At 63.4% G+C, this 56,005-nt stretch carries 53 protein-coding genes and 2 tRNA genes (2 of these 55 cut by a window edge); 36 read left to right on the forward strand and 19 right to left on the reverse strand.

All coding sequences use genetic code 11. From position 1 onward, the window contains the following. The 10 genes from dinB to hpaI all read left to right on the forward strand — a co-directional run. On the forward strand, positions 1-127 hold the final stretch of the coding sequence (dinB, locus tag N511_RS0122140) for a DNA polymerase IV (RefSeq protein WP_027681255.1). The gene continues 947 nt to the left of window position 1, outside the view; only the last 127 of its 1,074 coding nucleotides appear in the window; the start codon falls outside the window, past its left edge; the stop codon is at positions 125-127. A gap of 204 nt (positions 128-331) precedes the next feature. Beyond that, positions 332-1,762 carry an amino acid permease gene (locus N511_RS0122145; protein WP_027681256.1) on the forward strand — a complete coding sequence of 477 codons (1,431 nt, stop codon included), beginning with the start codon at positions 332-334 and terminating at the stop codon, positions 1,760-1,762. 528 nt (positions 1,763-2,290) lie between these two features. Beyond that, the gene (locus N511_RS0122150) at positions 2,291-2,581 is read left to right on the forward strand and encodes a DUF1488 family protein (RefSeq protein ID WP_027681257.1); all 291 of its coding nucleotides are present in this window, start codon (positions 2,291-2,293) and stop codon (positions 2,579-2,581) included. A 190-nt stretch (positions 2,582-2,771) separates the two neighbouring features. Then, positions 2,772-3,524, forward strand: a complete 753-nt coding sequence (locus N511_RS0122155; protein WP_027681258.1) for a fumarylacetoacetate hydrolase family protein — start codon at positions 2,772-2,774, stop codon at positions 3,522-3,524. After that, entirely contained in the window at positions 3,521-4,291 is a 771-nt protein-coding gene (locus N511_RS0122160; protein ID WP_027681259.1) for a fumarylacetoacetate hydrolase family protein, read from the forward strand. Before N511_RS0122155 ends, N511_RS0122160 begins: the two co-directional genes overlap by 4 nt. After that, on the forward strand, positions 4,288-5,769 hold the full coding sequence (hpaE, locus tag N511_RS0122165) for a 5-carboxymethyl-2-hydroxymuconate semialdehyde dehydrogenase (protein WP_027681260.1): 1,482 nt from the start codon (positions 4,288-4,290) through the stop codon (positions 5,767-5,769). The genes N511_RS0122160 and hpaE overlap by 4 nt, the downstream gene beginning before the upstream one ends. Before the next feature lie 52 nt (positions 5,770-5,821). Next, a complete protein-coding gene (gene hpaD, locus N511_RS0122170) occupies positions 5,822-6,691 on the forward strand; it encodes a 3,4-dihydroxyphenylacetate 2,3-dioxygenase (protein WP_027681261.1) in 870 nt (289 codons plus the stop codon). Between the two features lie 10 nt (positions 6,692-6,701). Next, positions 6,702-7,091 (forward strand): 5-carboxymethyl-2-hydroxymuconate Delta-isomerase, encoded by a 390-nt coding sequence (locus tag N511_RS0122175; protein ID WP_027681262.1) that lies wholly within the window; start codon positions 6,702-6,704, stop codon positions 7,089-7,091. A 3-nt stretch (positions 7,092-7,094) separates the two neighbouring features. After that, entirely contained in the window at positions 7,095-7,898 is an 804-nt protein-coding gene (gene hpaH, locus N511_RS0122180; RefSeq protein ID WP_027681263.1) for a 2-oxo-hept-4-ene-1,7-dioate hydratase, read from the forward strand. A 39-nt stretch (positions 7,899-7,937) separates the two neighbouring features. After that, the gene (gene hpaI / locus N511_RS0122185; RefSeq protein ID WP_027681264.1) at positions 7,938-8,744 is read left to right on the forward strand and encodes a 4-hydroxy-2-oxoheptanedioate aldolase; all 807 of its coding nucleotides are present in this window, start codon (positions 7,938-7,940) and stop codon (positions 8,742-8,744) included. A 6-nt stretch (positions 8,745-8,750) separates the two neighbouring features. Here hpaI and hpaR read toward each other — a convergent pair whose 3' ends face one another. From hpaR to N511_RS0122215, 6 genes are all read right to left on the reverse strand, one after another. Next, the gene (hpaR, locus tag N511_RS0122190) at positions 8,751-9,215 is read right to left on the reverse strand and encodes a homoprotocatechuate degradation operon regulator HpaR (protein WP_027681265.1); all 465 of its coding nucleotides are present in this window, start codon (positions 9,213-9,215) and stop codon (positions 8,751-8,753) included. Between the two features lie 11 nt (positions 9,216-9,226). Then, positions 9,227-10,036, reverse strand: coding sequence for an exodeoxyribonuclease III (xth, locus tag N511_RS0122195; RefSeq protein ID WP_027681266.1), 810 nt, complete (start codon positions 10,034-10,036; stop codon positions 9,227-9,229). Between the two features lie 151 nt (positions 10,037-10,187). Next, positions 10,188-12,302 carry a M3 family metallopeptidase gene (locus tag N511_RS0122200; protein ID WP_027681267.1) on the reverse strand — a complete coding sequence of 705 codons (2,115 nt, stop codon included), beginning with the start codon at positions 12,300-12,302 and terminating at the stop codon, positions 10,188-10,190. Between the two features lie 94 nt (positions 12,303-12,396). Then, positions 12,397-13,266, reverse strand: a complete 870-nt coding sequence (gene folD / locus N511_RS0122205; protein ID WP_027681268.1) for a bifunctional methylenetetrahydrofolate dehydrogenase/methenyltetrahydrofolate cyclohydrolase FolD — start codon at positions 13,264-13,266, stop codon at positions 12,397-12,399. 95 nt (positions 13,267-13,361) lie between these two features. Further along, complete coding sequence (locus N511_RS0122210) at positions 13,362-13,997, reverse strand: response regulator transcription factor (RefSeq protein ID WP_024975528.1); 636 nt, start codon at positions 13,995-13,997, stop codon at positions 13,362-13,364. 40 nt (positions 13,998-14,037) lie between these two features. Further along, positions 14,038-16,614: a PAS domain S-box protein gene (locus N511_RS0122215; protein WP_027681269.1), complete on the reverse strand. Its 2,577-nt coding sequence runs from the start codon at positions 16,612-16,614 to the stop codon at positions 14,038-14,040. A gap of 312 nt (positions 16,615-16,926) precedes the next feature. Here N511_RS0122215 and aceE point away from each other — a divergent pair, with 312 nt between their 5' ends. From aceE to lpdA, 4 genes are all read left to right on the forward strand, one after another. Further along, a complete protein-coding gene (gene aceE, locus N511_RS0122220) occupies positions 16,927-19,617 on the forward strand; it encodes a pyruvate dehydrogenase (acetyl-transferring), homodimeric type (RefSeq protein WP_027681270.1) in 2,691 nt (896 codons plus the stop codon). A gap of 153 nt (positions 19,618-19,770) precedes the next feature. Then, positions 19,771-21,444, forward strand: coding sequence for a dihydrolipoyllysine-residue acetyltransferase (gene aceF, locus N511_RS0122225; RefSeq protein ID WP_027681271.1), 1,674 nt, complete (start codon positions 19,771-19,773; stop codon positions 21,442-21,444). A gap of 105 nt (positions 21,445-21,549) precedes the next feature. Further along, on the forward strand, positions 21,550-22,122 hold the full coding sequence (locus tag N511_RS0122230) for an MFS transporter (RefSeq protein ID WP_027681272.1): 573 nt from the start codon (positions 21,550-21,552) through the stop codon (positions 22,120-22,122). Positions 22,123-22,180: 58 nt separating this feature from the next. After that, complete coding sequence (lpdA, locus tag N511_RS0122235; protein ID WP_027681273.1) at positions 22,181-23,962, forward strand: dihydrolipoyl dehydrogenase; 1,782 nt, start codon at positions 22,181-22,183, stop codon at positions 23,960-23,962. Between the two features lie 114 nt (positions 23,963-24,076). Here the strand turns inward: lpdA and N511_RS0122240 are convergent, their stop codons facing one another. After that, positions 24,077-24,637, reverse strand: coding sequence for a hypothetical protein (locus N511_RS0122240; protein ID WP_027681274.1), 561 nt, complete (start codon positions 24,635-24,637; stop codon positions 24,077-24,079). A gap of 339 nt (positions 24,638-24,976) precedes the next feature. Then, positions 24,977-25,558 (reverse strand): phasin family protein, encoded by a 582-nt coding sequence (locus N511_RS0122245; protein WP_024975535.1) that lies wholly within the window; start codon positions 25,556-25,558, stop codon positions 24,977-24,979. A 356-nt stretch (positions 25,559-25,914) separates the two neighbouring features. On the opposite strand from N511_RS0122245, the gene N511_RS0122250 reads away from it, so the two are divergent. The 5 genes from N511_RS0122250 (at position 25,915) to pbpG (ending at position 30,690) form a co-directional block, all read left to right on the forward strand. Then, on the forward strand, positions 25,915-26,922 hold the full coding sequence (locus N511_RS0122250; protein ID WP_037027201.1) for a histone deacetylase family protein: 1,008 nt from the start codon (positions 25,915-25,917) through the stop codon (positions 26,920-26,922). Further along, positions 26,919-27,836 (forward strand): DMT family transporter, encoded by a 918-nt coding sequence (locus tag N511_RS0122255; protein ID WP_027681276.1) that lies wholly within the window; start codon positions 26,919-26,921, stop codon positions 27,834-27,836. The genes N511_RS0122250 and N511_RS0122255 overlap by 4 nt, the downstream gene beginning before the upstream one ends. Before the next feature lie 58 nt (positions 27,837-27,894). Continuing rightward, complete coding sequence (locus N511_RS0122260; protein WP_027681277.1) at positions 27,895-28,338, forward strand: acyl-CoA thioesterase; 444 nt, start codon at positions 27,895-27,897, stop codon at positions 28,336-28,338. A 15-nt stretch (positions 28,339-28,353) separates the two neighbouring features. Beyond that, positions 28,354-29,061: a nitroreductase gene (locus tag N511_RS0122265; RefSeq protein ID WP_027681278.1), complete on the forward strand. Its 708-nt coding sequence runs from the start codon at positions 28,354-28,356 to the stop codon at positions 29,059-29,061. Between the two features lie 438 nt (positions 29,062-29,499). Then, the gene (gene pbpG, locus N511_RS0122270) at positions 29,500-30,690 is read left to right on the forward strand and encodes a D-alanyl-D-alanine endopeptidase (RefSeq protein WP_037027202.1); all 1,191 of its coding nucleotides are present in this window, start codon (positions 29,500-29,502) and stop codon (positions 30,688-30,690) included. A gap of 66 nt (positions 30,691-30,756) precedes the next feature. On the opposite strand, the gene N511_RS0122275 is transcribed toward pbpG, so the two are convergent. Then, positions 30,757-31,554, reverse strand: a complete 798-nt coding sequence (locus N511_RS0122275) for an IclR family transcriptional regulator (protein ID WP_027681280.1) — start codon at positions 31,552-31,554, stop codon at positions 30,757-30,759. A 240-nt stretch (positions 31,555-31,794) separates the two neighbouring features. Here N511_RS0122275 and N511_RS0122280 point away from each other — a divergent pair, with 240 nt between their 5' ends. The 5 genes from N511_RS0122280 to N511_RS25415 all read left to right on the forward strand — a co-directional run bounded on the left by N511_RS0122280 (position 31,795) and on the right by N511_RS25415 (position 34,809). Continuing rightward, positions 31,795-32,520 (forward strand): (Fe-S)-binding protein, encoded by a 726-nt coding sequence (locus tag N511_RS0122280; RefSeq protein WP_027681281.1) that lies wholly within the window; start codon positions 31,795-31,797, stop codon positions 32,518-32,520. Positions 32,521-32,555: 35 nt separating this feature from the next. Next, on the forward strand, positions 32,556-33,965 hold the full coding sequence (locus tag N511_RS0122285) for a LutB/LldF family L-lactate oxidation iron-sulfur protein (RefSeq protein ID WP_027681282.1): 1,410 nt from the start codon (positions 32,556-32,558) through the stop codon (positions 33,963-33,965). Then, positions 33,962-34,243: a hypothetical protein gene (locus N511_RS0122290; protein ID WP_027681283.1), complete on the forward strand. Its 282-nt coding sequence runs from the start codon at positions 33,962-33,964 to the stop codon at positions 34,241-34,243. Before N511_RS0122285 ends, N511_RS0122290 begins: the two co-directional genes overlap by 4 nt. Before the next feature lie 69 nt (positions 34,244-34,312). Further along, complete coding sequence (locus N511_RS0122295; RefSeq protein WP_027681284.1) at positions 34,313-34,627, forward strand: TM2 domain-containing protein; 315 nt, start codon at positions 34,313-34,315, stop codon at positions 34,625-34,627. A 14-nt stretch (positions 34,628-34,641) separates the two neighbouring features. Continuing rightward, the gene (locus N511_RS25415) at positions 34,642-34,809 is read left to right on the forward strand and encodes a hypothetical protein (protein ID WP_004627138.1); all 168 of its coding nucleotides are present in this window, start codon (positions 34,642-34,644) and stop codon (positions 34,807-34,809) included. Here the strand turns inward: N511_RS25415 and N511_RS0122305 are convergent, their stop codons facing one another. The 5 genes from N511_RS0122305 to N511_RS0122325 form a co-directional block, all read right to left on the reverse strand. Further along, positions 34,810-35,577 (reverse strand): arginyltransferase, encoded by a 768-nt coding sequence (locus N511_RS0122305; protein ID WP_027681285.1) that lies wholly within the window; start codon positions 35,575-35,577, stop codon positions 34,810-34,812. Then, on the reverse strand, positions 35,564-36,310 hold the full coding sequence (aat, locus tag N511_RS0122310) for a leucyl/phenylalanyl-tRNA--protein transferase (RefSeq protein ID WP_027681286.1): 747 nt from the start codon (positions 36,308-36,310) through the stop codon (positions 35,564-35,566). The genes N511_RS0122305 and aat overlap by 14 nt, the downstream gene beginning before the upstream one ends. A 24-nt stretch (positions 36,311-36,334) precedes the next feature. Further along, a complete protein-coding gene (locus tag N511_RS0122315; RefSeq protein ID WP_027681287.1) occupies positions 36,335-36,922 on the reverse strand; it encodes an NUDIX hydrolase in 588 nt (195 codons plus the stop codon). 205 nt (positions 36,923-37,127) lie between these two features. Next, positions 37,128-37,204, reverse strand: a tRNA-Met gene (locus tag N511_RS0122320). A 28-nt stretch (positions 37,205-37,232) separates the two neighbouring features. Beyond that, positions 37,233-37,309 (reverse strand) — tRNA-Met (locus N511_RS0122325). Between the two features lie 230 nt (positions 37,310-37,539). Between N511_RS0122325 and N511_RS0122330 the strand changes: the two genes are divergently transcribed. Then, positions 37,540-38,574, forward strand: coding sequence for a quinone-dependent dihydroorotate dehydrogenase (locus N511_RS0122330; protein WP_027681288.1), 1,035 nt, complete (start codon positions 37,540-37,542; stop codon positions 38,572-38,574). Between the two features lie 25 nt (positions 38,575-38,599). On the opposite strand, the gene N511_RS0122335 is transcribed toward N511_RS0122330, so the two are convergent. Beyond that, complete coding sequence (locus N511_RS0122335) at positions 38,600-38,839, reverse strand: hypothetical protein (RefSeq protein ID WP_027681289.1); 240 nt, start codon at positions 38,837-38,839, stop codon at positions 38,600-38,602. Positions 38,840-39,230: 391 nt separating this feature from the next. On the opposite strand from N511_RS0122335, the gene N511_RS0122340 reads away from it, so the two are divergent. After that, complete coding sequence (locus tag N511_RS0122340) at positions 39,231-41,132, forward strand: potassium transporter Kup (RefSeq protein ID WP_027681290.1); 1,902 nt, start codon at positions 39,231-39,233, stop codon at positions 41,130-41,132. Between the two features lie 79 nt (positions 41,133-41,211). Here the strand turns inward: N511_RS0122340 and N511_RS0122345 are convergent, their stop codons facing one another. Beyond that, positions 41,212-41,652, reverse strand: coding sequence for a hypothetical protein (locus tag N511_RS0122345; RefSeq protein ID WP_027681291.1), 441 nt, complete (start codon positions 41,650-41,652; stop codon positions 41,212-41,214). A 185-nt stretch (positions 41,653-41,837) separates the two neighbouring features. Further along, a complete protein-coding gene (locus N511_RS0122350; protein ID WP_027681292.1) occupies positions 41,838-44,171 on the reverse strand; it encodes a Tex family protein in 2,334 nt (777 codons plus the stop codon). Positions 44,172-44,281: 110 nt separating this feature from the next. On the opposite strand from N511_RS0122350, the gene N511_RS0122355 reads away from it, so the two are divergent. The 3 genes from N511_RS0122355 to N511_RS0122365 all read left to right on the forward strand — a co-directional run bounded on the left by N511_RS0122355 (position 44,282) and on the right by N511_RS0122365 (position 47,511). Then, positions 44,282-45,046, forward strand: a complete 765-nt coding sequence (locus N511_RS0122355) for a hypothetical protein (RefSeq protein ID WP_027681293.1) — start codon at positions 44,282-44,284, stop codon at positions 45,044-45,046. Positions 45,047-45,081: 35 nt separating this feature from the next. Continuing rightward, positions 45,082-45,285 (forward strand): DUF465 domain-containing protein, encoded by a 204-nt coding sequence (locus tag N511_RS0122360; protein WP_027681294.1) that lies wholly within the window; start codon positions 45,082-45,084, stop codon positions 45,283-45,285. Positions 45,286-45,369: 84 nt separating this feature from the next. Beyond that, positions 45,370-47,511 (forward strand): ATP-dependent DNA helicase, encoded by a 2,142-nt coding sequence (locus tag N511_RS0122365; protein ID WP_027681295.1) that lies wholly within the window; start codon positions 45,370-45,372, stop codon positions 47,509-47,511. Between the two features lie 66 nt (positions 47,512-47,577). Here the strand turns inward: N511_RS0122365 and N511_RS0122370 are convergent, their stop codons facing one another. Continuing rightward, positions 47,578-48,435 carry an outer membrane protein assembly factor BamD gene (locus N511_RS0122370; protein ID WP_027681296.1) on the reverse strand — a complete coding sequence of 286 codons (858 nt, stop codon included), beginning with the start codon at positions 48,433-48,435 and terminating at the stop codon, positions 47,578-47,580. A 15-nt stretch (positions 48,436-48,450) separates the two neighbouring features. Between N511_RS0122370 and N511_RS0122375 the strand changes: the two genes are divergently transcribed. After that, on the forward strand, positions 48,451-49,563 hold the full coding sequence (locus N511_RS0122375) for an RluA family pseudouridine synthase (protein WP_027681297.1): 1,113 nt from the start codon (positions 48,451-48,453) through the stop codon (positions 49,561-49,563). Then, entirely contained in the window at positions 49,547-50,356 is an 810-nt protein-coding gene (gene pgeF, locus N511_RS0122380) for a peptidoglycan editing factor PgeF (protein ID WP_027681298.1), read from the forward strand. The genes N511_RS0122375 and pgeF overlap by 17 nt, the downstream gene beginning before the upstream one ends. Positions 50,357-50,360: 4 nt before the next feature. Here pgeF and N511_RS0122385 read toward each other — a convergent pair whose 3' ends face one another. Next, positions 50,361-50,597: a hypothetical protein gene (locus tag N511_RS0122385; protein WP_027681299.1), complete on the reverse strand. Its 237-nt coding sequence runs from the start codon at positions 50,595-50,597 to the stop codon at positions 50,361-50,363. Between the two features lie 270 nt (positions 50,598-50,867). On the opposite strand from N511_RS0122385, the gene phaC reads away from it, so the two are divergent. The 5 genes from phaC to N511_RS0122410 form a co-directional block, all read left to right on the forward strand. Beyond that, the gene (phaC, locus tag N511_RS0122390) at positions 50,868-52,661 is read left to right on the forward strand and encodes a class I poly(R)-hydroxyalkanoic acid synthase (protein WP_027681300.1); all 1,794 of its coding nucleotides are present in this window, start codon (positions 50,868-50,870) and stop codon (positions 52,659-52,661) included. Between the two features lie 89 nt (positions 52,662-52,750). Then, entirely contained in the window at positions 52,751-53,932 is a 1,182-nt protein-coding gene (locus N511_RS0122395) for an acetyl-CoA C-acetyltransferase (protein WP_009240760.1), read from the forward strand. A gap of 122 nt (positions 53,933-54,054) precedes the next feature. After that, positions 54,055-54,795 (forward strand): 3-ketoacyl-ACP reductase, encoded by a 741-nt coding sequence (locus N511_RS0122400; RefSeq protein ID WP_004627097.1) that lies wholly within the window; start codon positions 54,055-54,057, stop codon positions 54,793-54,795. A gap of 404 nt (positions 54,796-55,199) precedes the next feature. Continuing rightward, a complete protein-coding gene (phaR, locus tag N511_RS0122405) occupies positions 55,200-55,754 on the forward strand; it encodes a polyhydroxyalkanoate synthesis repressor PhaR (RefSeq protein WP_004627096.1) in 555 nt (184 codons plus the stop codon). A 198-nt stretch (positions 55,755-55,952) separates the two neighbouring features. After that, on the forward strand, positions 55,953-56,005 hold the 5' portion of the coding sequence (locus tag N511_RS0122410) for a tRNA dihydrouridine synthase (protein WP_027681301.1). The gene runs 928 nt beyond the window's last position; 53 of the gene's 981 nt are visible here — the first part of the coding sequence; its start codon is at positions 55,953-55,955; its stop codon lies beyond the right edge, outside the window.

Below are 56,005 nucleotides of genomic sequence, written 5' to 3' on the forward strand. Positions count from 1 at the left end.
CACCCAAGGGTTTGAGCGTCGCGGCATTCCCGTGCGGTTGCTCGGCGTGGGCGTGCGGTTGTATGAGTCCGACGCGCATGCGCGTCAGCAGCCGCTGTTTACCGAAGACCCGGCCGCCGCCGAATAAGGGTGCTGCTCTACGCGGCCACGCGACCACGCGGCAGTTGGTTGGGAATTGTCCTATTTTCCTGTCTGCATCCCGGCGATAGAAGGGCGGAATGTCGCCTGCGGGTAGAATGCCCGCTTTTTTGCATAATCCGCCGCCGCGCATCACACGTGCGCGACAGTGCATGCCGTCACATTCGGCCGCACGCAGACAGGAGACGCAGTAATGAGTTTGTTTCGTACCAAGAACGTGGATCACATGATCCGCACGGGCCACAGCGACACCGGCCTGAAGAAAGTCCTCGGACCCCTCGACCTGACCTTCCTGGGTGTCGGCGCCATCATCGGAACCGGCATCTTTGTGCTGACCGGCACCGGCGCGCTGACGGCCGGGCCGGCGCTCACGCTGTCCTTCATCGTCGCGGCGCTCGCCTGCGGGTTTGCCGCGCTGTGCTACGCCGAGTTCGCCTCGACCATTCCCGTGTCGGGCTCCATCTATACGTACGCCTACGCCACGATGGGCGAACTGGTCGCCTGGATCATCGGCTGGGACCTGATGCTCGAATACGGCCTGGCCACATCCGCTGTTTCGGTGGGCTGGTCCGGCTATTTCCAGTCGCTGCTGTCAGGCTTCGGCCTGCATCTGCCGGTGGCGCTCACCGCTGCACCGGGCGCGATTCCGGGCGTGCAGACGCTGTTCAACCTGCCGGCGCTGGTGATCATGCTGCTGATCACGACGCTGCTCTCGTTCGGCATTCGCGAATCGGCGCGCGCCAACAACATCATGGTGGCGATCAAGGTGACGGTCGTGTTGCTGTTCATCGCCGTGGGTGTGCGCCATGTGCAGCCGGCCAACTGGCAGCCGTTCATGCCGTTCGGCATGGAGGGCGTGTTTGGCGCCGCCGCCATCGTGTTCTTCGCGTTCATCGGCTTCGATGCGGTGACGTCTGCGGCGGAAGAGGTGCGCAATCCCAAACGCGATTTGCCGATCGGCATCATCGGTTCGCTGGCAGTCTGCACGATTCTCTATGTGCTGGTGGCCGCCATCATGACGGGCATCGTCCCCTTCGCGAAGTTTGCGGGCGTCGATCACCCCGTGTCGCTGGCGTTGCAAGTGGCCGGTGAAAGCTGGGTGGCGGGCTTTGTCGATCTGGGCGCCATCATCGGCATGACGACCGTGATCCTCGTGATGGCGTACGGCCAGACCCGCATCATCTTCGCCATGTCGCGCGACGGTCTGCTGCCCAAGCGCCTGTCGCACATTCATCCGCGCTATTCGACGCCGTTCCTGAATACCTGGGTGGTCGGCATTGTGTTCGCGTTGATTGCCGCTTTTGTTCCGCTGAACGTGCTGGCTGAACTCATCAACATCGGCACGCTCGCGGCCTTCTCGTTGATCGCCGTGGCTGTGCTGGTGCTGCGCCGTACGCGTCCGGACCTGCATCGGGGCTTCCGCTGCCCTGGCGTGCCAGTCGTGCCTCTGCTGGCGATCGGCCTGTGCCTGTTCCTGATGAGCCATCTGCAGGCCGTCACCTGGATCGCCTTCGTGGTGTGGGTCGTGATTGGCTTGCTGGTGTACTTCGGCTATGCGCGCCGCCGTTCGTTGCTGCACGGATCCACGCACGGCGCAGCGCCGGTTTCCGAGACGGTGCACTGATCGGAGCGGCGCGTCCATTCCCTGACGACATGGCTGCCACGTGGGTGCCACTGTCGTCAGGGCCGCCGGTTGAGGAGAATTCGCCTCAGCCGGTGCGCAACTATTACAACGCCGGTGTATTGCGTTCAAAGAGCGCACTTTTTTGGCACGGTTTTCAGCGCTTCCCGCACTGACATCAACGTGTCGCCAATCATGTGGTTGCATTAGCAAGCGCGTCTTGGCTCTGTATCCGGCACGCGCCTTGCATGTGGCTTTCGCTTTGCTCAACGGGCACGTGCGCGACCCTGACAAAAAAGCATAGCTGTGACCGTTGGCCCCACAAGGCCTGATCCCGCCTGGGATGGCAGCTTCAAGCCCGCGCTCGAGGGCTGCGATGCTCGAAATCGCGCTCGCACGTGCATCGCAAGCTGTGGTTAAAATGATTTGCGCAGCCAGACCCATGTCTGACGAAACCTTGCCGGCCCCCCCGCACGGTTTCCACGCAACAGCGTGTGCGTTGTTGTCCATTGCAATCGGAGGGCTTTGACGATGGAAATCAAGTTCGAAAAGAAAGAGGCGTACGACATCAACAACGAAGGCCTGCTGTTCGACGCACTCGTCGACGGCGAAAAGGTGACTTGCGTGGCAACGCGTGAGGCGCTTTGGGAAGGCCTGGAAGGTGACCAGGTGTTGTCGCTGCAGGCAGCCTTCGAGGCTGGCCAGGAGCGGATCCAGGATGCCGCGCGCGTGCTGATTGCCGACGGTGTCCAGCGATCTCATGGATTGGAGGATTTGCCGCAACCGGTCGTGGTCAAGCGCGCGCACATTGCCGTGGCTTGAGTCTGATCGATTGCCCGCGTAGACATCGGCTTGCCCGATGACTCTGCATGGCGGACAGCGCGTCCGCCGCCTGAAAAAAGCCGGTCCGTGTGACCGGTTTTTTTCATGGCGCCGCAGTTTCCCGACTTGACATGACTGCAATCCGACTAGATTATTAACATGTTAATTATATGAGCTAGGAGGAGGCGCAATGCGGCGAGCCAGAGTGACATTGCCGGACGGCCGGGTACGGGAAACCGTGTTTGCGTCTGCCACGGAACCTGCAGATTCCTGGCGCTGGCTCCCCCCGGTCGAAGGCACGGTCGTCGGGACCTTGTTGAACTACCGCGGAGAACTCGATGCGCTGGGCGGCGCGTTGTCTGCGCCGCCTTACCAGGCGCCACCCAAGGCGCCCATTCTGTATCTCAAGCCCGCCAACACGCGTATCGGCCATGGTCATGATGTTGTCCTGCCGGCCGATATCGAGAGCGTCTGGGCGGGTGCTTGCCTGGGCGTGGTGATCGGGCGGACTGCCAGGCGCGTGCCTGCGCGGCGCGCTGCAGATTTCATCGCCGGCTACACCATCGTCAACGACCTGACCGTGCCGCATGCGAGCTACTACCGACCGGCGATCCGCCACAAGTGTCGCGATGGTTTCTGCCCGATGGGGCCATGGATGGTTGACCGTGACGATGTGCCCGATGCCGATGCACTCAATATCGCCGTGCGCATCAATGGAGAAATCAAGCAGCGCGCAAACACTTCGACGCTGGTGCGGCCAATCGGGCAACTGCTTGCCGACGTGACGGCCTTCATGACGCTGGAAGTGGGCGACGTGCTGCTCGTTGGCATGCCGGAGAATCCGCCGCTGGCGCGCGCCGGGGATTGCATCGATATCGACATCGCCCACATCGGCACGCTGACGACAGCCCTGGTTCGCCACGCGCAGGAGGCCTCGCGATGAAGCACGCGCGTATTGCCTATGACGGCGCCATCCATCGCGCCACGGCCATGCCGGGCGATGACACCCACCTGCGACTGGCCGACGGCCGCGTCCTGCATGAAACCGAGGTCGTCTGGTTGCCGCCGGTCGAGCCGCGCACCGTCTTCGCGCTGGGCCTGAACTACGCCGACCACGCCAAGGAGCTAGCGTTCAAGGCGCCGGAGGAGCCGCTCGCGTTCCTGAAAGGACCGAGCACGCTGATCGGCCATCGCGCCCGGACCGTGCGCCCGAATGGCGTGACTTTTATGCACTACGAATGCGAGCTGGTCGTGGTGATTGGCGAGACCGCGCGCAATGTGTCTCGTGAACATGCCTACGAATATGTGGCGGGCTATACGGTGGCCAATGACTACGCCATCCGCGATTACCTCGAGAACTACTACCGCCCGAACCTGCGCGTGAAGAGCCGCGATACGTGTACGCCCATCGGGCCATGGCTCGTCGACCGCGACGATGTACCCGATCCGATGCACCTCGCGCTGCGAACCACCGTCAACGGCCGTGTCACGCAAGAAGGCAGCACGCGCGACATGATCTTCGACATCCCCGCGTTAATCGCGTGGTTCTCCAGCTTCATGACGCTCAGCCCCGGCGACATGATCCTGACCGGCACGCCCGAGGGTTTGGCCGATACGCAACCCGGCGACGAAGTCATCACCGAAATTGAAGGCATCGGCAGGCTGGTGAGCACCATCGTTGCCGAAGAATCGAACAAGGAGCCCGTATGAGCCGCGTCAACATGGACCCTGTCAAGCATTGGATCAACGGCCGCCAGGTCGACAGCGTCGAGCGTTTCGTCACGACCAATCCGGCCACGGGCGAGGCCATTACCGAGGTGGCCTCGGGCGGTGAGGCGGAGATCAACGCGGCGGTCGCGGCGGCCAAGGCGGCATTTCCGGCCTGGGCCAACACGCCGGCCAAGCAGCGCGCCAAGCTGATGCGCCGACTGGGCGAGCTGATCGAACAGAACGTGCCGCACCTGGCCGCGCTGGAGACGATGGACACCGGGCTGCCGATCGCGCAGACGAGCAAGCAGCTCATTCCGCGCGCTTCCGAGAACTTCCATTTCTTTGCCGAGGTGTGCACGCAAGTCAACGGCCGCACGTATCCCGTCGATGACCAGATGCTGAACTACACGCTGTATCAGCCGGTGGGCGTTTGCGCGTTGATCTCGCCGTGGAACGTGCCCTTCATGACGGCCACGTGGAAGGTAGCGCCGTGCCTGGCGCTGGGCAATACGGCGGTGCTCAAGATGTCGGAGCTGTCGCCGCTGACAGCGGACCAGCTTGGCCGGCTGGCACTGGAAGCCGGCATTCCGCCCGGCGTGCTGAACGTGGTGCAAGGCTATGGCGCGACGGCTGGCGATGCGCTGGTGCGTCATCCGGATGTGCGGGTGGTGTCCTTCACCGGCGGTACGGCGACCGGCAAGCGCATCATGGAGCGGGCCGGCCTGAAGAAATTCTCGATGGAGCTGGGCGGCAAATCGCCCGTGCTGGTCTTCGACGATGCGGACCTGGATCGCGCGCTGGATGCGTCGCTGTTCACCATCTTTTCGATCAACGGCGAACGCTGCACGGCCGGCTCCCGCATCTTCGTGCAAGAGAGCGTCTACGACGATTTCGTACGCAAGTTTGCCGAACGTGCCAAGCAGCTTGTGGTGGGCGATCCGGCGGATGAGACAACCCATGTCGGCTCGATGATCACGCGCGCGCACTGGGAGAAGGTCACGGGCTACATCCGTCTGGGCGAACAGGAAGGCGCGAAGATTCTGGCCGGCGGCGCGGAGAAGCCCGCTGGCCTGCCCGGCCACCTGCAGAACGGCAACTTTGTCGCGCCCACGGTGCTGGCCAACGTCGACAACCGCATGCGGGTGGCGCAGGAAGAAATCTTTGGCCCCGTGGCTTGCCTGATCCCGTTCAAGGATGAGGCCGATGGCCTGAAGCTGGCCAATGACGTGGAATACGGTCTGGCCTCGTACATCTGGACGCAGGATGTGGGGAAGGTGCACCGCGTGGCACGCGGCATCGAAGCCGGCATGGTGTTCGTCAACAGCCAGAATGTGCGCGACCTGCGCCAGCCTTTTGGCGGTGTCAAAGCGTCCGGCACGGGGCGTGAGGGCGGCGAGTACAGTCTGGAGGTGTTTGCCGAGATCAAGAACGTCTGCATCTCGATGGGCAGCCACCATATTCCGCGCTGGGGCGTTTGACGCGCGGCCGGACACACCACAACACACCACAACAAGGGCGGAAGGAGACACCATGGGCAAGCTGGCCTTGGCCGCGAAGATCACCCACGTGCCGTCGATGTACCTGTCGGAGCTGCCGGGCAAGCACCATGGCTGCCGGGCGGCGGCCATCGAGGGCCACCGCATCATCGGGCAACGCTGCCGCGATCTGGGCGTGGACACCATCGTCGTGTCCGACGTGCACTGGCTCGTCAACGCCGGTTACCACGTCAATTGCAACGCGCGCTTCGAAGGCGTCTATACGAGCAACGAGCTGCCGCATTTCATCAAGGACATGCGGTATGCCTATCCCGGCAATCCGGCGCTGGGCCGATTGATTGCAGAGACGGCAACGGCGCGCGGCGTGTTCACGCGTGCGCACGAAATCGATAGCCTCGAACTCGAATACGGCACGCTCGTGCCGATGCGGTACATGAACAGTGACCAGCACTTCAAGGTCGTGTCGATTGCCGGTTGGTGCGCGTGGCACACACTGGATGAAAGCCGCCGTTTCGGGGCCGCGCTGCTCGAAGCCATCGAGGCGAGCGACAGCACCGTCGCGTTCCTCGCCAGCGGATCGCTCTCGCACCGCTTCAACGACAACGGCAGCCCCGAAGAATCCATCCACCAGATCAGCCGCGAGTTTTTCAGGCAGGTCGACCTGCGCGTGGTCGAGCTATGGAAGCAGGGCGACTGGAAGACCTTCTGCGCAATGCTGCCCGAGTACGCATCGCTGTGCGAAGGTGAGGGCGGCATGCACGACACGGCCATGCTGCTCGGCCTGCTTGGCTGGGATGCCTATGACAGGGGCGTCGAGGTCATCACCGAATATTTCGCCAGCTCCGGCACGGGCCAGATCAACGCGGTCTTCCCCTTGCCCGAACGTGAACAAGTTGAAGCCTGAGGAGAGCGACATGCCGCATGTCATCGTCGAATACACCGACAACCTGGGCGACGACGCCCGCATTCCGGAATTGCTGCAGGCGATGAACGAGACGCTGATGGCGCAGAACGGCGTGTTTCCGACCGGCGGAATCCGTTCGCGCGCCATGAAGCTGACCGACTACCGCGTGGCCGACGGCAAAGAGGACGACGCCTTCGTCCATGTCACGCTCAAGATCGCCGCGGGTCGTACACCGGAGGTCAAGAAGGCCGCCGGCGATGCGCTGTTCGAGGCAGTCAAGGCACACTTTGCCGAGGCCTTTGCGCGCCGCTATCTGGCGCTGTCGATGGAGCTGACCGAGTTTGACGAGGGCGGCAGCTACAAGCACAACAACATCCACGCGCGTTTTCGCAAGGCTTGACGCATGCTCGACACCACGATCATCCAGACCATCGCGCGCCAGCTGCACCAAGCCGAGATTGACCGCAGGCAGATCCGCCAGGTTTCGCTTGACCACCCCGACATCACCATCGAAGACGCCTACGCCATCCAGCGTGAGTGGGTTGCGATGAAGCTGGCGGCGGGGCGGCGCCTGAAGGGGCACAAGATCGGCTTAACGTCGCGTGCGATGCAGCAGTCTTCGCAGATTGACGAGCCAGACTACGGAGCACTGCTCGACGACATGTTCTTTGCCGAGGGGAGCGAGATTCCTGCCGGCCGCTTCATCGTGCCGCGTGTGGAAGTCGAACTCGCCTTCGTGCTGGGCAAGCGGCTGCAGGGGCCGGACGTGACGCTGTTCGATGTGTACGACGCGGTGGACCACGTGATCCCCGCGCTGGAGATCATCGATGCGCGGTCTCAATCGATCGACCCGGACAGCGGGCGTCCGCGCAAGGTGTTCGACACGATTGCGGACAACGCCGCGAACGCCGGCGTCGTGATGGGCGGCCGTCCCATCCGCATGCGCGATGTGGACCTGCGCTGGGTGAGCGCCATTTTTTCACGCAACGCCGTCATCGAAGAGACGGGCGTGGCCGCCGGCGTGCTGAACCACCCGGCCAACGGTGTCGTCTGGCTGGCCAACAAGCTGGCACCGCACGGCGTTGCGCTGGAGCCGGGGCAGGTAATCCTTGGCGGATCGTTCACGCGGCCAGTGCCAGCCCGGCCCGGTGATACATTCCATTGCGACTACGGTCCGCTTGGCAGCATCGCGTGCCATTTCGTCTAACCCGTCTAACCCGTCTAACGCTCAAAGGATGTCCTCGCCATGCAGCTTCCGGTGAACAACTTCAAGCGCGCGCTGGCCGAGCGCCGGCCGCAGATTGGCCTGTGGCTCGCAATGACGCATCCGTACCCGGCAGAAATTGTTGCCTGCGCCGGCTTCGACTGGCTGCTGATCGATAACGAGCACGCGCCGAATCAATTGCAATCGACGCTCGCGCAATTGCAGGCCGTTGCACCCTACGCATCGCATCCCATCGTGCGGCCTGCCTGGAACGATCCGGTCGAGATCAAGCGCCTGCTGGATATCGGCGCGCAGACACTGCTGGTGCCGATGGTCCAGAACGCCGACGAGGCGCATGCCGCCGTTGAGGCGATGCGCTATCCCCCGAACGGTATCCGCGGCGTCGGCAGTGCGCTGGCTCGTGCATCGCGCTGGAACCGTGTGGATGATTACCTCCACCAGGCCGATGCGCAGATGTGCACGCTTATCCAAGTCGAAACCGCGGAATCGCTTGAGCATCTCGATGCGATTCTCGCCGTGCAAGGCGTAGACGGCGTCTTCATTGGTCCTGGCGACCTGGCAGCGTCGATGGGGCATCTTGGAGCGCCGGGGCATCAGGAAGTCCGCAACGCGATCGACGGCGCCATTCAACGCATCGTCGCGTCCGGCAAGGCGGCGGGCATTCTGTCAGCCGATCAGGCGCAGGCGAAGCACTACCTGTCGCTGGGTGCGACGTTCGTTGCAGTCGGAACGGATGTCACGCTGCTGGCGCGCAGCGCAGAGCAACTGGCCAAGGCGTTCAAGGGAGAGAACGCCGCTCATCCCGAGTCAGCCGGCAGTGTGTATTGACGGGCGTTACTCGTCGCCGACGAAACGGCCCATCGGGGTGTGCGTTTCCATGAGCTGGATCGACTCATCGATCGCAGCGTAGAGCGCGTCCAGCCGCGCGCGGCCGAGCTGGGCTTCGATGCGTGCGTATTCCGCATCGACCTGCGGCTCCACGTCGGCCAGGAACTGGCGGCTTTTGGGGGTGAGGGAGATCACCTGGCGTCGCTGATCCACCGGCGACTTCGTGCGCACGATCATCTCGGATTGCTCCATCGCTGCCAGCATGCGCGTGAGGCTGGGGCTCAGGATCAGGCAGGCGTCGGCGAGCTGGTTGGGCTCCATGTCGCCGGTATCGTTGAGCGTACGCAGCACGCGCCATTGCTGCTCGGTGATGCCGCGCTCGCGCAGGATCGGCCGGAAGCGCGCCATGAACGTCTCACGCGCGCGCAGCAGGAGATGCGGCAGATTGCGGTGCTTGAAGGCGGAAGCCATGCAGGCGCTCCTTATGCGCTGCGCAAGGCGGCGACCACAGGCGTGTGGTCCGACGGCTGGTCCCACGTGCGCGGTACCCGGTCGATATGGCACGACTCGCACAGCTTGGCGAGTTCGGGCGACAGCATGATGTGGTCGATTCGCAGGCCCGCGTTGCGCTTGAAGCCGAACATGCGATAGTCCCACCACGAGAACAGCTTGTCTTCCTGCTCGAACATGCGGAAGGCATCGACGAGCCCGGCGCCTTGCATCGCCCGAAACGCCGCCCGCTCTTCCGGCGACACCAGGTTCTGACCCTCCCACTTTTTCGGATCGTGCACATCGCGGTCTTCGGGGGCGATGTTGAAATCGCCCAGCAGCATCAGGCGCGGGTTTGCTGCCAACTCGCTTGTCAGCCACGCCTGCAGCGCCTCCAGCCAGCGCAGCTTGTAGACGAACTTGTCGGAATCGAGCGCCTGTCCGTTCGGAATGTAGGCGGAGATCACGCGGACCGGGCCACCGTCCACGTCGTACGTCGCGGCCACGATGCGCTGCTGCTCGTCATCAAATCCCGGGATGTTCTTCACCACATCGCGGCCTTCAGGCACCGACGCCTTGCGCGCGAGGATGGCGACGCCGTTGTACGTCTTCTGACCGGTGAACAACGAGCTGTAGCCCGCGGCGTCCAACTCGGCGAGCGGGTAGCGGTCATCGGGCAGCTTGAGTTCCTGCAGGCAGAGCAGGTCGATGGGCGTGGCGTCGGCTTCGCGCTGGGCCAGCCATTGCAGCACGTGCGGTAGGCGCACCTTTAAAGAGTTAACGTTCCAGGTTGCGACACGCATGAGGGCTCGATCCTTGCAAATGGCAACGGCGCGCACTTTGGCGCCGTTCAGGGGTGCGATATTGTGCCATCAAGCGCTGCGGGCTCGAATGAAAACGCCGCTTCGGCACGGAGGCACGAAGCGGCGTTGTCACGCCTGGCCAAGCAGACCGTCAGGCGGTTTCCGCCACCATGCCGCCATGGCGCAGCAGTGCATCGATGCTCGGTGCGCGGCCGCGGAAGGCTGTGAACGATTCGATGGCCGGGCGGCTGCCGCCCACGGCCAGCACTTCACGGCGATAGCGGGCGCCGGTTTCCGCATCCAGCACCGAGCCCCCCAGCTTGCTCGCTTCCTCGAACGCGGCATAGGCATCCGCCGACAGCACTTCTGCCCACTTGTAGCTGTAGTAGCCCGCCGCATAGCCGCCGGCAAAGATGTGGCTGAACGTGTTCGGCCAGCGCGACAGCTCGGCCTGCGGCACGACGTGGAAGCGATTGTTGATCTGGCGCGACAGCTCCAGCACCGAGGTCGCGCCCTTCGGGTCGAAATCCGTGTGCAGGTGCATGTCGAACGCCGAGAACACGATCTGGCGCAGCGTCGCCATGCCGTTCTGGAAGTTCTTCGCGGCCAGCATGCTGTCGTACAGCTTGCGCGGCAGCGGTTCACCGGAATTCACATGGCGCGTCATGCGCGAGAGCACTTCCCATTCCCAGCAGAAGTTTTCCATGAACTGCGACGGCAGCTCCACCGCGTCCCATTCCACGCCGTTGATGCCCGACACGCCCAACTCATCCACCTGCGTGAGCATGTGGTGCAGGCCATGGCCGAACTCGTGGAATAGGGTGATGACTTCGTCGTGGGTGAACAGCGCGGGCTTGTTGCCGACCGGGCCGGAGAAGTTGCACGTGAGGTAAGCCACGGGGGTTTGCACGCCCGCATCGCCCAGCAGCTTGCGACCGCGCGCGTCGTCCATCCACGCACCGCCGCGCTTGCCTTCGCGCGCGTAGAGGTCGATGTAGAACTGCGCGAGCAGCTCGCCCTGTGCCGATTCGACGCGGAAGAAGCGGACGTCCGGGTGCCATACCTCAGCCGCCTCCGGTTGGATCTTCACCGAGAACAGCGTCTGCACGACGTTGAACAGGCCGTCCAGCACGGCAGGTTCGGGGAAGTACTGCTTCACCTCCTGCTCGGAAAACGCGTAGCGCGCTTCGCGCAGCTTTTCCGACGCGTACGCCATGTCCCACGGTTCGAGCTTGTCGATGCCGAGTGTGGTCTTGGCGAACGCCTGCAGTTCTTCCCAATCCTTCTCGGCGAACGGACGGGCGCGGTCGGCCAGTTCGCCCAGGAAGCGCAGCACATCTTCGGGCGAGTCGGCCATTTTCGGCACGAGCGACACTTCGCCGAAATTGCGATAGCCCAGCATGTGCGCTTCTTCGGCGCGCAGCGCGAGCTGTTCGGCCATGTTGGCGGTGTTGTCCCACTCGGCCTTGCCGCCGCCGTACTGTGCGCCCAGTTCGGACGCACGCGTGACGTTGGCTTCGTACAGCGTGCGGCGCAGCGCGCGGTCGTTCGCATATTGCAGCACCGGGAAATACGAGGGGAAGTGCAGCGAGAACTTCCAGCCGGTCGCCTCGGGATTATCGCGGCGCGCAGCTTCCTGGGCGGCCTGCTTGGCGTCTTCGGGCAAACCGGCCAGGCGCGCTTCGTCGTCGATGACGAGCGCGTAGGCGTTGGTCGCGTCCAAAACGTGGTCGCTGAAGGCCTTGGTCAACTGCGCCTGCTGTTCCTGAATCGCCGCAAAGCGCGGCTTCTGGTCTTCGGGCAGTTCTGCGCCGCCCAGGCGGAACCCGCGCAGTTCGTTCTCAAGCAGCTTCCTGCGCGCGGGCGACAGCGTGGCGTATTCGGCGCTGTCGGCAATCGCCTTGTACTTTTCGAACAGTTCCAGATCCTGACCCAGGCCCGACCAGAATTCGGTCACGCGCGGCAGATTGGCGGCATGCGCTTCGCGCAGCTCCGGCGTGTCGGCGACGGCGCTCAGGTGGCTGACGATGCCCCAGGCGCGGCCCAGCGGTTCGGTGGCGTCTTCGAGTGCGGTGACGACGGTGTTCCAGCTGACGGGCGTGGCCGGGTCTTTGACCTGCGCCACCGCCGATGCGGCGCGCTCGAGCAGCACGTCGACGGCCGGCGTGATGTGTTCGGGGCGGATGTCCGCAAAGCGCGGCAGACCAGAAAAATCGAGCAGCGGATTGTTGGCCGGGGTGGCAACCTTGGGCGAAATATCGGTCATGGCGGGCTCGGTAGAGAAATTCGGCGGACAAAAAAAGCGTCCGATCCAACAGGTGGGGACGCTTTTTCCGTTTCCAACTGGATCAGGGTGAAGCTTACGCCGCCAGGGCGGCTCCTTCAGCAGCGCGCTCGGCGGCTTCCAGGGTGTTGATCAGCAGCATGGTGATCGTCATCGGGCCGACGCCACCCGGCACCGGCGTGATGTAGCCGGCAACTTCCTTGACACCGGCAAAGTCGACGTCGCCGCACAGCTTGCCGGCATCGTCGCGGTTCATGCCGACGTCGATGACGACCGCGCCCGGCTTGACCATGTCGGCGGTGATGATGTTGCGGCGGCCCACGGCGGCCACGATGATGTCGGCCTCTCGCGTGTGTGCGGCCAGATCGCGCGTCTTGCTGTTGCAGATGGTGATGGTGGCGCCGGCCTGCAGCAGCAGCATCGCCATCGGCTTGCCGACGATGTTGGAGGCGCCGACCACCACCGCATTGGCGCCGCGCACCGGGTAGTTGATCGATTCCAGCATCTTCATGCAGCCGTACGGCGTGCACGGGCGGAACAGCGGGGCGCCGGTCATCAGCGCGCCGGCATTGGCCACGTGGAAACCGTCGACGTCTTTTTCAGGCGCGATGGCTTCGAGCACCTTGTGGCTGTCGATGTGCTCGGGTAGCGGCAGCTGGACCAGGATGCCGTGGATGCGCGGGTCGCGGTTCAGTGCGTCGATGCGGCCGAGCAGGTCGGCTTCGGACAGGTCAGCGGGGTAGCGGTCGAAGCTGGACAGGAAGCCGTTGTCTTCGCACGCCTTGATCTTGTTGCGTACATAGACCTGGCTGGCCGGGTCTTCGCCGACGAGGATGACGGCGAGGCCGGGCTGGTGGCCGCGCGCGGTCAGGGCAGCAGCGCGTTGTGCGGCCTCGGCGCGGAGTTGTTTGGCAAGCGCGTTGCCGTCAATGAGTTGGGCGGTCATGGCTGGGCGGAGGAGGGAGAGGGCAAACCGCGATTATAAATCGCCGCCTCCCTTCCGGCCGCCCGGATGATCGCCTGGTTTTTCCTGCAGCCGAATCAGGCGTTGCGCGACAGGGCCAGGCGCAGCAGGTCTGCCACGGTGTTCACGTTGAGCTTTTCCATGATGTTGGCGCGGTGCGCTTCCACCGTCTTGATGGAAATGCCCAGATCGTCGGCGATCTGCTTGTTCAGGCGGCCGGCCACGATGCGCTCCAGGACTTGCTGCTCGCGCGTGGTCAGGCGGCCGAGCAGGTCCTTGGCGGCCTTTTGTTCGCGGGCGACCGAGTCTTCGCTGCGGGCCTTGCTGAGCATGCGTTCAACCAGCTCGCGCAGTTCGGATTCGTCGAAGGGCTTTTCGATGAAGTCGACCGCGCCTTTCTTCATGGTCGACACTGCCATCGGCACGTCGCCGTGGCCCGTGACGAACACGATCGGCATGCGGCTGTTTTCGGCCAGCAGGCGGTCTTGCAGCTCGGGGCCGCTCATGCCTTGCATGCGCACGTCGAGGATCAGGCAGCCGACGCCTTCGCCGCGTTTGTCGTCGACCAGGAATTCTTCGGCGCTGCGGTACGTGCGAACGGTGTAGCCGTTGCCTTCGAGCAGCCAGGTCAACGAGTCACGCATGGCTTCATCGTCATCGACGACGAACACGGTTTCGTTGCGCGGCGCAACTGCGGCGGGCGTTGTGCTCATGGAGGAGTCCTCGGTCTACGTTCTATGTTTTAAAAACGATTTACAGCGGATTCAGCGGCAGGATGATTTTAAACGTACAGCCGATGCCATCGGCGTTGTTTTCTACCCAGAGTCTGCCGAGGTGGGATTCTATGATGGAGCGGCAGATATTCAGCCCCATCCCCATGCCGTCGGATTTGGTACTGAAGAACGGCTCGAACAGCCGCTCCTTGGTGCTGTCGTCTACGCCCGGGCCTTGGTCGATCACCTCGATCAGCACGGAATTTTCCGGGTCGTTGATCAGGTTGGCGTGCAGGCGCAGGACGCTGGCGGCACGCAGGCGCGGGTGCGCGGCCATGGCTTCGGCGGCGTTCTTGAGCAGGTTGACGAGCACCTGCTCGATCAGTACCGGATCGACGTACAGATGCGGCAGGTCGCCCGGCAGGCGCGTGAGGATGGTGATACCGCGCCGCGTGGCCTCCAATTCGGCCAGGCCGACGGCGTCGGCGACGATGTCGCGCAGGTCGGATTCGCGCCGCTGCGGCTGGCTGCGTTTCACGAAGCCGCGGATGCGCTGGATGATGGTGCCGGCACGCACGGCCTGGGCGGACGTCTTTTCCAGCACCGGGATCAGTTCTTCCGGCGTGCTGCGCCCGGACTTCAGGCGGCCGACCGCACCCATGCAGTAGTTGTTGATGGCCGCCAGCGGCTGGTTCAACTCGTGCGCCAGCGACGACGCCATCTCGCCCATCGTCGTCAGGCGGCTGGTGAACTGGAGGCGCTCTTCGTGCTGGCGCGTCATCTCTTCAGCGGCCTTGCGCACGGTGATGTCCGTGGCGATCTGCATCTGCGCGAGGTGGCCGTCGACCCACTGGATGTAGCGGCGCCGCACTTCAAACCATTTCTGCATCGACGGCACGTAGATTTCCCGCGCGTCCGCCGCGTGCGGCGTCAGTTCGGAGGCCGGCAAGCCGGCGTAGGCGTCGACCAGGTCGAGCGCATCGCTGGACACGTCTTCGGTGTTGACGTCGTTGCCGGAGAGCTGCAGGTGGCCGAACGCTTCCCAGCCGAAGAGCTGGCGGTAGTAGCGGTTGGCGAACAGCAGTTCGGCCTTGTCGGTCGAGAGCACTGACACGGCCGCGTCCAGGCTCTCGAGCACCGTGGTGAAGCGGTCGTGCGCGGCGGCCAGGTCTTCGCGGGCGCGCTTGGGCTCGGTGATGTCCGTGATGGAACTCATCCAGCCCGTATGCCGGCCGCGTGCGTCGATCAGCGGCGAGACGTACATCCGCGCATAGAAACTCGTGCCGTCACGGCGCATCATGCGCAATTCCATGCCGTTGGCGGGCGCCTTGCCGCGCAGGGTCAGCTCGATGTGCTTCTGCATCTCGCCGATCTCGTTGGGCGGCCAATACGGGAACGGCGGCATGCGGCCGACCAATTCGGCCTCCGTCCAGCCGATCATGCGGCAGAAGGCCGGGTTCACGTAGGTGATGCGGCCGTTGAGGTCGAGCGAACGCATGCCGATCACCATGGAGTTTTCCATGGCGCGTCGGAACGAGGTCTCTGCCAGGAGCGCGCGTTGGGCTTCCGAGCGGCGGCTGGTGTGGCGCCACACGCTCCAGAGGCTCCAGATCACGAAGCACGACAGGCCCGCCACCAGCCACATCAGCATGTTGTTGGGCAGGTTGGACGGGGCCGGATATGCCTCGGCCCGCAACGACAGCGAATGGCCCGGCGGATCCAGCAGCACTTCATACGACGCGGCGGCCTTGGGCACCGGTCGCAACGAGGTGCTCGCGCGGACCACGTTGTTCTTGTCGACCAGCGAGAAGCGATAACGGTCGGTCAGCTCGCCAGGCAGCAGCTGCGTGAGGATGCCCGTGACCGAATACATGGCGCCCACCGTGCCGAGGAATTCGTTGTCGCGCACGATTGGGACTTCCATGAGCATGAAGCTCTCGCCGCGCTCGTTCTGGATGGGGCGGGAGTAGACGGCGCGCTGCGTTTCCCGGGCAGCGTCGTAGGCAGATTGGATTTCGGGTTCGAGCGGATGGTCGCGCGTTTCGCGCACGCGTGCGGTGAATTCGGAATTTGATGGGAACGCCCAGCGCGGGCGGCGCGTGGCATCCAGCCAATTGATGAAGACGAGTTCCGGGTTCTCACGCAGAAGCTGGCGGGCGGCATCGCGATAGGCGCTCGGGTCGAGCTGCGCGGCACCAATGTCGCGCGCGAGGGCGGCCACCTGGTCCTGGTTGCTTTGCAGTGACAGGCGGACCTTCTGCTCCGCCCAGGCGGCATCGCGGTAGAGGGCGTCGCGCTGCTGCTGCACCTCGGTGGCGTGCAACTGATACAGGATGAAAATCATCGCGCCGGCAAACAGGACGATCGCCACCAGCGGGATGAACATGAACCAGTTGGTCGTCCACAGGCGGCCCAGGCGCGTCAGCCAGAGGCGCCGCGGCACGTTCGGGCGCACGGCTTCGTCCGAGGGCAGTTCCGGCGCGTTCACGGAAATGCGCGCAGGCGCGGCAGGCGTTGACGGCTCGGACTTGGCGGCCGGGTCCTGCGAAGCGTGGGAGGGGGCAAGCATGATGGGCGGACGAACGCCGGAATTCTGCGGAGGTAAGGGAGTGGACATCTGTGCAACTGCGCAAAACTAAGTGTAACGGCAATCAACTTGCGGGTCGCTTGGGGAAACCGCTTGGTGAGGTGTTCTGAGCGCTCAATAAATGCTGCAGTGCAATGTCAAAAGTGATTTGTTTTGCATCGCCGCAATATTCCACATTATAAAAAACCATATCGCAATTTGAAAATTCCGCTTGTGCTGCATTTGCGGGTGCCCATAGAATCAGCGCAAAAGTCGGGGTGGTCCTTGCGCGCGTGCAAACGTGCGTGCGAAAGACGCCCCACAAGAGACGCAACTACCGTTACTGCTACCAAGGAGACCGCCATGTCGGCCGTACCAGAACAAGTCCTGGGTGCCACGAGCGCCAGCGACGCTGATCCCCAGGAAACCAAGGAATGGCTGGAGGCGCTGCAAGGCGTCATCGGCGCGGAAGGCCCGCAGCGCGCGGCATTCCTCCTTGATAAGCAGATCGAGTACGCACGCATCAACGGCGTGACGTCTCCGCTGCACGCAGAAACCCCCTACATCAATACGATCCCGGTCGAGAACCAGGACCGCATTCCTGGCAACCAGGAAATCGAGCACCGCATCCGTTCGTATACGCGCTGGAACGCCATGGCGATGGTGCTGCGTGCGAACAAGGACACGAACGTCGGCGGGCATATCTCGTCGTTCGCTTCGGCGGCCACGCTGTATGACGTCGGCTACAACCACTTCTGGCACGCCCCGTCGGACAAGCACGGCGGCGACATGGTCTTCGTGCAGGGCCACTCGGCGCCGGGCGTGTATTCGCGTGCCTTCCTGCTGGGCCGCCTGACCGAAGAGCAACTCGACAACTTCCGCCAGGAAGTCGACGGCAAGGGCATCTCGTCGTATCCGCATCCGTGGCTGATGCCGGATTTCTGGCAGTTCCCGACCGTGTCGATGGGCCTGGGCCCGATCATGGCGATCTACCAGGCGCGCTTCACTAAGTACCTGGCCAGCCGCGGCCTGATCCAGAACTGGGAAAACCGCAAGGTCTGGGCGTTCCTGGGCGACGGTGAAACCGACGAGCCGGAATCGCTGGGCGCGATCGGCATGGCCGGCCGTGAAAAGCTGGACAACCTCGTCTTCGTGATCAACTGCAACCTGCAGCGCCTGGACGGCCCGGTGCGCGGCAACGGCAAGATCATCCAGGAGCTGGAATCGGAATTCCGCGGCGCCGGCTGGAACGTCATCAAGGTCATCTGGGGCAGCCGTTGGGATCAGCTGCTTGCCCGCGACACCAAGGGCCTGCTGATGAGCCGCATGATGGAATGCGTCGACGGCGAGTACCAGACCTTCAAGTCGAAGAGCGGCGCCTATGTGCGCGAGCACTTCTTCAACACGCCGGAACTCAAGGCCATGGTGGCCGACTGGTCCGACGACGACATCTGGGCGCTGAACCGCGGTGGCCATGATCCGCACAAGATCTACGCGGCATTCCAGTCGGCGACCAACCACAAGGGCCAGCCGACCGTCATTCTCGCCAAGACCATCAAGGGCTATGGCATGGGCGAAGCCGGCGAGGCGATGAACATCGCCCACCAGCAGAAGAAGATGCCGGTGGATGCCATCCGCAAGCTGCGTGATCGCTTCAATATTCCGGTCGCCGACGACCAGCTCGAGCACGTTCCGTACGTCAAGTTCGAAGAGGGCTCGAAGGAACTCGAATACATGCGCAAGGCGCGCATGGACCTCGGCGGCTACCTGCCGGCCCGTCGCCAGAAGGCCGACCCGCTGCAGGTTCCGGCGCTGTCTGCGTTCGACGCGTTGCTCAAGGCCACCGGTGAAGGCCGCGAAGTGTCCACGACGATGGCGTTCGTGCGCATTCTGAACATCCTGCTGAAAGACAAGAACATCGGTAAGCACGTTGTGCCCATCGTGCCGGATGAGTCGCGTACGTTCGGCATGGAAGGTCTGTTCCGCCAGGTCGGCATCTGGAACCAGGAAGGCCAGAAGTACGTGCCGCAGGATCACGACCAGCTGATGTTCTACAAGGAATCGCAGACGGGTCAGGTGCTGCAGGAAGGCATCAACGAAGCCGGCGCCATGTGCGACTGGATCGCCGCCGCGACGTCGTATTCGACGCATGGCGTGGCGATGATCCCGTTCTACATCTACTACTCGATGTTCGGCATCCAGCGTATCGGCGACCTCTGCTGGGCCGCCGGCGACATGCGCTCGCGCGGCTTCCTGCTGGGCGGCACCGCTGGCCGCACCACGCTGAACGGCGAAGGCCTGCAGCACGAAGACGGCCACTCGCACGTGTACCACGCCGCCATCCCGAACTGCATCTCGTATGACCCGACCTTCCAGTACGAACTGGCGGTGGTGATGCAAGACGGCCTGCGCCGCATGTATGTCGAGCAGGAAGACGTCTATTACTACCTGACGGTGATGAACGAGAACTACGAGCACCCGGAAATGCCGGCGGGTGTCGAGGCCGACATCATCAAGGGGATGTACCAGTTCAAGAAGGGCGTCGAAAACAGCAACGCGCCGCGCGTGCAACTGCTGGGCTCGGGCACGATCTTCCGTGAAGTGATTGCCGCGGCTGATCTGCTGAAGAAGGACTGGGGCGTGGAGTCGGACCTGTGGGGCTGCCCGAGCTTTACCGAGCTGGCCCGCGAAGGCAACGCCATCGCACGCTGGAACCTGCTCAACCCGACCGAGCCGCAACGCGAGTCGCACGTTGAGAAGCTGCTCAAGAACGCACGCGGCCCGGTCATCGCATCGACTGATTACGTTCGTACGTTCGCCGAGCAGATCCGCGCCTTCGTGCCGCGTCGCTACGTGGTGCTGGGCACCGACGGCTTCGGCCGTTCGGATACCCGCGAGAAGCTGCGCCACTTCTTCGAGGTGGATCGCTACTGGGTGACGGTCGCGTCGCTCAAGGCACTCGCCGACGAAGGCGTGCTGCCGCGCGAAAAGGTGGCCGAGGCACTGAAGAAGTACAACCTCGATCCGAACAAGCCCAACCCGATGACCGTATAACGGAGCCGCCGGGCGCGTGGGTTGCGTCCCGGCCGGGCACCGCCCCGACAGACTTCCCGCAACGTGCATTTGCCTGCACGATGCGGTAGCCTGCGGGGCAACGCGTGTCCGCCGCCGGATGCTCTCGCCGCCAGACCCTCTGGAGACAGAAGAATGAGTCAAGTCGTAGAAATCAAGGTGCCGGACATCGGCGACTACAAAGACGTCCCGGTGATCGAAGTGCTGGTCAAGGCGGGCGATACCGTCAACGCCGAGGATTCGCTGGTTACGCTGGAATCGGACAAGGCGACCATGGACGTGCCCTCGCCCAAGAGCGGCATCGTCAAGGAAGTGAAGATCAAGGTGGGTGACACCGTGTCGGAAGGCTCGCTGGTGCTGCTGCTCGAAGAGCAGGGCGCTGCTGCCGCACCGGCCCCGGCACCTCAAGCTGCGCCCGCACCGGCTCCGGCCGCTCCTGCACCGGCACCCGCACCGGCCGCGCAAGCTCCGGCCCCTGCGCCGGCTGCCGCCGGCGGCGGCACGATCGAAGTGAAGGTGCCGGACATTGGCGACTACACCGACGTGCCGGTCATCGAGATCAGCGTGAAGGTGGGCGACAAGGTGGAAGCCGAGCAGTCGCTGATCACGCTCGAGTCGGACAAGGCCACGATGGATGTGCCGTCGCCGGCCGCCGGTACCGTCAAGGACATCCGCGTGAAGGTGGGCGATGCCGTGTCGCAAGGCACGCTGATCGTGGTGCTGGAGGGCGCAGGCGGTGCAGCTGCTGCGCCGGCACCTGCGCAAGCCCCAGTACCGGCACCCGTAGCCGCACCGGCGGCCGCTACACCGAGCCCGGCCCCCGCGGCTGCTCCGGCCGCGGCGCCTGCTACGTACACCGCTGACACCGTGGGTACGGTTGGCAAGGCCGCCCATGCCAGCCCCTCCGTGCGCAAATACGCGCGCGAGCTGGGCGTCAACGTGAACCTCGTTGGCGGCACGGGCCCGAAGAACCGCATCACGCAGGAAGACGTGCAACGCTACGTCAAGGGCGTGATGAGCGGCCAAGCTGCTGCGCCGGGCAAGGCTGCGGCTGGCGCACCGGCTGGCGGTGGCGAACTGAATCTGCTGCCATGGCCGAAGGTCGACTTCACCAAGTTCGGCCCGGTCGATCCGAAGCCGCTGTCGCGCATCAAGAAGATTTCCGGTGCGAACCTGCACCGCAACTGGGTCATGATCCCGCACGTCACCAACAACGACGAAGCGGACATCACCGAGCTGGAAGCCTTCCGCGTGCAGATGAACAAGGACCACGAAAAGGCCGGCGTGAAGTTCACCATGCTGGCGTTCGTGATCAAGGCGGTCGTGGGCGCGCTGAAGAAATTCCCGACGTTCAACGCGAGCCTGGACGGCGACAACCTGGTCTTCAAGCAGTACTTCCACATCGGCTTTGCGGCCGATACGCCGAATGGGCTGGTGGTGCCGGTGATCCGCGATGCGGACAAGAAGGGCCTGATCGACATCGCGAAGGAAATGGCCGACCTGTCGAAGGCAGCCCGCGAAGGCAAACTCAAGCCGGACCAGATGCAAGGCGGCTGCTTCTCGATCTCGTCGCTGGGCGGCATTGGCGGCACGCACTTCACGCCGATCATCAACGCGCCGGAAGTGGCCATCCTGGGTCTGTCGCGCGGCTATCAAAAGCCTGTTTGGGACGGCAAGCAGTTCGTGCCGCGCCTGACGCTGCCGCTGTCGCTGTCGTACGATCACCGCGTGATCGACGGCGCGGAGGCTGCGCGCTTCAACGCGTATCTGGCCAGCGTGCTGGCGGACTTCCGCCGCGTCAGCCTGTAAGCCCACGCGGGCGCGGCACGCATCTGGCTTCGGGCCTGTGCGTGCCGGCCCGGTTGGGTTTGCAGCGGTCGGCGGACTGGTCAGTGGACTGATGGCGAGGACGACATGACGACGTGCGTGGTGGTCAAGAAAGACGGCGAAGTAGCCATTGCGGCCGATTCGCTGGTGACATTCGGTGATACGCGCTTGGCGCGTGGTTACGAGCAGAACCAGAAGATCTTCCAGGTGGGCGATTCGCTGATCGCTCTGGCGGGCACAACGGCCCACTTTCCGGTCATGCGCAGTCTGCTGGCCGGGCTGGCCGATGAGTGCCGCCTCGGTACGCGCGACGACGTCTTCCGGACCTTCCTCAAGGTGCATGAAAAGCTCAAGGACGAGTATTTCGTCAACACCAAGGAAGACGACGACGACCCTTACGAGTCGTCGCAGATCACCTGCCTGATCGCCAACGCCACCGGCATCTACGGCGTGTATTCGTACCGCGAGGTGTTTTCGTTCGACCGCTTCTGGGGCATCGGCTCGGGGCGCAATTTTGCGCTGGGGGCCATGTCGGCGGTGTACGACATGCCGGGCAAGTCGGCGGCGGACGTTGCCCAGGTGGGCGTATCCGCAGGCGTGGAGTTCGACAAGAGTTCGGGCGGCCCGATCGAAGTGCACACAGTCCGTCTGCAGGATTGAAAAGCGTCAGCGGGCCCGGGCGATGCCGGGCGCCGACGACAAGAACAAGGAGTCAGGAATGAGCGTGGTGGAAATCAAGGTGCCGGACATCGGCGACTACAAGGACGTGGACGTCATTGAAGTGATGGTGAAGGCGGGCGATGCCGTCACCGTCGATCAGGCGCTGATCACGCTGGAAACCGACAAGGCCACCATGGACGTGCCGTCGGATGTGGCCGGCAAGATTGTCGAAGTCAAGATCAAGGTGGGCGACAAGGTCAGCCAAGGCACGGTGATCGCCACGGCGGAAGCCGGTGCGGCGGCAGCTCCGGCGCCTGCTCAAGCACCGGCTCCGGCCGCCACGCCCGCTGCAGCACCCGCCGCATCGGCCCCCGCTCCGCAAGCGGCCAAGCATGCCGGCGGCGCCGACATTGAATGCGAAATGCTCGTCCTCGGCTCGGGCCCCGGCGGCTATTCGGCAGCCTTCCGCAGCGCCGATCTCGGCATGAACACTGTGCTGGTGGAGCGCTTCTCTACGCTGGGCGGCGTCTGCCTGAACGTGGGTTGTATCCCGTCGAAGGCGCTGCTGCACACGGCGGCCGTCATGGACGAAGTGAAGGCGATGGCCGCACACGGCATTGTCTACAGCGAGCCCACGGTTGATATCAACCAGCTGCGCAAGCACAAGGAATCCGTCATCGGCAAGCTGACCGGCGGGCTGGCCGGCATGGCCAAGGCACGCAAGGTGCAGGTCGTGCGCGGTGTCGGTGCGTTCCTGGACCCGAACCACCTCGAAGTGCAGCTGACGGACGGCGACGGCAAGGCAACCACGGGCGAGAAGAAGGTCATCCGTTTTGCCAAGGCGATCATCGCTGCAGGCAGCGAGGCCGTGAAGCTGCCGTTCATTCCGGAAGATCCGCGCATCGTCGATTCGACCGGCGCGCTGGAATTGCGCGAAGTGCCGGCCAAGATGCTGGTCATCGGCGGCGGCATCATCGGCCTGGAAATGGCGACGGTGTACAGCACGCTGGGCGCCCGCATCGACGTGGTGGAAATGCTCGACGGCCTGATGCAGGGCGCTGACCGCGACCTCGTCAAGGTGTGGGACAAGATGAACAAGAGCCGCTTCGACAAGGTCATGCTCAAGACCAAGACGGTCGGCGTTGAAGCCAAGCCGGACGGCATCTACGTCAAGTTCGAGGGCGAAGCCGCACCGGCCGAGCCGCAACGCTATGACATGGTGCTGGTGGCTGTGGGCCGCGCGCCGAACGGCAAGCGCATCGGCGCGGAAAAGGCCGGCGTGGCCGTGACGGACCGTGGCTTCATCGACGTGGACAAGCAGCAGCGCACGAATGTGCCGCACATCTTCGCGATCGGCGACATCGTCGGGCAGCCGATGCTGGCACATAAGGCCGTGCATGAGGGCCACGTGGCAGCCGAAGCCGCACACGGCGAGAAGGCGTATTTCGATGCCAAGCAGATTCCGTCGGTGGCCTATACCGATCCGGAAGTGGCTTGGGCAGGGCTGACGGAAGAGCAGTGCAAGGCGCAGGGCATCAAGTACGGCAAGGGCGTGTTCCCTTGGGCGGCTTCGGGCCGGGCCATTGCCAACGGCCGCGACGAGGGTTTCACCAAGCTGATCTTCGACGAGGAAACTCACCGCATTATCGGTGGCGGCATCGTTGGCACGCATGCGGGTGACCTCATCGGCGAGGTTTGCCTAGCCATCGAGATGGGCGCGGACGCCGTGGATATCGGCAAGACCATCCACCCGCACCCCACGTTGGGTGAGTCGGTGGGAATGGCTGCGGAAATCTATGAAGGCGTTTGCACGGATGTGCCGCCGGCTCGTAAGCGCTGAATTGCAATTAACCGCCAGGATTTAGAGGCAACTCCGAAGTCTGGCCGGCAAGAAGAAGGGCCGCTCGATTGGGCGGCCCTTTTCCTTTGTTGCGGCGCTGAGTCCCGAGGCAAGTCAATGCCGAGGCCCGGCCGGGCGCCGATGTCGGCGGAGCAGGCGTAGCGCCGCAGTGAGACGGCGCCACATTTGCTGCATCAACCCATGCCGCCGGGCTCGCCAGACGGCAATTCGTACCTGAAGGGCTTGCCAAGTCGGTGTCGACTGCAGGGCAGCCACCATCCGCCGTTTCCAAGCGAGGAAGGCGAATTCCCAGCGGGCATACCAGACGATTGTATGCAACTGCGGTCGTACGGCGGAATAGATGCGCACGCCCAGACCGGTACTGATGATTTTCGCTGCGATCAGCACAAACGTCCCTGCAATGACATGGCCTCGCGCCAGCACATAGACGGCGGCCAGCTTGAACGGCAGCAACGCCAACATCGGCAGGGCAAACGCGCAGAGGGCTTCGATCGGCTCGAGCTGCGCCAACTTTCGCTCCGCGGCTTGGACCCACGGATGCGCCGCCAGGCGGGCAGTGGCCCGCTGCATCACGTTCCAGATCCATTCTTCCAGCAACAGGATGAGCGCCGCCGTGACGATCAGACTGCGCTTGACCAGGGATTCGCGAGACATTGGGAGTAAAAAGGGGGCGGGGGCCGCAATACAGAATGGAGCGTCTGCTGCCTGCAAAAGTTCGCAATTTGAAGGCACGAGACGTTTCCAGCGCACACAAAAAACCCGGCCGAAGCCGGGCTAAAGGTACCCACTGATCACCACTGAGGACAGGTTTCGGTAGCGGGACCGAGGAGACAATCTAACGAACACGATGGGATGGACCGGTGGGCCTGCGTTTCGGTTCCGCGCAAATGCTCGCAAACGACGTGTTTGGAGGATGGGTTCGACCGCCAAAACAAAACGGGCCTCCCGAAGGAGGCCCGCTTCAACAACCAGACGACTAAAGCGGCTTAGCGCTTAGGCAGCGGTCGTTGCCGACTTCTTGCCGGTGGCAGCGCGCGCTTGAGCCGAAGCCTGAGCGGTTGCCTTGCTGGCAGCGTTGGCCGCAGCGTGGAAGTTGCTTTCAGCCAGTTCCACAGCTTGCTTGGTGGCCTTCTGCACCGAGTCGTAGGCATTGTTGGCGGCCGACAGAGCCGACTTCACCAGGGCAACAGCCGATTCCGAACCAGCCGGAGCGTTCTTCGACACGTTGTCGACCAGCGCTTGCAGCTTGCGGCTGTTTTCAGCGATTTGCACTTCAGCAGCCTTGCTGAATTCGGTTTGCGTGTCCGAAGCGATTTCGTACAGGTGGCGGCTGTAAGCCAGAACCTTTTCAGCCAGCGGCTGGACAGCGGCGGTTTGCACCGACAGCAGCTCTTGGGCGTCCTTGGCGGTCAGTGCCTTCTTGGCGTGTTCGACGTTCTCGGCCAGGGTGGCCTTGACGACTTGCAGGTTCAGTTCGACCAGCTTTTCGACGCCTTCAAAAGCCTTGTTGGTCAGGCCGAAGAACGTTTCCAGGTTGGCCTTGTGCGCCGCAGCGATCTGTTCCTGAGTCAGCATGTTGTCTCTCCAAATACAAAGGTGGGTCGGGGAATCAAAATAAAAATTTAGATCGCCCAGATGTACAAAGCATGACGGTCAGCGTCGGGCCTTCCAGGCGACATCGCGATGAATTCGGGATGGTGCATCGCAACAATTTCATTGTTGTTGAATGGCAAATCAGTGTCAAGCATTCTTTGTGCATCGCACAAAAATCAGAATTCGCCGATTTTTCGTGCACAGGAATTGCGCGACCAACCGTTTGGCGTAATTTTTTGTGGCAGAAAAATGCGCGCTCGTGGTGCACGTGGAGTACCGTTGACCACTTTCGGCCGTAATTCCGTCTCAAAAAACACACGAGTGCAGCCTAGGTTAGGATGCGCCCGAGTGCCATTTTTGTTGCGTTGCGATTTGTTATTCACATGCGGGCGTTCTACACCGACCACTTTGTATTGCCGTTGCCGCCGGGCCATCGGTTTCCGATGCGCAAGTACAGCGACCTGCGGGCGCGTGTCTTGGCCGACGTGCCGGGTCTGACCATGACCGAGGCGCCGCGCGCCGATGACGATGCGTTGTTGCTGGCGCACACGCCGGAATATGTGGATGCGGTGAGCGCCGGTCGGCTCCACCCCGCGCGCCAGCGCGAGATCGGCTTTCCGTGGTCGCCCGAAATGGTCGAACGCAGTCGCCGGTCGGCGGGCGCCACAATGGCCGCGTGCGAGGCTGCGCTGGCCGATGGCATTGCCGTCAATCTGGCGGGCGGTACGCACCATGCCTATGCGGACAAGGGCGGCGGTTTCTGTGTATTCAACGACGCGGCCGTCGCCTCACGCTGGATTCAGCGCCAAGCGGGCAGGACGCCCGCGGATTTTCCGGTGGCCATCGTCGACCTCGACGTTCATCAGGGCAATGGCACGGCGTCGATCTTGCGCGATGACGCCACCGTTTTCACCTTGTCGCTGCACGGCGAGAAGAATTACCCGTTCCGCAAGGAGGCGTCGGACCTGGACATCGGCCTGCACGATGGCTGCGGTGACGAAGACTATCTTCAAGCGCTGACCGGCGCACTGGACATCCTGGCTGGGCGCTTCAAGCCGCAGTTGATCATCTATCTGGCCGGCGCGGATCCGCATGAGGGCGATCGGCTTGGCCGGCTCAAACTGACGCTCGAGGGCTTGGCCCGGCGCGACCAGGAAGTCTTCGATTTCGCGTATCAGCGGCGCATACCGGTTGCCGTTACCATGGCAGGCGGCTACGGCAACAATATCGACGATACCGTGGCCGTCCACGCGCAGACCATCGCGCTGGCTGCCCGCCACGCACAGCGCTGGGCAGCACGCGACGAGGCCGCTGGCGCATCGACCTCTCTTCCGCTTTCCGCATGACCCAAGTGTCTTCCGTCGCGCCGAACTCCGCGCGCGATTCCCTGTTTGTCGTCGCCATGCCGTGGCTGTTCGTGCTGATCTGGAGCACGGGCTTTATCGTGGCCAAGTACGGGATGCCGTACGCGGAGCCGATGACCTTTCTGTTTTTCCGCTTCGTGGGTGTGCTGGTGTGCCTTCTGCCGCTGGTCTGGCTGGCGCGCGTGCCGCTGCCGCGCCGCGCCGGCTCGGGCGACACTGACTGGGCGGCCGTCAGCCACATCGCGGTGGCTGGTTTGCTGATGCAGTGGGGCTACCTGGCGGGCGTCTGGGCCGCGGTCAAGCTCGGCATGCCGGCTGGGATGACAGCGCTGATCGTCGGCATGCAGCCGATTTTGACCGCCCTGTATGTATCCATGCGCGGCGAGCGTGTGTCGAATCGCCAATGGCTGGGGTTGCTTTGCGGCATCGCGGGCGTGGGCCTGGTGGTGGCGAACAAGCTGCACCTGGCAGGCGTTGGCGTGACGACGCTTGCGCTGTGCGTGGGCGCGCTGCTGTCGATTACCGTCGGCACGCTGTATCAGAAGCGCCATTGCCCGGTGTTCGACCTGCGGATGGGCGCGTGCATCCAGTTCGGGGCCTCGGCGCTGCTGTGTTTGCCGTTCATGTTCTTGTTTGAGACGCGTGAGGTGCATTGGACGCTGCCGATGATCGGCTCGCTGGTGTGGTCGGTGCTGGCGCTGTCGATTGGGGCGATCTCGCTGTTGTTTGTGCTGATCCGCAAGGGCGCGGCCACCAAGGTGACGTCGCTGTTGTACCTGACGCCACCCACAACCGCCGTGATGGCCTGGGCGCTGTTCGGCGAGCGCTTTCCGCCGCTCGCGGCGCTGGGGATGGTCATCGCCGCATGCGGTGTGGCGCTCGTCATCCGCAAGTGACCGAGGGCGAGGGGCTGGCGTATCCTGATCACTTTCCACTGCCACCTGCCTGCCGCCCATGAGCACGCCCCGTCAGACGCGCGACGACTACCGCCACTTCCACACCATCACCACGCGCTGGATGGACAACGACGTCTACGGCCACGTCAACAACGTTGTCTATTACAGCTACTTCGACACCGTGGTGAACGCCTACCTGATCGAGCAGGGCGTGCTGGACCCCGAGCACAGCGACACCATTGGCCTCGTCATCGAGACGCAATGCAACTACTTCGCGCCGCTGTCGTTTCCGGATCCGGTGGTAGCGGGGCTGCGTGTTGCGCGCCTGGGCAACACGAGCGTGCGCTATGAGGTGGGGCTGTTCCGCGGCGACGCACAAGAGGCGGCCGCGCAGGGCCATTTCGTGCACGTCTACGTCGACCGTGAAACGCGTCGGCCCGTGCCGCTGCCCGATGCGCTGCGTGCCGTGCTTGAGCCGCTTGCGTCCAATATTCCTGCCTGAATTCTGCGCATCGCCATGGCCGACCGACGTCCCACCTCCGCAGAAGTCGAACTCGTCGATCAGGCAATCACTTCGCGCCGCTCCGTGCGCGCGTTCCTGCCGACGCCCGTCGCACGCGAAGACATCGAAGCGATTCTGGATGTCGCGCGCCGTGCACCGTCAGGCAGTAATACGCAGCCGTGGAAGGTCTATGTGCTGACGGGCGAATCGAAAGCGCGCTTGTCCGAATCGGTGTTGGCGGCGTACGACCACCCGGAGGCGGACACGCTGCATCGCGAGGAGTATCCGTACTACCCGCGCACGTGGATCGATCCGTACCAGAGTCGGCGCCGCAAGGTCGGTTGGGACCTTTATGGCCTGCTCGGCATCGGTCGCGCCGACAAGGAACGCATGCACGCACAGCATGCGCGCAACTTCCGATTCTTCGATGCGCCGGTCGGCATCATCTTCACAATCGACCGCGTCATGGAGCAGGGCAGCTGGCTCGATTACGGCATGTTCCTGGAGGCCGTGATGGTGGCGGCGCGTGCCCGCGGCATCGATACCTGTCCGCAGGCCGCTTTCACGCAGTTCCATCGGGTCATCGCAGAGCATGTTGGACTGACCGATGACGAGATGGTCGTCTGCGGCATGTCGATGGGTTACGCCAATCCGGCTGCCATCGAAAATACGCTGGTCACTGAGCGCGCGCCTGTCTCCGACTTCACTCGGTTCCTGGGCTGACGTCGTTATCACGCCTCCGCTTGCACGCTACAGCGCACATCTTCGTGCAAAGCGAGAATTGGCGGTGAAAAGTCATCGAATTATGTCAACAGATACAGCCGATCCGTCGTTAGACTTCAATCTGCGACTCGACGTACGTCACGCGCGTGTTGTCAGGAAGTGTTGGGACTGGTTGTAAACCGTGATTGTCGTCATTGACGACGAGATCCCGGGGTATTCTCCGCCCCCAATTTCCGACTCCACACCGGGCGCAATATGCGTCTTGAGCAACTTTCTTCGCAATTGGGTTCCTGCTCCAGCAGACAATTGCGTCGAAATGATGACCGAATGATAAGGCTCCAGAGGTCAAACTTTAAGGCCGTGAGCTAAGTCCTTCATCTTGCTAAGAATTTTGTTTTTGCCTACACTTGCGCCATCTCACGCGCGGGTGATCGAACCATGTCACGGTCTGTTTCCTCATTTTTTCGACGTCTCGGCTTTGTTTCGCTGATGACCGTCGCGCTCGCTGCCGTCTCTGTCGCTACCGTGGCCAACGCTGCCACGACCGACAAAAAACCCGCCGCCAGCAAGAAAGCCAAATCCAAAGGCAAGACCGTCGCCAATCGCAAGGCCAGCGCCAAAGTCGCGGCGGCGAGCAGCGATGAAGTCGCCTCCAGCAAAGTGCGCAAGGTCGTCACCGTCAAAGGCAAACGCCGCGTGATCATGGTCGAGCGTGGTGCACGCCCCGTGCGCGCTGCGTTTGTGCCCGCATCGCCGACGCTTGGTGAAGCGATGGGCCTGCGTTCGACGCCCGATGCGTTGGCGCTGCGTTCCTCCGTCGCGCTGGTGATGGACCAGAACAACGGCGAAGTTCTGTTCCAGAAGAATTCGTCGGCCGTGCTGCCGATTGCCTCCATCACCAAGCTGATGACTGCGCTGGTCGTGACCGATGCACATCAGCCGATGGACGAGCTGCTTGAGATTACCGATGACGACCGTGACTACGAGCGCAATACCGGCTCGCGTCTGCGTTTCGGGACGATGCTCACGCGCGAAGACCTGCTGCTGCTGGCGCTGATGTCGTCGGAAAACCGTGCAGCCTCCGCGCTTGGCCGCAACTATCCGGGCGGTCGTCCGGCATTCGTTGCCGCGATGAATCGCAAGGCGCGCGAGCTTGGCATGAACGACACGCACTATGTCGATTCGAACGGCCTGTCGAGCAGCAACGTGTCGAGCGCGCAGGATCTTGCCAAGATCGTGATGGCCGCCTACAAGGTGCCGCTCATTCGTCAATTCACGACGACCCCTGAACATACGGTCAGCGCCAACGGCCGCACGCTGCACTACGTCAACACCAACCGTTTGGTGCGCGGTGGCGAATGGGATATCGGTCTGCAGAAGACCGGCTTCATCAACGAAGCAGGCCGCTGCCTGGTGATGCAGGCCAATGTGCATGGCCGCAATGTGGTGATGGTGTTCCTGGATTCGGCCGGCAACCTCACGCGTTTTGCAGACGCCACGCGCGTGCGCAATTGGCTGGAGCGCAATCCGCACATCGAGCCGGCTACGCAGGCTGCAGCGCCGCTGCGAAATGTGCCAGTGTCGACGCAGCCGGCAACCGTGCTGGCATCGGACCAGCACGGCGCTTGAGCCGGGCATCGCCCAACAAAAAAGCGCGTCATCGAACGCGCTTTTTTGTTGGTCAACGCCGGCGGCTTACTCTGCGCGCACAGTATCTTCCTCGTGCGTGTAGCCCATCCCTTTGGAGATTTGCAGCGCGGTGTCTTTGAGATTGTCGAGCCAGCTGTCCTGCAACCGGTCAGCCGGTGCGGACAGTGACAAGCCCGCCACGAGCCGGCGCGAATCATCATAGATGCCGGCGGCGATGCAGCGCACGCCAAGTTCCAGCTCTTCGTTGTCACGCGCATAGCCGTTGGTGCGCACCCAGTTGAGTTCACGTTCCAGCTTGGGCAAGTCCGTGATCGACGTGCGGGTGTGGCCTGACAAGCCGGTGCGTGTGGCATAGGCCCGCACACGGCCGAGTTCGTCGGCGGCCAGGAACAACTTGCCGACCGAAGTCAGGTGCAACGGCGCGCGGCCACCGATAGCGCGCACCACTTGCATGCCGGAGCGCTCGGAATAGGCGCGCTCGATGTAGACGATCTCGTCGCCCTGGCGTACCGAGAGGTTGACGGTCTGGCCGGTCAGGCGGTGCAGGGCGCGCATCGGCGCGAGCGCCGCTTCCCGTACCGAGAGCCGCGCCTTGACGAGGTTGCCGAGTTCCAGCAAGCGCATGCCGAGACGGTAGCTGCCCGGGTCGGAGCGGTCGACAAAGCGGCAGGCCACCATGTCGTTCAGGATGCGGTGCGCGGTGGACGGGTGCAGGCCGGTGCTGGCCGACAGCGCCTTCAGGCTGACCGGATCGGCGTGATCGGCAAGGGCGTCGAGCAGCATCATCATGCGTTCGATGACCTGGATGGACGTCTTGCCGGGGTCCTTGTCTGCTTCTGCCATGGGTGCAGTGGGTTGCGGATGCGATGCAAAATTCTATCCCACGATGTGAAAATGCGCACCCTCCCGACGCATGATTCCGGGTATTTTCGAGGGCTTTCTCGGTCGGCCAGCAACTGTGCTTGGCGCCACCTCGTGAAGCGCACTCACCACCCGCATGAAGAAGTTCTGTGCCCGTAGACCCGCGCCACGCGCGGCGGCAGGCGCATAATGGCGGCTTCCCGCAGAACACACGAGACTCCCATGCGCGTAGGTTTGTTCGTCACTTGCCTGATTGATCTGATGCGGCCCGAGATCGGGTTTTCGGTGCTCAAGCTGCTGGAAAAGGCGGGTTACGACGTCGTGGTGCCGCCCGCGCAAACCTGCTGTGGTCAGCCAGCCTACAACTCCGGCGATCGCCCCTTGGCCCGCGACTTGGCCGAGAAAACGCTCAAGGAATTCGAGCAGTTCGACTACGTCGTCATCCCGTCCGGTTCGTGCGGCGGCATGATCCGCAAGGGCTACGCCGATCTCTTTCGCGATGATCCGGAGCTGGCGGGTCGCTATGAGCGCCTGGCGCCGCGTGTGTACGAACTGACTGATTTTCTCGTCAACGTGGCGCGCATCGAATCGCTCGACTCCGAATTCCACGGTCACGTGACGTATCACGATTCGTGCTCCGGCCTGCGCGAGTTGGGCGTGAAGGCGCAGCCGCGAGCGCTGCTCGGCAAACTGCCCGGCGTGCAGCTGACCGAGATGCCCGCCTGCGAAGCGTGCTGCGGTTTCGGCGGCACGTTCTCAATCAAATATGGCGATATCTCCACCGCGATTGCGGATGAGAAATGCGCCAACATCAAGGCCAGCGGCGCCGATGCCGTGGTGCTCGGCGACGTTGGCTGCATGCTCAATATCGAAGGCCGGCTGCGCCGTACGGGCGACACGCACACGCGCGTGCTGCACATCGCGCAAGTCCTCGCCGGCGACGCGTAATCGCGACGCCAAGAACACGACGGAGACGCAATCGCATGCAAGTCCGCAGCATGGAATTCAAGGCGCGCGCCGGGCAAAAGCTCGCCGACAAGCGCCTGCAGCAGAACCTCACCAAGCTCTCGACCAAGTTCGTGACAGCACGTGCGGCGGCCATCCAGGACATCGATTTTCCGGCCACGCGCGAAGCGTTGAAGGAGCGCCGCAACCGCGCGCTAGAAAACCTTGACGTGTGGCTCGCCACGTTCGAGGCAGAGGCGACGCGCCGTGGTGCCAAGGTGCTGTTTGCCGAAACCACGGCCGATGCCGCGCGCTTGGTCGCCGAGATCGCCCGCAAGCACGACGTCAAGAAGGTCATCAAGAGCAAGTCGATGGTGACCGAAGAAATGCGCCTGAATCAGGTGCTCGGCGAGATGGGCGTGCAGAGCATCGAGACCGATCTGGGCGAGTACATCCTGCAGATCAACGACAGCGAGCCGCCGTCGCACATCATTGCGCCGGTGGTGCACAAGGATAAGGAAGAGATCGCCGATCTGTTCGCCAGGACGCACAACAAGCCGCGGCTGACCGATATTCCCGAGATGACGCGCGAGGCCCGCGAGGTGCTGCGGCCCGCGTTTCTCTCCGCCGACATGGGGGTCACGGGTGGCAATTTCATCATTGCCGAGACGGGCTCCGTGGCGATCGTCACCAATGAGGGCAACGAGGGCATGTGCACGATCATGCCGCGTGTGCACGTTGCCGTGACGGGTATCGAGAAAGTGCTGCCGACGCTGGAGGATCTGGCGACCGTCATGCGCTTGCTGCCGCGCTCCGCCACGGGGCAGGCGATCTCGAATTATTTCTCGCTGCTGACAGGCCCGCGCGCGCCCGGCGAGAAGGACGGCCCCGAGCATATGTACTTCGTCATCGTCGACGGCGGTCGCAGCGGGCTGATCGGCGGCGAATTCCAGGAGATGCTGCGTTGCATCCGGTGCGGCGCGTGCATGAACCATTGCCCGGTCTATCAGAAGATCGGCGGCCACGCGTACGGCTGGGTGTATCCGGGCCCGATGGGCAGCGTGCTGACACCGAGCTACGTTGGGCTGTCGAACGCGCTGGACTTGCCGCAAGCGGCGACGCTGTGTGGTGAATGCAATCGCGTGTGTCCCGCGTCGATTCCGTTGTCGGACCTGCTGCGTACGCTGCGCGAAAAACAGATGGAGCGCGAACTTCGCCCGCAGGCGGAACGCTTCGGTTTGCGCGTGTGGGGCTTCATGGCACGGCGACCGGCGCTGTATTCGGCCGGTACCTGGGTGGCAGCGCGCGTGCTGCGCTGGATGGGCGGGGACAAGAAGTTGATCCACTCGCTGCCCGTCGGCAAAGGTTGGACGGATACACGCGACATGCCGGCCCCCGCAGGCAAAACATTCCGTGAGCTGTACCGTGAAAAGAAGGCCCGAGCATGACCATCGCTGAATCCCTCCAAACGCTGCGCGACGCGCTCGATCGCCACGCAAAGTCAGCCGATTTGCCGCACCTGCTCAATCAATGGCGCGACGATGCCGTGCTCGCACCGTTGGCGATCTTGCCTCCGGCGTACGATCAGGTGCGGTGCTCCTTGCTGCAGCGGCTCGATATGGCGGTGTCGTTTGGCGAAGAGAGCTGCTCGTTCTCGCCGTCGTCGCTTCTGGCCGAAATGCGGTTGTGGACGGATAAGGCCGAGGCCAAATTGGCGAGCATGTAATCGCTGGTCGACATGGAACGCGGGATGCGTGCTAGTGTCTGAGAGCTTATCCCCGTGTCAGCCAATGCCATGAACCAGACCGCCCGCGAAATCATGCTGTACGACGCCCAGAAGAAAAGTTCGGGCGTGGCTTACCTGTGGTGGTTTCTGCTGGGCTTCCTGGGGGCGCATCGCTTCTACCTGAAGCGGCCGGGCAGCGGTATCGCGCAGGCCATCGCCAACATCGGCGGTACATGGCTGGCATTTCGTGACATGGGTAACACCGCGGGCTGGGTGCTGGCTGTCATCGGTGGGCTGTGGGTGCTGGTGGACATGTTCCTGATTCCGGGCATGGTCCGCACAAACAACACGGCGCTCGCCGAGCGGCTTTCGACCACGCCCTGAAAGGAATCGACCTCATGAACAAAACCACTTGGTGGAAGCGCGCCGCACTCTGGACGGCTGGTTTGGTTTGCGCAGCCGGCGCGTTGGCAGGCTGCACGACTTCGCGCGATCAATACCGCGAGAGTTCCAACATCAGCACGTACGGCGTGGTCGATGTCGGGGTCGAGCGCACGTCGCGCTGATCATCCTTCCGCGGCTTGCGGCGCGACGTCTTCAAACCGCCGCCACTCGCCATTGACAAGCAGTTCCAGCGGCTGGAACAAGGCCTTGTAGGCCATCTTGCGGCTCTGCTCGATCCAGTAGCCGAGATAGACGTAGGGCAGGTCCAGCGCCTGCGCCTGGGCGATCTGCCACAGGACGTTGTACGTTCCGTAACTCGCCCTCTGCTCGATCGGGTCGTAGAACGTGTAGACCGACGACAGCCCGTCTTCCAGCACGTCGATCATGCTCACCATGCGGAGTTTGCCCGCCGATGGCGATTCGGGCGGCTCGCGAAACTCCACCAAGCGCGAATTCACGCGGCTCTGCAGCAGGAACTGCTCGTATTGATCGCGGCTGTCGTGATCCATGCCGCCGCCCGCATGGCGGACCGACTGGTACAGCAGGTAGAGCTGATAGTGCTCTTCGACATAGGTGAGCGGTGCAACCAGGGCCTCAAGGGCTTGATGCCGCTCGGCGGCGCGGCGCTGTGCCCGCGACGGTGCGTATTGATCGACGACGACACGGCACGGCGTGCATGCGTGGCAATCGTCGCAGTGCGGCCGATAGGTGAAGATGCCGCTGCGCCGAAAGCCGGCGCGCACGAGCTTCGAGTAGACGTCTGCGTTGATGAGATGTGCCGGCGTGGCGACCTGCGAACGCGCCAAGCGGCCATCGAGATAGCTGCATGCGTACGGCGCGGTTGCATAGAACTGCAATGCCGAGAGGGGAAGTTCCTTAAGCTTGCTCATTGCGCACGGTCCACCGACGGAGCACCGATTTGTCGAAGTGCCACGGCACGATGGCCGGCGCGTTGGCCGCCTCGCGCACATGTGCGAGAAACGCCGCGCGCGGCACCGGGGCACCGCCCAGCGACGCCAGATGCTCGGTCTCCTGCTGGCAGTCTATCATCGCGACGCCCTGACCGCCGAGGAAGGCGCAGAGCGCCGCGAGCGCGATTTTCGAGGCATCGGTGCGATGGGCAAACATCGACTCACCGTAGAACATGCGGCCCAGCGCCACACCGTACAGGCCCCCCACGCGCTGCCCGGCGTGCCATGTTTCGACGCTGTGCGCGTAGCCACGGCGGTGCAGGGCGGTATACGCCTGAATGACATCTTCGGTGATCCATGTGCCGTGCTGCCCAGGGCGGGCCGTGGTGGCGCAGGCGACCATCGTTTCGCGGAAGCCGTGGTCGATGCGGATTTCCCAGGCCGGATCGTCAAGCGCGCGGCGCAGCGTCTTGCGAAACGTGGTCGACACGCGAAAGTTTTCTGGGCGCAGCACCATGCGCGGATCGGTGCTCCACCACAGCACCGGCTGGCCCTGGGCGTACCACGGAAAAATGCCTTGCCGGTACGCAATTAAAAGCCGTTGCGGCGATAGTTCGGCGCTGGCGGCCAGCAGCCCAGGCGCTTCAGAGTCTGGCCCGAGCGCGCGATCGACCGGCGGGAAGGGATCGTGCGGATCCAGCCAGGCGATCATGATGCGGACAACGTTGGTGGCGTGTTAAGGCGTCGTGGCCGGTGTATCGATCGCGGCGGAGCGCATCGGCTTATAGATGTCGAGCGTATGGAGGCGGAAGCTGCCGTCGGCGAGCTTGCCGGCCGCGCGGTCTGCAAAGAAACAGCGCAGCGTGTGGATGACAGTCGGGAAGGCCAGATCATCCCAGGGGATGTCGGCTTCGTTGAAGAGTGCGACTTCCAGGCTTTCTTCACCTGGCGCGAAATCCAGATCGTTCAGCTTGGCCAGGTAAAACAGGTGGACCTGGTGCACGTGCGGCACGTTGAGCACCGAATACAACTCACCGATTTCGACGTTGGCGCCGGCTTCTTCCTGGGTTTCGCGATTGGCGGCCTCGGCGGTGGTCTCCCCGATTTCCATGAAGCCTGCGGGCAAGGTCCAGAAGCCGTAGCGCGGCTCGATCGCGCGCTTGCACAGGAGGATCTGATCGTTCCAAACCGGCACGGTGCCGACCACGTTGCGCGGATTCACATAGTGAATCGTATTGCAATGGTCGCAAACGTCGCGCAGTCGGTTGTCACCGGCGGGAATGCGCGAGACGACTGACTGGCCGCAGTTGGAACAGAATTTCATGGGGAATCGTCGCGGGTGGAATGTCTCAGTGTATCACCGCGGCGATGCGGTCCCGTGCGGCACGGGGTGGGGCGCGCGTATCGACTGAGTTGCACGCGAAACGCTGCGTAGAACCGTGCAAAACACTGCCCGGAAAAGCAAAAAGCCCGCTGGGTGCGGGCTTGATGATTCGGCTCAGGTCTTGGAGCGAGCCGTTCTACTTAGCTGGTTGCGGGGGCAGGATTTGAACCTGCGACCTTCGGGTTATGAGCCCGACGAGCTGCCAGACTGCTCCACCCCGCGTCCGTAGAAACGCATTCGACTTTCTGGCTGGTTGCGGGGGCAGGATTTGAACCTGCGACCTTCGGGTTATGAGCCCGACGAGCTGCCAGACTGCTCCACCCCGCGTCCGTCGAATAAAAGAGTATAGCGAGACCTGTGCGGCGATGCAACACTTTTCTCGTGCGGCATGCATATTGATGGTGCGTGCTGCCCATGTAACGGGCTCGCGAACCCAGGCGCAGACGCATCATTGGACACATCGCGCGCCGCTACGTTCGAAAGCGGCGCGCGCGATGCATTGCGACGTGCGGGCCGTTTACAATGCCGCCTTTCGCGTTCTTCTCTTGATTCCGACCGTGCTCAACGCCCTGTACCCGCTTGCCCGCCCGCTGCTGTTTTCGATGGACCCCGAAGACGCGCATCACTTCACGTTGAACCAGCTCAAGCGGGCGCACGCGATGGGCCTTTCCGGCTGTATCGGTGGTCGTGTCGCCGCGCAGCCGCGCACGGTGATGGGTGTGAAGTTTCCCAACCCGGTGGGGCTGGCTGCCGGCCTGGACAAGGACGGCGCGTATATCGACGCGCTGGGCGCGCTTGGCTTCGGCTTCATTGAAGTCGGGACGGTCACGCCGCGCGCGCAGCCCGGTAACCCACGGCCGCGCATGTTCCGCTTGCCGGCGGCCAATGCGCTCATCAACCGCATGGGGTTCAACAACGGCGGTGTCGATGCATTCATCAATAACGTGAAGGCTTCGAAGTGGCGCGAGGCCGGCGGCGTGCTGGGCTTGAACATCGGCAAGAACGCCGACACGCCTATCGAGCGCGCCGTCGACGATTACCTGCATTGCCTGGAGCGCGTGTATCCGCATGCAAGCTACGTCACGGTGAACATTTCGTCGCCGAACACGAAGAACCTGCGCCAACTGCAAGGCGCGAGCGAGCTGGACAGCCTGCTGGGTACGCTGCGCGACGCACAGCAGCGTCTGGCAGATCAGCACAAGCGCTACGTGCCGGTGGCGCTAAAGATCGCGCCGGATTTGGATGACGACCAGATTGCCAACGTTGCCGACGCGCTCCTGCGCCACAAGATGGACGGCGTGATTGCGACCAACACGACGATCAGCCGTGAAGCCGTGGCCGGTCTGGCGCATGCGGAAGAGGCGGGCGGCTTGTCGGGCCAGCCGGTGCGCCAAGGCTCGACACGGGTGATTCGCGCCTTGCACGGTCTGCTGGGCGATGCGGTACCCATCATCGGTGTGGGCGGCATCCTGGCCGGCGAGCATGCGCGCGAGAAGATCGACGCGGGCGCGCAACTGGTGCAGCTTTATACGGGATTGATCTATCGTGGCCCCGCCTTGGTTGCCGAATGCGCGCGCGCGTTGGCGCGCTAAAACAGGTGCGGCAAACGCGCCGCCCTTAGCGGCGGAGCAGGAAGATGATGAGCGCGCTGGCAGCCACCACTGCGGCTGCCAGGTCGTATGGGCCGGCGTAATCGGCCCAAACCGCCGGGTCGAGGTTCTGCAGGAAGGCCGATTGCGCCCACGGCAGGATCATGCGCGGGATCGCAAACAATAGCGCGGCCACGACCAGCAACACGATCAGTGCAGTCAGTGAAGGCTTGGAGCGACCCAAGATGCGGATGGATGAGTGGGGCAAAGCCATCCCCGTTTCGGAAGCGTCGGGCGGGCTGGTTACCAGTCGCTCAACAAAGTTTGCAATGAAGGTTTGTCAGGCATTTTCCTACAAAGTTCTGTCGGCCGCTGTCCTACTTTCGGCTATGTGCAGCACAGCATGCACGGTCTGTGGTGCTTGCGCCAACTGAGGCGACCGGTACCCGACAATGTGGTTTCAGCGGGTTTTCGATGCCAGGGCAATTTTCTTTCCGCCGCGTGGAACGCTTTGCCGGCAGGCCGGTGCATCGTGATGCACTGCGGCAACGAATGGCCGTTTGAGGGGTTGGCGCGACGAAGCCGGGGAGTACAATCCGCCCTCATTGTGCAATGCACGATTTTTTGAACGGCCAGCCGTCCGGCCGATTTCCAAGTTCATGAGTCAAGCTCTAACAGCAACCGGGTCGCCCCAGACCAACGTGAACCTGCGCGCCATGGTGATCGGCGCCGTCGGTGTGGTTTTCGGAGACATCGGCACCAGTCCGCTGTATTCGCTCAAGGAATGCTTCAGCCCCGATCACGGCATTCCGTTCTCCAGTGCCGCGGTGCTCGGCATCATCTCCATGCTGTTCTGGGCGATGGTGATCGTGGTATCGCTCAAGTATGTGCTGTTCGTCATGCGCGCCGACAACAACGGCGAGGGCGGCATTCTCGCGCTGATGGCGCTGTCGCTGCGGACGGCCAATACCGATTCGAGGCGCATGTCGCTGCTGATGATGCTGGGCGTCTTCGGCGCGTGCATGTTCTATGGCGACGCGGTCATCACCCCAGCCATCTCGGTGCTCTCCGCGATGGAAGGCCTGGAGATCGCCGCGCCCGCGCTGTCGCCGTTTGTGCTGCCGATCACGATCGTGATCCTGGCGGCGCTGTTCCTGATTCAGCGCAGCGGCACATCGGTGGTCGGCAAGCTGTTCGGCCCGGTGATGCTGCTGTGGTTTGCCGCCCTGGCTGCGCTGGGCATGATGAATCTGGTGAAGGCGCCGCAGGTGCTCGTAGCCATCAACCCGATGTACGCGATTTCGTTCCTGCATGACCACGCGCTGCAGGCGTTCATCGTGCTCGGTTCGGTGTTCCTGGTGCTGACGGGTGCTGAAGCGCTGTACGCCGACATGGGCCATTTTGGCGCCCGCCCGATCCGCTGGGCATGGTTCTTTATCGTGGCGCCGAGCCTGCTGCTCAACTACTTCGGCCAGGGCGCGATGCTGCTGACCGACCCGAGCACCATTGAAAACCCGTTCTACCGTTCAGTGCCCGAAGCGTTGCAACTGCCGATGGTGGTGCTCGCCGCGGCAGCCACCGTCATTGCTTCGCAGGCCGTGATTTCGGGTGCGTTTTCGCTGACGAGCCAGGCGATCCAGCTTGGCTTTGTGCCGCGCATGCGCATTCGCTACACGTCGGAAGCCGAGATCGGCCAGATCTACGTGCCGATGGTCAACTGGATGCTGCTGATCCTGGTGGTGGGCGTGGTACTGGCGTTCAAGAAGTCCGACAACCTGGCCGCTGCTTACGGTATTGCCGTGACGACCACGATGGTCATCACCACGGTACTGGCCGCGGTGGTGATGCGTTCGGTCTGGCGCTGGCACCCGGCGTTGGTGACGCTGGTGAGCCTCTGCTTCCTGGTCGTCGACATGGCGTTTTTCTCGGCGAACCTGTTGAAGATCCGTGATGGTGGTTGGTTCCCGTTGACGCTGGGCGGTGCCGTGTTCTTCCTGCTGATGACCTGGTACAAGGGCAAGAAGCTCGTCCGCGCGCGCAGTCTGGAGGATGGCATTCCGCTGGAGCCGTTCCTGGCTGGCCTGCTGGCGCATCCGCCGCATCGCGTGGAAGGCACGGCCGTCTTCCTGACCGGCAACACTGAATTTGTGCCCGTGTCGCTGCTGCATAACCTGAAGCACAACCGCGTGCTGCACGAACGCGTGATCTTCATCAGCTTCGTCACGCGCGATATTCCGTACGTGGACGACAAGCACCGCGTGTCTGTGCGGGATTTCGGCAGCGGCATCTACATCGTCAAGGCGGAATACGGCTTCAAGGAAACGCCGGACGTCTACCGCGTGCTCGAACTCGGTCAGCCGCAGATCGGCTCGCGCTGCGAATTGATGGATACGTCGTTCTTCATCGCGCGTGAGTCGGTGGTGCCGTCCAAGCTGCCGGGTATGTCGATGTGGCGCGAGCGTCTGTTTGCGTGGATGCATCAAAACGGCGCCAAGCCGTCGGACTTCTTCCACATCCCCGCCAACCGCGTGGTGGAGCTGGGTACCAAGGTCGAGATCTGATCAACCTACCGCTGCATAGCAAAACGGCCCGTGCGAGAGAGACGCACGGGCCGTTTTGTTTGTTGGGGCGGCGCTGCAATTACATCTTTGCAGCGGCGTGATTGCGCTCGCGGACTTCATCGTTGCGGGCGTGGACGTCGTGGTTGCGGTCCTTCACGTCGTGCCGCAGGTCTTTGCGATCGTGGTGCAGGTCGCGACGCTCGGCGTTGACTTCATGCTGCTCTTCGGCGCGCTTCTTGTTCCAGTATTCGGCGCCCCCGACGTTGCCATTGGCCAGGTCACGGTTTTCGCGGCGTTGATCGGCGTTGCGGGCGGCGCGGTCGGCATTCAATGCGGCCTTGTCGGCGCCGATGTCCGCGCGATCACGGCGGATATCGCGGTTGTCGTGGCGGATGTCACGGTTGTCCTGGCGAATCTGCTGATTGTCTTGCTGAACTTGCTGGACGGGCGTGGTCTGCGCGAAAGCGGCGGTACCGGCAACAGCAAGCAGGGCGGCAATCAGGGTATGGCTCGTCTTCATGGCGTTTCTCCTCGTGGGTCCCAGGCGGTGCGCCTGTGTCTCCTTAACGGGCCGAAAAGACGGGCCGACGACGCATGAGTGTTAGGAAAGATCCATGCGCGTAAGGACTTGTAACGGCCGCACGCGGCGATGAAAAAACCCGCCGAGTCCGAAAACCGGGCGGGTTCCACTCAACAGAATGCACGTTAGCGCTTGAGCTTGGCGAACGCTTCTGCCATGGCGCCGGACGGTTCCGGCGGGCGACGTTGCTGGCCGCCGTGGCGACTGCCGCCGCTGCTCGGGCGGTCGCCGCCGCCGGTGCGCGCGGCCGCCTGACCGGGCTCATCCGACAGGCGCATCGTCAGCCCGATGCGGTTGCGCTTCACGTCCACCTCCATCACCTTGACCTTGACGATCTGGCCGGGCTTGACCACCTCATGCGGGTCACGCACGAACTTGGTCGACAGCGCCGACACGTGTACCAGGCCATCCTGATGCACGCCGATGTCGATGAAGGCGCCAAACGCCGCCACGTTCGTCACCACGCCTTCGAGCACCATGCCGGGCTGCAGGTCCTTGATGTCTTCCACGCCGTCCTGGAACGTCGCCGTCTTGAACTCGGGGCGCGGGTCGCGGCCGGGCTTTTCCAGTTCAGACAGGATGTCGACCACGGTCGGCAGGCCGAATTTCTCGTCGGTGAAGTCACGGGCGGTCAGACCGCGCAGCGCCTCGCGGTTGCCGAGCACGTCGCCGATGCCTTTCTTGATGCTGTCCAGGATGCGCTTGACCACCGGATACGCTTCCGGGTGCACCGAGGAGCGATCGAGCGGATTGTCGCCGTCATTGATGCGCAGGAAACCGGCGGCCTGCTCGAACGTCTTGTCGCCCAGGCGCGGCACTTTCTTGAGCGCGTCGCGGTTGGGGAACGCGCCGTTCGCATCGCGGTACTCGACGATGTTCTTGGCGAGGATCGAGTTCAGCCCCGACACACGGGCCAGCAGCGGGGCAGAGGCCGTGTTGACATCCACGCCGACCGCGTTGACGCAATCCTCGACGATGGCGTCCAGTGCGCGGGCCAGCTCGCGCTGGTTAACGTCATGCTGATACTGGCCGACACCGATCGACTTCGGATCGATCTTCACGAGTTCGGCCAGCGGGTCTTGCAAGCGTCGTGCGATCGACACCGCGCCGCGCAGCGACACATCCAGCTCGGGGAATTCCTTGGCCGCCAGCTCCGACGCCGAATACACCGATGCGCCGGCCTCGCTCACCACGATCTTGGTCAGCTTCAGCTCCGGCGCGTTGCGCATCAGGTCTTGCACCAACTTGTCGGTCTCGCGGCTGGCTGTGCCGTTGCCGATGGAAACCAGTGCCACGCCGTGCTGCTTCGCCAGCCGGGCGAGCGTGGCCAGCGAGCCGTTCCAGTCACGACGCGGCTCGTGCGGATAAATGGTGGCCGTCTCCAGCAGCTTGCCGGTGTGGTCGACCACGGCCACCTTGCAGCCGGTGCGGATGCCCGGATCGATGCCCATCACGGCTTTCGGGCCAGCCGGCGCGGCCAGCAGCAGGTCGTGCAGATTGCGGCCGAAGATCTTGATGGCCTCGGCTTCTGCCGACTCGCGCAGTTGCGTGAGCAGCTCGGTCTCGATATGCGGCTGCACCTTCACGCGCCAGCACCAGCGGCACACGTCCGACAGCCACTTGTCAGCCGCGCGCCCCTTGTTTTCGATGCCGACATGGCGCGCGATCATGACTTCGCACGGGTGCGGGTTCAGCGCGTCCTGTTCTTCGCCCAACCCGAGTTTGACGAACAGCACGCCCGCATTGCGGCCGCGGAACAGCGCCAGCGCGCGGTGCGACGGCACGTTGCGGATGGGCTCGCTATACGCGTAGTAATCGCGGAATTTCTCTTCTTCGGCGGTCTCCTTGCCTTCCACGACGGTCGACGAAACCTGGCCTTGATTCCACAGGTGGTCGCGCACCTTGCCCAGCAGCTCGGCCGTCTCGCCAAATTGTTCGGAGAGGATGTCGCGCGCGCCGTCCAGCGCTGCCTTCACGTCCGGCACGCCGCCGTCGGCGGTCGGGTTGCCGTTGACGAACTTGGCGGCTTCGGTTTGCGGATCAAGCGTCGGGTCAGCCAGCAGCGCCTGGGCCAGCGGCTCCAGGCCGCATTCGCGGGCAATCTGGGCGCGCGTGCGGCGCTTGGGCTTGTAGGGCAGGTAGAGGTCTTCCAGCACCTGCTTGGTCTCGGCCGCCTCGATGGCGGTGCGCAGGACGTCCGTCAGCTTGCCTTGCTCTTCAATGGAGGCGAGGATGGCCGCGCGGCGGTCTTCCAGTTCGCGCAGGTACAGCAGGCGCTCTTCCAGGTTGCGCAGTTGCGTGTCGTCCAGGTTGTCCGTCACTTCCTTGCGGTACCGTGCGATGAACGGCACGGTGGCGCCTTCGTCCAGCAGTTGGACGGCGGCGGCAACCTGCTGCGGCCGGACCGCCAGTTCAGTGGCGATGCGGGAGACGATCTTCTGCAACACGGAATCAGTCATTGCTTCCAGAGAGTGCGATGGAAAGCCGCGCATTTTGCCACAACGCGAACCCTGTTCCTGAGCGTAAATCCGTGGCCGCGCGGCGTTTGCCGCACAGGCGCGGTGATAAAATGCGCGTTATGCCTACGCCCCTGTTTTCTGCCCGTCGCCGCGCTGCTGCGCGCCGCGCCTCCCAGCTGGTTCTGCCGGCGTCCGTGCTCAGTGCTGCGCTGCTTGCCACGCCTGCATGGAGCCAGTCCCAGCCCGCCGCTGCGCCGGCTGCCGCAGTGTCCGCCACACCGCCCGACTTTGGCGCCGAGCACGATCGCATCAACAGCGCCAAAGCGTGGGCCGAATACCGGTACGCCGAGGCCGAACGCGCTTGCTACGACAAATTCCTCGTCACGCGCTGCATCGACAAGGCCAAGGATGTGCGCCGCACGGAACTGCACACCATCCGCGAGCGCGAGCTTGCGCTGGACGAGGCCGAGCGTGCCGACCGCGCTGCCCGCCGCGACCAGGAGCGCGCCATCCGCGATGCGCAGTACAACGCCGAACGCCCGCAGCGCGAAGCCGCCGAGCAAAAAAATCGCTCCGATTTTGACAACAAGCAGGAGCAGCAGCGCCTGAATGAAGCGCAGCGCCAGGCCGAAGCGCCGCAGCGCGCCGCCAATGCCCAAGCTGCGGCCAAGAAGCAGGCGGATTACGACGCCAAGCTGAAGGCCGCGCAGGAGCAGGGCGCTGCAAACGCCGCCAAGCGCGCCGAAAGCGCCAAGCAGTTCCAGGAAAAGCAGCAAGACGCCGTCAAGCGTCAGAAAGAACTGGAAGAGCGCCGCGAACAAGCCAAGCGCCGCAACGAGCAAAACCAGAACAACACCAGTCCACTGGGGTTCTAAACTTCAGCCAAGGCCGGGTTTCCGGGAGGAAAGCGATGGACAGCGATCTGAATACGATCTCGCGTCGCATCATTGAGTTGCAGATCGAGCACCGCGATCTCGATTTTCTGATCGACCGGCTGGCGGCTACAGCCGATCACGACGAGTTGCAGCTGCGCCGTCTCAAGAAACGTCGCCTGAAACTCAAGGACACCATCACCCTGCTACAGTTGCAGCTTGAGCCGGACGTGCCGGCCTAGCGCCTGCCCAAAGTTGGTTCGATTTTCATCCTGAGAGGCCGCAATCACGTGCGGCCTCCGTCATTTGATCCCACGGATTCCGCGTTGACTTCGCTTTCCCCGCTGGCCGAGCCGTCGGCTGACTCCGACGCCGATGCCGGCGACGCTTCGGCTCCCGCCGCTTCGGTACCTGCCGATGCCCATCATGCCGAACTGGCGACGCTGTTCGCCGACGACGGCACGCTGGCCAAAGGTATCGATGGTTACCGGCCCCGCAGTGCGCAGCTGACGATGGCGCAGGCCGTCGCCAACGCCATCGAAGCCGCCGATTCGATCATCGTCGAGGCCGGTACGGGCACGGGCAAAACGTACGCCTACCTTGTTCCTGCGATGCTGTGGGGCGGCAAGGTGATCGTCTCCACCGGGACGAAGAACCTGCAGGATCAGCTTTTTCTCCGCGACATCCCCACGGTGCGCAAGGCGCTGAATGCACCGGTGTCGGTGGCGCTGCTCAAGGGGCGCGCCAATTACGTCTGTCATTACCACGTCGAGCGCACGTCGCAGAACGGGCGTCTCTCTTCGCGGCAAGACGCCGCATGGCTGCGCCAGATCAATCTGTTTCTGAAGACCACGAAAACGGGCGACAAGGCGGAACTTGCCAGCGTCCCCGAGAACGCGCCGGTGTGGAATCTGGTTACGTCCACGCGCGATAACTGCCTGGGGTCGGACTGCGCGTACTACAAAGACTGCTTCGTCATGCGCGCCCGCAAGGAGGCGCAGCAGGCCGACGTGGTCGTGGTGAACCATCACCTGTTCTTCGCGGACGTGATGTTGAAGGACACCGGCATGGCGGAGTTGCTGCCTGCTGCCAACACGATCATCTTCGACGAAGCGCACCAGCTGCCAGAAACCGCCACGTTGTTCTTTGGCGAGACCATCTCGACGAACCAGATTCTCGAACTCGCGCGCGACAGCGTGGCAGAAGGCCTTTCGCACGCACGGGATGCGGTGGATTGGGTCGCGATTGCCGCGCCGCTGGAGCGTGCCGCGCGTGATTTGCGCCTCGTTTTCCGCCAGGACGGCTCCCGCCTGTCGATCAAGCAAATCGACAACGATGCGGCCCTTGCCACGCCGTTCTACGAGGTCCTGCCGAAGCTGGAACAGGCGCTTTCCGACTTTACCGGCGCGCTGGAAGCCCAGGCCGAACGCGCCGAGACCATCGAGCAATGCCATCGCCGGGCGGTGGCGCTGTGCGAGAAGCTTGAAGCGTGGGCCGATCCCAAACCGCCCAAGGCACCAAAGAAGGAAGGGGATGACGCAGGCGCGGACAGCGAGAGCGCGGCCCCCGTTGACGACCGTGTGCGGTGGGTCGAGGTATTCGCCAATTCCGTGCAGTTGCACCTGACGCCGTTGTCGATCGCGCCAATCTTTTCGCGCCAGCGTGCCGGCCAGCCGCGCGCGTGGGTCTTCACGTCCGCGACGCTTTCGGTGCGCGGCAACTTCACACACTACGCTGCGCAGTTGGGCCTGGACCGTGATCGCTCCATGACGCTCGACAGCCCGTTCGACTACGCATCGCAAGGCTTGCTGTATGTGCCGCGTGATCTGCCGCAGCCGAGCGATCCGCGCTTTACCGATGCGGTGCTCGACGCCACCTTGCCGCTGATTGAAGCGGCGGGTGGCAAGACGTTCCTGCTATGCACGACGCTGCGCGCCGTGAATCGCGCCGCCGAGCGGTTGGCCGATGAATTCGCCCAACGCGGTTGGGATTTCCCGCTGCTCGTGCAGGGACAGGCCAGCCGTACGGAATTGCTGGACCGCTTCCGGGCGCTGGGCAACGCCGTGTTGATCGGCAGCCAGAGCTTCTGGGAGGGCGTGGATGTACGCGGCGAAGCGCTCTCGCTGGTCGTGATCGACAAATTGCCGTTTGCCCCGCCTGATGATCCGGTGCTGAGCGCCCGCATGGAGGCGCTTGAAAAGAAGGGGCTGAGCCCGTTTGCCGTGCACCAATTGCCGCATGCAGTCATCACGCTCAAGCAGGGCGCAGGGCGGTTGATTCGCTCGGAGACCGATCGCGGTGTGCTGATGATCTGCGACCCGCGGCTCGTTGAGAAGAACTACGGTCGCCAGATCTGGCAGAGCCTGCCGCCGTTCAAGCGTACGCGCGAGGCCGAGACGGCTGCCGATTTTCTGCGTTCGCTGCGGCCAGATTCGGAAGAGGCGTCTGCCGGCGGGTCTGAAGACTGATCTGCATGCACAAACAAAAAGCCCGGCCAATCGACCGGGCTTTTTGCTGTGCTGTTCAAGCCTTGCTTACCACCATTGGTACCAGGGCTTGTCTTTCTTGCGCTGGCCGTAGGCGAGGAAATCGCTCTTCGGGTAGTTCTGCTTGATGATGCGTTCGGTGTCGTCGCGCATGTCTTTCATGCCCAGCGCTTCATACGACTTCATCATGATGTACAGCGCTTCTTCCACTGCCGGGGCGCGATCGTAATCCTTGATGGCGTCCTGCGCGCGGTTGACGGCAGCCAGGTAGGCGCCGCGGCGATAGTAGTAGCGCGCGGCGCCCACTTCATGCTCAGCCATCGCGTTGACGATGTACTGCATGCGCTGGGTGGCGTCCGGCGTGTACTTGCTGTTCGGGAAACGCGTGATCAGCGTCTTGAACGCGTCGTAGGCTGCGCGTGCGGCCTTCGGGTCGCGCTCGCTCAAGTCCTGGTTCGAGAAGCGGCCGAGCCAGCCCAGGTTGTCGTTGAAGTTGATCAGGCCCTTGAGGTAGTAGGCGTAATCGACGCTGGGGTGATTCGGGTGCAACTGGATGAAGCGATCCACCGCGGCCAATGCGGCAGCCGTCTCGCCATCCTTGTAGTTGGCGTAGGCGGTTTCGATCTGGGCTTGTTGAGCGTACTGGCCGAACGGATAGCGGCTTTCGAGCTTTTCGTAGTACTTGACCGCCTTGGCGTAGTCGCCGCCGTCGAGCGAGTCCTTCGCTTCCGAATATAATTTGTTGGCTGACCAGCCAGCCGTTTCGTCTTGCTGTTCCGGCAGGATGCCGCAGGCCGAGATAGCCAGGCATGCCACGCCTGCCACCAACACTGCTCCGATTTGCGCGCGGATTCGATTGCCGACTCGACTAACAATACGCGCCTGCTTTACGCTCGTGACCGACATGGGCACCTTTTCTGAATGAAAAATCGCATCAAGCATTATAGCCCAAGCCCTGTGTCAGACGACGCACTGGCTGACGTTTCCCTCACTGCGCCGGAGACGGAAGACGCCCTCGACGATGAGGCGCTCGATTTGCCTGCCGCCGGTGCGGCTCCGGCTGCCGAACCGATCATCGTGGAGATCCCCGAAGCCATGCATGGCGAACGCCTGGACAAGGCGCTTGCCAAGCTGCTGCCCGACTATTCGCGCAGCCGCCTTCAGCAATGGATTGATGCCGGTGCGGTGCGCCTGCGCGGTGAGGTGGTGCGCCCGCGTGCGGCCATCTCCGGCGGTGACCGCATCGAAGTCGTGCCGCAACGAGCGGCCGACGAAAACGCCTTCGTCGCCGAGCCCATCGACCTGGATGTGGTGTACGAAGATGACACGCTGCTCGTCATCAACAAGCCTGCCGGGCTGGTGGTGCATCCCGCCGCGGGCAACTGGAGCGGCACGGTGCTCAACGGCCTGCTGCACCGCTATCCGGACGCCGTAGAGTTGCCGCGTGCCGGCATCGTCCACCGCCTCGATAAAGACACTTCCGGCCTGATGGTGGTCGCCCGCACGCTGCCTGCGCAGACCGACCTCGTGCGCCAATTGCAGGCACGTACCGTCAAGCGGACTTATCTCGCGCTGGTGTGGGGCGAAACGCCTGAAGAAGCCACGATCGATGCCCCGATCGGCCGGGACCCGCGCGACCGCACGCGCATGGCCATCATCGAAACGGCGAGCGGCAAGCCGGCGCGGACGCATTTCAAGACGCTGGACGTGGTCGACCTCGGGCGCGCCCAGGTGTCGCTGGTGCGCTGCCAGCTTGAGACCGGCCGGACACACCAGATCCGTGTGCACTTTGAGTCGGAGGGGCATCCGTTGCTGGGCGATCCGGTCTATACGCGCAACTTCCGGCGTGGCCAGCCGCAGACGATCAAGGCGCCGCTGCCGGTGCCTTTTGCGCGGCAGGCGCTGCACGCGGTACGCCTGGGGTTGGTGCATCCCGCCACGGGCAAATCCGTGCATTGGGAAGCCGGCGTGCCGGACGACTTCGCCGATCTGCTGGAAGCCCTCGACATGGATCCCGATGCCGACATCAACTGATTGGATCGTTCCCGACTGGCCCGCGCATCCGCATGTCAAGGCGCTTGCCACGACGCGGCTGGGGGGCGTCAGCACGGGGCCTTACGGATTAGCTGGCGGCCTGCCCGGCGGCCTGAACCTCGGCCAGCACGTGGGTGACGCCCCCGACGCCGTCGATCAGAACCGCCGCATCCTCCGTGCGGCGCTACCTGCCGAGCCGACGTGGATGGAGCAGGTGCACGGCACCGGCGTGGCCGATCTTGATCAACTCGTCGGTACATCCGCGCCGGTGGTTGCGGACGCGGCGGTGGCGTCGTGGCGGGATCGTGTCTGCGTGGTCATGACGGCCGATTGCCTGCCGGTCTTGCTGAGCGACGCCCGAGGCGTCACCGTCGGTGCGGCGCATGCGGGTTGGCGCGGTCTATGCGGCGGGGTGATCGAACGCACGCTGGAAGCCATGATGCAGCGGTTGCGCGCCAGCGGCCAGGAAGCCGATCCGACGTGGCTGGCGTGGCTCGGGCCGGCCATCGGGCCATCGTGTTTCGAAGTGGGGGCGGAGGTGCGTCAGGCATTTATCGACGCTGCGCAGCCCGACGAATTGCCCGCCACCGAGGCGGCGTTCGTGGAAGGCGCCTCCACCGGCAAGTTCTTCGCCGATCTGTATGCGCTGGCCCGACTGCGGCTGGCACGCGTGGGCTGTACCGACGTGTACGGCGGTGGCCTGTGCACGATGACGGACGCTGAGCGCTTCTATTCGTACCGCCGCGAGCGCACCACGGGCCGCATGGCCACGCTGATCTGGCGCGCCGAGTGACCGTTCAGGCGGTGCCGTCGCCCGTGTCGTTGCTCAGTGTGGGGCTCGCATCTGCGTTGTGCTGGGCGGCTTCGCGGGCTTTCCGGCGCCGCCTGCGTGCCGGGGTGCCGACAATCCACAGGAAGAGTGATAGCGGCGCAACGCCGTAGAAGACAAATGTGCCGATGCCGGCAATCCAAGATTGCTCAGTCAAGGACATCATCAGCACGACGTAGAGCCAGGCGATGGCGACGATATACATGGGAGACAGCGGTGCCCGGCGTTTGCGCAATGTGGCAGTCTCGCATGAAATTACGCAGATTGGACCAGAGCCCCGGCACCGCGCTTAGCCATTCGGTCGGCTCCGCTTTCGTCGAATGCGGCAAAACCCGCGCGGGGCCGGCGTTTCCAGGCGATCCTCAGGTAACTCCGATTGACAGCCTTGAAACGGCAAGGCAACAATGCCCCGCAATACTACGAGTTGCGCCGCCGTTCCAACCGGAGCGACGCATATCGTCGGATCGAGGGCACTATGGCATCGCGTCAATCGACATCATCCAAAGCATCTAGCGCCCACACTCAAGCTCCCTGGCAGGGCTTGTCGGACCCTACGCAGTGGGCCGAACAGTTCAAGCAATGGCAAGCCTTTGCGGGTGGCTTCGCGCAACCCGGCACGGCGGCGCCGGGCCTTGGTCAATTCAACGGCGCGGCGACGGGCGATGGCGCGGCGCCTTTCGCGCTGATTCCGCCCGACCGGCTGGCCGAAATCCAGCAGAAATATCTCGAGGAATGGCTCCAGATCTGGCGCCACATGAGCACCGGCGAAAGCGCCGAGGCCGTGGCGCCATCTGATCGTCGTTTCTCGAACGAGGCGTGGCGCAAGAGCCCGCTCTATGGCTATGCCGCCGCGTTCTACGTGCTCAATGCCCGTACGTTGATGGAAATGGCCGACGCCGTGCAGGCCGATGCCAAGACCCGCGAGCGCGTGCGTTTTGCTGTGTCGCAATGGACGGCCGCCATGTCGCCGTCCAACTTCCTGGCGACCAACCCGGAAGCGCAAAAGCAGCTGATTGAATCGCGCGGCGAATCCCTGCGCACCGGCATCCTGAACATGCTGCAGGACATGGAGCGCGGCAAGATCTCGCAGACGGACGAGACGGCGTTCGAGATCGGGCGCAACGTCGCCAACAGCGAGGGCGCCGTCGTCTTCGAGAACGACTATTTCCAGCTCATCCAATACAAGCCGCTGACGACCAAGGTGCACGCGCGCCCGCTGTTGCTCGTGCCGCCTTGCATCAATAAGTACTACATCCTCGATCTGCAGCCGGCCAATTCGCTCGTGCGCTATGCCGTGGAGCAGGGCAATACCGTGTTCCTGGTGTCGTGGCGCAATCCAGATGCGAGCATGGCGTCCCGCACGTGGGATGACTACATCGAAGGCGGCGCGATCGAGGCCATTCGTGTCGCGCGCGAGATCTCCGCGCAGGATCAGATCAACGTGCTCGGCTTTTGCGTGGGCGGAACGATCCTCTCGACGGCGTTGGCCGTGCTGGCGGAGCGCGGCCAGCATCCGGCCGCAAGCCTGACGCTGCTGACCACGCTGCTCGACTTTACGGACACCGGCATTCTCGACGTCTTCGTCGATCAGGCCCAGGTGGAAATGCGAGAGCAGACGATCGGCCCGAATGCGCCGACCGGCCCGGGCCTGCTCCGTGGCGTGGAACTGGCAAACACGTTTTCGTTCCTGCGCCCGAACGATCTCGTCTGGAACTACGTTGTCGAGAACTATCTGAAAGGCAAGACGCCCGCGCCGTTCGACCTGCTGTACTGGAATGGCGATTCCACCAATCTGCCGGGCCCGTGGTACTGCTGGTACCTGCGCCATACGTATCTCCAGAACGACCTCAAGACGCCGGGCAAGCTGAAGGTGAACGGCACGCCGGTAGACCTCGGCAAGATTGAGGCGCCGGTCTACATCTACGGTTCGCGTGAAGACCACATCGTCCCGTGGAAGTCAGCTTATGGTTCGGTGCCGCTGCTCAAGGGCAAGCGGCGCTTCGTGTTGGGCGCTTCGGGCCATATCGCAGGCGTGATCAACCCGCCTGCCGCCAACAAGCGTTCGCACTGGATCAACGCCAAGCTGCCTGACTCCGCCGATGCGTGGTTCGAGGGTGCGAAGGAGCATCCGGGCAGCTGGTGGCCGGATTGGTCAACTTGGCTCGCATCCCACGCCGGTGCGCAGAAAGCTGCACCCAAGGGCTACGGCAATGCGGACTACCCGGCCATCGAGCCGGCGCCCGGCCGCTACGTCAAACAGAAAGCGTAAGATCGCGCGCATGAACCCCCGTTGCCGTCGCGGCTTCGGCCGCCGACGGTGTCCAACGACCCTCTCTTTCGACAGTGGAAGGTAAGCAAATGACCGATGTTGTGATCGTATCGGCGGTACGCACCGCCGTGGGCAAGTTTGGTGGCTCGTTGGCGAAGATCGCTGCGCCTGAGCTTGGCGCGGCCGTTATCCGCGAAGCGCTGGCGCGCGCCAAGGTGGCGCCGGACCAGGTGAGCGAAGTCATCATGGGCCAGGTGCTGACGGCAGGCTCGGGTCAGAACCCGGCGCGCCAGGCCGTCATCAAGGCTGGGCTGCCGAACATGGTGCCGGGCCTGACCATCAACAAGGTGTGCGGCTCCGGCCTGAAGGCCGTGATGCTGGCCGCCAACGCCATCATTGCGGGCGACGCCGAGATCGTCGTGGCTGGTGGTCAGGAAAACATGTCCGCCGCGCCGCACGTCCTGCCGGGCTCGCGCGACGGTTTCCGCATGGGCGATGCCAAGCTGATCGATTCGATGATTGTGGATGGGCTGTGGGACGTCTACAACCAGTACCACATGGGCATCACGGCGGAAAACGTCGCCAAGGAATACGGCATCACGCGCGAAGCGCAGGACGAGTTCGCCGTCGCGTCGCAGAACAAGGCCGAAGCTGCGCAAAAGTCGGGCCGCTTCAACGATGAAATCGTTCCGATCCTGATTCCGCAGCGCAAGGGCGATCCGATTGCCTTCGCGCAGGACGAGTTCGTTCGCCATGGCGCCACGCTCGAATCGATGGCTGGCCTGAAGCCCGCTTTCGACAAGGCCGGCACCGTGACGGCGGCCAACGCCTCGGGCCTGAACGATGGCGCCGCCGCTGTCGTCGTGATGTCCGCCGCCAAGGCCAAGGAACTGGGCCTGACGCCGCTGGCCACGATCCGTGCTTACGCCAGCGCTGGCCTGGACCCGAAGGTCATGGGCATGGGGCCGGTGCCGGCATCCAAACGCTGCCTGTCGCGCGCCGGCTGGTCGGTGGGCGACCTCGACCTGATGGAGATCAACGAAGCGTTTGCGGCCCAGGCACTGGCAGTGCATCAGCAGATGGGCTGGGATACGTCGAAGATCAACGTCAACGGCGGGGCGATTGCGATCGGTCACCCGATCGGCGCGTCGGGCTGCCGCATCCTGGTCACGCTGCTGCACGAAATGCAGAAGCGCGATGCGAAGAAGGGCCTGGCTTCGCTGTGCATCGGCGGCGGCATGGGCGTGGCGCTGGCCGTTGAGCGCCCGTAAGTTTTTTGCAGTGAGATTGGCGTGAGGCGGAACGAATGCCGCACGCGCCAATCGGAGACACCTGAGCATCTGCTGCCCGGCAAGAGGCCGGGCGGTTCTAACAACAAGGACTAGGAGTGGACATGACCAAACGCATCGCATACGTCACCGGTGGCATGGGCGGTATCGGAACGGCGATTTGCCAGCGCTTGGCGCGCGACGGCTTCACCGTTGTCGCAGGCTGCGGCCCGAACTCGCCGCGCAAGGCGAAGTGGCTGGAACAACAGAAGGCGCTCGGTTTCGATTTCGTGCCGTCCGAAGGCAACGTCGGCGATTGGGAGTCGACGAAGGCCGCGTTCGACAAGGTCAAGGCGGAAGTGGGCGAGGTCGATGTCCTGATCAACAACGCCGGTATCACGCGCGACGTGGTGTTCCGCAAGATGACCCGCGCCGACTGGGATGCAGTGATCGATACCAACCTGACGTCGCTGTTCAACGTGACGAAGCAAGTCATCGACGGCATGGCGGATCGCGGCTGGGGCCGAATCATCAACATCTCGTCGGTGAACGGCCAGAAGGGGCAGTTTGGCCAGACCAACTACTCGACCGCCAAGGCTGGCTTGCATGGCTTCACGATGGCGCTGGCGCAGGAAGTCGCGACCAAGGGCGTGACGGTCAACACGGTGTCGCCGGGCTATATCGCGACCGACATGGTGAAAGCGATTCGTCAGGATGTGCTCGACAAGATCATCGGCACGATCCCGGTCAAGCGCTTGGGCGAACCGACCGAGATCGCCTCGATCTGCGCATGGCTTGCATCTGAAGAGTCCGGCTTCTCCACCGGCGCGGACTTCTCCCTCAACGGCGGCCTGCACATGGGCTGACGCTCCACGCCCATGCTGCGGCAATGCTGCAGCATGGGCGCAGCATTTATTCCCCTGAGTCGCTTGCATGCTGCGATGCTCGATTGCATTGCAGCAGGCATCTCGCGTCCGCTCTGGACGGCTGTTCGAGTGCGTGAATCGCATCAAAATGCTGCGGGTTTTTACCGGGGGAGGTCGCCTTTTCTTTGCAGGGCGATCCGCATAGAATCCAACCACGGAGGCGCTCCGCAGGGAGACACGGGGCGTCCGATCATAACCGGATGCATCTGCGCTGCTCTTGAATCCAGCAGTCGCGCGCAGATCGGAACAGCCGGGCAACCGCGTATTTTGCTGCATCGCTCGGTGCAGTCATTTCGCACTGCATCGACTGCACCGCAGCAGCATCGCCAACACGGAAAGGCACGATGGCCACCAGCAAGAAGGGCACCGAACGGCTGATCAAGAAATATCCCAACCGCCGACTCTACGATACCCAGACCAGCACGTACATCACGCTGGCAGACGTCAAGCAGCTCGTCATGGAAACCGAAGAGTTTCGCGTCGTCGATGCGAAATCCGGTGAAGACCTGACCCGCAGCATCCTGCTGCAGATCATCCTGGAAGAGGAAACCGGCGGCGTACCGATGTTCTCGGGCGCGATGCTCGCGCAGATCATCCGTTTCTACGGCAACGCCATGCAGGGCATGATGGGCACGTATCTGGAGAAGAATATCCAGGCGTTTGTCGACATCCAGAGCAAGCTGGCCGAGAACTCGAAGGATCTGTACAGCGGCAACACCTTCAACCCCGACATGTGGTCGCAGTTCATGAACATGCAGGGGCCAATGATGCAGGGCATGATGAGCAACTACATCGAGCAGAGCAAAAACCTGTTCGTGCAGATGCAGGAGCAGATGCAGAGCCAGGCCAAGAACATGTTCGGGACGTTTCCGTTCAACCAGCCGCCCGAGAAGAAGTAAGTTCGGCGGGCTGGGAAAACAAGGCGAATCGCTTGGCGGTTCGCCTTTTTTGTTGGGCGCACGCCGGAGAGGGCGGCAAGGTAAAATACCGGTCCTTCAGGTGAGGTGTACGCCTCTCCGACGATCACGATCCCGCACCGGTTTCCCCATGTTTGATGTCCGCCCCTGGCCTGCGTGCTGGCTGTCTTCCGTTTTGCCATGAGCCGGCTTTTGCTCGCCCCGATGGAGGGCGTTGCCGATTACGTCATGCG

This window comes from Ralstonia sp. UNC404CL21Col, from assembly GCF_000620465.1.
GTDB classification, from domain to species: domain Bacteria; phylum Pseudomonadota; class Gammaproteobacteria; order Burkholderiales; family Burkholderiaceae; genus Ralstonia; species Ralstonia flatus.

What these genes read in the sequence shown, in the direction of transcription:
- N511_RS0122145 (WP_027681256.1), top strand. Translation starts at nt 332, where the DNA reads ATGAGTTTGTTTCGTACCAAGAACGTGGATCACATGATCCGCACGGGC.
- N511_RS0122150 (WP_027681257.1), top strand. Translation starts at nt 2,291, where the DNA reads ATGGAAATCAAGTTCGAAAAGAAAGAGGCGTACGACATCAACAACGAA.
- N511_RS0122155 (WP_027681258.1), top strand. Translation starts at nt 2,772, where the DNA reads ATGCGGCGAGCCAGAGTGACATTGCCGGACGGCCGGGTACGGGAAACC.
- N511_RS0122160 (WP_027681259.1), top strand. Translation starts at nt 3,521, where the DNA reads ATGAAGCACGCGCGTATTGCCTATGACGGCGCCATCCATCGCGCCACG.
- hpaE (WP_027681260.1), top strand. Translation starts at nt 4,288, where the DNA reads ATGAGCCGCGTCAACATGGACCCTGTCAAGCATTGGATCAACGGCCGC.
- hpaD (WP_027681261.1), top strand. Translation starts at nt 5,822, where the DNA reads ATGGGCAAGCTGGCCTTGGCCGCGAAGATCACCCACGTGCCGTCGATG.
- N511_RS0122175 (WP_027681262.1), top strand. Translation starts at nt 6,702, where the DNA reads ATGCCGCATGTCATCGTCGAATACACCGACAACCTGGGCGACGACGCC.
- hpaH (WP_027681263.1), top strand. Translation starts at nt 7,095, where the DNA reads ATGCTCGACACCACGATCATCCAGACCATCGCGCGCCAGCTGCACCAA.
- hpaI (WP_027681264.1), top strand. Translation starts at nt 7,938, where the DNA reads ATGCAGCTTCCGGTGAACAACTTCAAGCGCGCGCTGGCCGAGCGCCGG.
- hpaR (WP_027681265.1), bottom strand. Translation starts at nt 9,215, where the DNA reads ATGGCTTCCGCCTTCAAGCACCGCAATCTGCCGCATCTCCTGCTGCGC.
- xth (WP_027681266.1), bottom strand. Translation starts at nt 10,036, where the DNA reads ATGCGTGTCGCAACCTGGAACGTTAACTCTTTAAAGGTGCGCCTACCG.
- N511_RS0122200 (WP_027681267.1), bottom strand. Translation starts at nt 12,302, where the DNA reads ATGACCGATATTTCGCCCAAGGTTGCCACCCCGGCCAACAATCCGCTG.
- folD (WP_027681268.1), bottom strand. Translation starts at nt 13,266, where the DNA reads ATGACCGCCCAACTCATTGACGGCAACGCGCTTGCCAAACAACTCCGC.
- N511_RS0122210 (WP_024975528.1), bottom strand. Translation starts at nt 13,997, where the DNA reads ATGAGCACAACGCCCGCCGCAGTTGCGCCGCGCAACGAAACCGTGTTC.
- N511_RS0122215 (WP_027681269.1), bottom strand. Translation starts at nt 16,614, where the DNA reads ATGTCCACTCCCTTACCTCCGCAGAATTCCGGCGTTCGTCCGCCCATC.
- aceE (WP_027681270.1), top strand. Translation starts at nt 16,927, where the DNA reads ATGTCGGCCGTACCAGAACAAGTCCTGGGTGCCACGAGCGCCAGCGAC.
- aceF (WP_027681271.1), top strand. Translation starts at nt 19,771, where the DNA reads ATGAGTCAAGTCGTAGAAATCAAGGTGCCGGACATCGGCGACTACAAA.
- N511_RS0122230 (WP_027681272.1), top strand. Translation starts at nt 21,550, where the DNA reads ATGACGACGTGCGTGGTGGTCAAGAAAGACGGCGAAGTAGCCATTGCG.
- lpdA (WP_027681273.1), top strand. Translation starts at nt 22,181, where the DNA reads ATGAGCGTGGTGGAAATCAAGGTGCCGGACATCGGCGACTACAAGGAC.
- N511_RS0122240 (WP_027681274.1), bottom strand. Translation starts at nt 24,637, where the DNA reads ATGTCTCGCGAATCCCTGGTCAAGCGCAGTCTGATCGTCACGGCGGCG.
- N511_RS0122245 (WP_024975535.1), bottom strand. Translation starts at nt 25,558, where the DNA reads ATGCTGACTCAGGAACAGATCGCTGCGGCGCACAAGGCCAACCTGGAA.
- N511_RS0122250 (WP_037027201.1), top strand. Translation starts at nt 25,915, where the DNA reads ATGCGCCCGAGTGCCATTTTTGTTGCGTTGCGATTTGTTATTCACATG.
- N511_RS0122255 (WP_027681276.1), top strand. Translation starts at nt 26,919, where the DNA reads ATGACCCAAGTGTCTTCCGTCGCGCCGAACTCCGCGCGCGATTCCCTG.
- N511_RS0122260 (WP_027681277.1), top strand. Translation starts at nt 27,895, where the DNA reads ATGAGCACGCCCCGTCAGACGCGCGACGACTACCGCCACTTCCACACC.
- N511_RS0122265 (WP_027681278.1), top strand. Translation starts at nt 28,354, where the DNA reads ATGGCCGACCGACGTCCCACCTCCGCAGAAGTCGAACTCGTCGATCAG.
- pbpG (WP_037027202.1), top strand. Translation starts at nt 29,500, where the DNA reads ATGTCACGGTCTGTTTCCTCATTTTTTCGACGTCTCGGCTTTGTTTCG.
- N511_RS0122275 (WP_027681280.1), bottom strand. Translation starts at nt 31,554, where the DNA reads ATGGCAGAAGCAGACAAGGACCCCGGCAAGACGTCCATCCAGGTCATC.
- N511_RS0122280 (WP_027681281.1), top strand. Translation starts at nt 31,795, where the DNA reads ATGCGCGTAGGTTTGTTCGTCACTTGCCTGATTGATCTGATGCGGCCC.
- N511_RS0122285 (WP_027681282.1), top strand. Translation starts at nt 32,556, where the DNA reads ATGCAAGTCCGCAGCATGGAATTCAAGGCGCGCGCCGGGCAAAAGCTC.
- N511_RS0122290 (WP_027681283.1), top strand. Translation starts at nt 33,962, where the DNA reads ATGACCATCGCTGAATCCCTCCAAACGCTGCGCGACGCGCTCGATCGC.
- N511_RS0122295 (WP_027681284.1), top strand. Translation starts at nt 34,313, where the DNA reads ATGAACCAGACCGCCCGCGAAATCATGCTGTACGACGCCCAGAAGAAA.
- N511_RS25415 (WP_004627138.1), top strand. Translation starts at nt 34,642, where the DNA reads ATGAACAAAACCACTTGGTGGAAGCGCGCCGCACTCTGGACGGCTGGT.
- N511_RS0122305 (WP_027681285.1), bottom strand. Translation starts at nt 35,577, where the DNA reads ATGAGCAAGCTTAAGGAACTTCCCCTCTCGGCATTGCAGTTCTATGCA.
- aat (WP_027681286.1), bottom strand. Translation starts at nt 36,310, where the DNA reads ATGATCGCCTGGCTGGATCCGCACGATCCCTTCCCGCCGGTCGATCGC.
- N511_RS0122315 (WP_027681287.1), bottom strand. Translation starts at nt 36,922, where the DNA reads ATGAAATTCTGTTCCAACTGCGGCCAGTCAGTCGTCTCGCGCATTCCC.
- N511_RS0122340 (WP_027681290.1), top strand. Translation starts at nt 39,231, where the DNA reads ATGAGTCAAGCTCTAACAGCAACCGGGTCGCCCCAGACCAACGTGAAC.
- N511_RS0122345 (WP_027681291.1), bottom strand. Translation starts at nt 41,652, where the DNA reads ATGAAGACGAGCCATACCCTGATTGCCGCCCTGCTTGCTGTTGCCGGT.
- N511_RS0122350 (WP_027681292.1), bottom strand. Translation starts at nt 44,171, where the DNA reads ATGACTGATTCCGTGTTGCAGAAGATCGTCTCCCGCATCGCCACTGAA.
- N511_RS0122355 (WP_027681293.1), top strand. Translation starts at nt 44,282, where the DNA reads ATGCGCGTTATGCCTACGCCCCTGTTTTCTGCCCGTCGCCGCGCTGCT.
- N511_RS0122360 (WP_027681294.1), top strand. Translation starts at nt 45,082, where the DNA reads ATGGACAGCGATCTGAATACGATCTCGCGTCGCATCATTGAGTTGCAG.
- N511_RS0122370 (WP_027681296.1), bottom strand. Translation starts at nt 48,435, where the DNA reads ATGTCGGTCACGAGCGTAAAGCAGGCGCGTATTGTTAGTCGAGTCGGC.
- N511_RS0122375 (WP_027681297.1), top strand. Translation starts at nt 48,451, where the DNA reads ATGAAAAATCGCATCAAGCATTATAGCCCAAGCCCTGTGTCAGACGAC.
- pgeF (WP_027681298.1), top strand. Translation starts at nt 49,547, where the DNA reads ATGCCGACATCAACTGATTGGATCGTTCCCGACTGGCCCGCGCATCCG.
- N511_RS0122385 (WP_027681299.1), bottom strand. Translation starts at nt 50,597, where the DNA reads ATGTATATCGTCGCCATCGCCTGGCTCTACGTCGTGCTGATGATGTCC.
- phaC (WP_027681300.1), top strand. Translation starts at nt 50,868, where the DNA reads ATGGCATCGCGTCAATCGACATCATCCAAAGCATCTAGCGCCCACACT.
- N511_RS0122395 (WP_009240760.1), top strand. Translation starts at nt 52,751, where the DNA reads ATGACCGATGTTGTGATCGTATCGGCGGTACGCACCGCCGTGGGCAAG.
- N511_RS0122400 (WP_004627097.1), top strand. Translation starts at nt 54,055, where the DNA reads ATGACCAAACGCATCGCATACGTCACCGGTGGCATGGGCGGTATCGGA.
- phaR (WP_004627096.1), top strand. Translation starts at nt 55,200, where the DNA reads ATGGCCACCAGCAAGAAGGGCACCGAACGGCTGATCAAGAAATATCCC.